At 68.5% G+C, this 57,197-nt stretch carries 50 protein-coding genes, 2 tRNA genes and 1 pseudogene; 24 read left to right on the top strand and 29 right to left on the bottom strand.

Annotated features, from left to right (window positions below; genetic code table 11):
- Window positions 1-99 precede the first annotated feature (99 nt).
- The 9 genes from aac(6') to argS form a co-directional block, all read right to left on the bottom strand.
- On the bottom strand, window positions 100-540 hold the full coding sequence (gene aac(6'), locus ACAM49_RS05960) for an aminoglycoside 6'-N-acetyltransferase (protein ID WP_369634434.1): 441 nt from the start codon (window positions 538-540) through the stop codon (window positions 100-102).
- Window positions 541-558: 18 nt separating this feature from the next.
- Window positions 559-1,638, bottom strand: a complete 1,080-nt coding sequence (gene prfA / locus ACAM49_RS05955) for a peptide chain release factor 1 (RefSeq protein WP_369634433.1) — start codon at window positions 1,636-1,638, stop codon at window positions 559-561.
- Window positions 1,639-1,772: 134 nt separating this feature from the next.
- The gene (rpmE, locus tag ACAM49_RS05950; protein ID WP_040805189.1) at window positions 1,773-1,994 is read right to left on the bottom strand and encodes a 50S ribosomal protein L31; all 222 of its coding nucleotides are present in this window, start codon (window positions 1,992-1,994) and stop codon (window positions 1,773-1,775) included.
- Between the two features lie 654 nt (window positions 1,995-2,648).
- On the bottom strand, window positions 2,649-4,706 hold the full coding sequence (gene rho, locus ACAM49_RS05945; RefSeq protein WP_369634432.1) for a transcription termination factor Rho: 2,058 nt from the start codon (window positions 4,704-4,706) through the stop codon (window positions 2,649-2,651).
- Window positions 4,707-5,065: 359 nt separating this feature from the next.
- Window positions 5,066-6,022: a homoserine kinase gene (gene thrB, locus ACAM49_RS05940; protein WP_040805230.1), complete on the bottom strand. Its 957-nt coding sequence runs from the start codon at window positions 6,020-6,022 to the stop codon at window positions 5,066-5,068.
- A 25-nt stretch (window positions 6,023-6,047) separates the two neighbouring features.
- Window positions 6,048-7,136 (bottom strand): threonine synthase, encoded by a 1,089-nt coding sequence (gene thrC, locus ACAM49_RS05935; RefSeq protein ID WP_369634431.1) that lies wholly within the window; start codon window positions 7,134-7,136, stop codon window positions 6,048-6,050.
- Complete coding sequence (locus ACAM49_RS05930) at window positions 7,133-8,461, bottom strand: homoserine dehydrogenase (protein ID WP_369634430.1); 1,329 nt, start codon at window positions 8,459-8,461, stop codon at window positions 7,133-7,135. Before ACAM49_RS05930 ends, thrC begins: the two co-directional genes overlap by 4 nt.
- Entirely contained in the window at window positions 8,458-9,879 is a 1,422-nt protein-coding gene (lysA, locus tag ACAM49_RS05925; RefSeq protein ID WP_369634429.1) for a diaminopimelate decarboxylase, read from the bottom strand. The genes ACAM49_RS05930 and lysA overlap by 4 nt, the downstream gene beginning before the upstream one ends.
- Entirely contained in the window at window positions 9,880-11,538 is a 1,659-nt protein-coding gene (gene argS / locus ACAM49_RS05920) for an arginine--tRNA ligase (protein ID WP_369634428.1), read from the bottom strand.
- 122 nt (window positions 11,539-11,660) lie between these two features.
- Between argS and ACAM49_RS05915 the strand changes: the two genes are divergently transcribed.
- The 4 genes from ACAM49_RS05915 to ACAM49_RS05900 all read left to right on the top strand — a co-directional run bounded on the left by ACAM49_RS05915 (window position 11,661) and on the right by ACAM49_RS05900 (window position 15,148).
- On the top strand, window positions 11,661-12,635 hold the full coding sequence (locus tag ACAM49_RS05915) for a DUF3105 domain-containing protein (RefSeq protein WP_369634427.1): 975 nt from the start codon (window positions 11,661-11,663) through the stop codon (window positions 12,633-12,635).
- A gap of 11 nt (window positions 12,636-12,646) precedes the next feature.
- Entirely contained in the window at window positions 12,647-13,360 is a 714-nt protein-coding gene (locus ACAM49_RS05910; protein ID WP_369634426.1) for a DUF305 domain-containing protein, read from the top strand.
- Between the two features lie 112 nt (window positions 13,361-13,472).
- Window positions 13,473-13,548, top strand: a tRNA-Arg gene (locus tag ACAM49_RS05905).
- Window positions 13,549-13,849: 301 nt separating this feature from the next.
- Window positions 13,850-15,148: an alpha/beta hydrolase family protein gene (locus ACAM49_RS05900; protein ID WP_369634425.1), complete on the top strand. Its 1,299-nt coding sequence runs from the start codon at window positions 13,850-13,852 to the stop codon at window positions 15,146-15,148.
- 18 nt (window positions 15,149-15,166) lie between these two features.
- On the opposite strand, the gene ACAM49_RS05895 is transcribed toward ACAM49_RS05900, so the two are convergent.
- The 5 genes from ACAM49_RS05895 to ACAM49_RS05875 form a co-directional block, all read right to left on the bottom strand.
- Window positions 15,167-16,516 carry a hypothetical protein gene (locus ACAM49_RS05895; RefSeq protein WP_369634424.1) on the bottom strand — a complete coding sequence of 450 codons (1,350 nt, stop codon included), beginning with the start codon at window positions 16,514-16,516 and terminating at the stop codon, window positions 15,167-15,169.
- A 145-nt stretch (window positions 16,517-16,661) separates the two neighbouring features.
- On the bottom strand, window positions 16,662-17,015 hold the full coding sequence (locus tag ACAM49_RS05890) for a hypothetical protein (RefSeq protein ID WP_369634423.1): 354 nt from the start codon (window positions 17,013-17,015) through the stop codon (window positions 16,662-16,664).
- A 90-nt stretch (window positions 17,016-17,105) separates the two neighbouring features.
- Entirely contained in the window at window positions 17,106-18,233 is a 1,128-nt protein-coding gene (locus ACAM49_RS05885) for an ABC transporter ATP-binding protein (protein WP_369634422.1), read from the bottom strand.
- On the bottom strand, window positions 18,230-19,708 hold the full coding sequence (locus ACAM49_RS05880; RefSeq protein ID WP_369634450.1) for an ABC transporter permease: 1,479 nt from the start codon (window positions 19,706-19,708) through the stop codon (window positions 18,230-18,232). The genes ACAM49_RS05885 and ACAM49_RS05880 overlap by 4 nt, the downstream gene beginning before the upstream one ends.
- Window positions 19,709-19,800: 92 nt before the next feature.
- Window positions 19,801-20,823, bottom strand: coding sequence for an iron ABC transporter substrate-binding protein (locus tag ACAM49_RS05875; protein WP_369634421.1), 1,023 nt, complete (start codon window positions 20,821-20,823; stop codon window positions 19,801-19,803).
- Between the two features lie 159 nt (window positions 20,824-20,982).
- On the opposite strand from ACAM49_RS05875, the gene ACAM49_RS05870 reads away from it, so the two are divergent.
- Together ACAM49_RS05870 and ACAM49_RS05865 are read left to right on the top strand one after the other, a co-directional pair.
- Window positions 20,983-21,426: a hypothetical protein gene (locus tag ACAM49_RS05870; RefSeq protein WP_369634420.1), complete on the top strand. Its 444-nt coding sequence runs from the start codon at window positions 20,983-20,985 to the stop codon at window positions 21,424-21,426.
- A gap of 46 nt (window positions 21,427-21,472) precedes the next feature.
- Complete coding sequence (locus ACAM49_RS05865; RefSeq protein ID WP_369634419.1) at window positions 21,473-22,840, top strand: metallophosphoesterase; 1,368 nt, start codon at window positions 21,473-21,475, stop codon at window positions 22,838-22,840.
- Window positions 22,841-22,885: 45 nt separating this feature from the next.
- Here the strand turns inward: ACAM49_RS05865 and ACAM49_RS05860 are convergent.
- Window positions 22,886-22,959, bottom strand: a tRNA-Cys gene (locus ACAM49_RS05860).
- A gap of 127 nt (window positions 22,960-23,086) precedes the next feature.
- On the opposite strand from ACAM49_RS05860, the gene ACAM49_RS05855 reads away from it, so the two are divergent.
- Both ACAM49_RS05855 and ACAM49_RS05850 read left to right on the top strand, forming a co-directional pair.
- A complete protein-coding gene (locus ACAM49_RS05855; protein ID WP_040805220.1) occupies window positions 23,087-23,629 on the top strand; it encodes a MarR family winged helix-turn-helix transcriptional regulator in 543 nt (180 codons plus the stop codon).
- 76 nt (window positions 23,630-23,705) lie between these two features.
- Window positions 23,706-24,758 (top strand): hypothetical protein, encoded by a 1,053-nt coding sequence (locus tag ACAM49_RS05850; RefSeq protein ID WP_369634418.1) that lies wholly within the window; start codon window positions 23,706-23,708, stop codon window positions 24,756-24,758.
- Between the two features lie 80 nt (window positions 24,759-24,838).
- Here the strand turns inward: ACAM49_RS05850 and ACAM49_RS05845 are convergent, their stop codons facing one another.
- Genes ACAM49_RS05845 through ACAM49_RS05825 form a run of 5 tightly spaced genes read right to left on the bottom strand, consistent with a single transcriptional unit; the run spans window position 24,839 to window position 30,239 of the window.
- A complete protein-coding gene (locus ACAM49_RS05845; protein WP_369634417.1) occupies window positions 24,839-25,615 on the bottom strand; it encodes an enoyl-CoA hydratase in 777 nt (258 codons plus the stop codon).
- Window positions 25,612-26,514 (bottom strand): 3-hydroxyisobutyrate dehydrogenase, encoded by a 903-nt coding sequence (mmsB, locus tag ACAM49_RS05840; RefSeq protein WP_369634416.1) that lies wholly within the window; start codon window positions 26,512-26,514, stop codon window positions 25,612-25,614. The genes ACAM49_RS05845 and mmsB overlap by 4 nt, the downstream gene beginning before the upstream one ends.
- Window positions 26,514-27,599 carry an enoyl-CoA hydratase/isomerase family protein gene (locus ACAM49_RS05835; protein WP_369634415.1) on the bottom strand — a complete coding sequence of 362 codons (1,086 nt, stop codon included), beginning with the start codon at window positions 27,597-27,599 and terminating at the stop codon, window positions 26,514-26,516. Before ACAM49_RS05835 ends, mmsB begins: the two co-directional genes overlap by 1 nt.
- Entirely contained in the window at window positions 27,596-28,735 is a 1,140-nt protein-coding gene (locus ACAM49_RS05830) for an acyl-CoA dehydrogenase family protein (protein ID WP_369634414.1), read from the bottom strand. The genes ACAM49_RS05835 and ACAM49_RS05830 overlap by 4 nt, the downstream gene beginning before the upstream one ends.
- A 4-nt stretch (window positions 28,736-28,739) precedes the next feature.
- Window positions 28,740-30,239, bottom strand: a complete 1,500-nt coding sequence (locus ACAM49_RS05825; RefSeq protein WP_369634413.1) for a CoA-acylating methylmalonate-semialdehyde dehydrogenase — start codon at window positions 30,237-30,239, stop codon at window positions 28,740-28,742.
- A gap of 158 nt (window positions 30,240-30,397) precedes the next feature.
- On the opposite strand from ACAM49_RS05825, the gene icmF reads away from it, so the two are divergent.
- The 4 genes from icmF (at window position 30,398) to ACAM49_RS05805 (ending at window position 36,398) form a co-directional block, all read left to right on the top strand.
- Window positions 30,398-33,607, top strand: a complete 3,210-nt coding sequence (icmF, locus tag ACAM49_RS05820) for a fused isobutyryl-CoA mutase/GTPase IcmF (protein WP_369634412.1) — start codon at window positions 30,398-30,400, stop codon at window positions 33,605-33,607.
- Between the two features lie 110 nt (window positions 33,608-33,717).
- Window positions 33,718-34,113: a hypothetical protein gene (locus ACAM49_RS05815; protein ID WP_369634411.1), complete on the top strand. Its 396-nt coding sequence runs from the start codon at window positions 33,718-33,720 to the stop codon at window positions 34,111-34,113.
- A 135-nt stretch (window positions 34,114-34,248) separates the two neighbouring features.
- A complete protein-coding gene (locus ACAM49_RS05810; protein ID WP_369634410.1) occupies window positions 34,249-35,310 on the top strand; it encodes an amidohydrolase in 1,062 nt (353 codons plus the stop codon).
- Window positions 35,311-35,411: 101 nt separating this feature from the next.
- The gene (locus ACAM49_RS05805; RefSeq protein ID WP_369634409.1) at window positions 35,412-36,398 is read left to right on the top strand and encodes a methyltransferase; all 987 of its coding nucleotides are present in this window, start codon (window positions 35,412-35,414) and stop codon (window positions 36,396-36,398) included.
- 6 nt (window positions 36,399-36,404) lie between these two features.
- On the opposite strand, the gene ACAM49_RS05800 is transcribed toward ACAM49_RS05805, so the two are convergent.
- A complete protein-coding gene (locus ACAM49_RS05800) occupies window positions 36,405-37,193 on the bottom strand; it encodes a TetR/AcrR family transcriptional regulator (RefSeq protein ID WP_369634408.1) in 789 nt (262 codons plus the stop codon).
- Window positions 37,194-37,297: 104 nt separating this feature from the next.
- Here ACAM49_RS05800 and ACAM49_RS05795 point away from each other — a divergent pair, with 104 nt between their 5' ends.
- From ACAM49_RS05795 to ACAM49_RS05780, 4 genes and pseudogenes are all read left to right on the top strand, one after another.
- Window positions 37,298-38,134, top strand: coding sequence for an SDR family NAD(P)-dependent oxidoreductase (locus ACAM49_RS05795; RefSeq protein WP_369634407.1), 837 nt, complete (start codon window positions 37,298-37,300; stop codon window positions 38,132-38,134).
- A gap of 21 nt (window positions 38,135-38,155) precedes the next feature.
- On the top strand, window positions 38,156-39,079 hold the full coding sequence (locus tag ACAM49_RS05790) for a ferritin-like domain-containing protein (protein ID WP_369634406.1): 924 nt from the start codon (window positions 38,156-38,158) through the stop codon (window positions 39,077-39,079).
- Window positions 39,080-39,543: 464 nt separating this feature from the next.
- Window positions 39,544-39,774: pseudogene (locus tag ACAM49_RS05785) on the top strand (4-hydroxyacetophenone monooxygenase); the annotation flags it as partial.
- An 11-nt stretch (window positions 39,775-39,785) separates the two neighbouring features.
- On the top strand, window positions 39,786-41,321 hold the full coding sequence (locus ACAM49_RS05780; protein ID WP_369634405.1) for a flavin-containing monooxygenase: 1,536 nt from the start codon (window positions 39,786-39,788) through the stop codon (window positions 41,319-41,321).
- Window positions 41,322-41,332: 11 nt separating this feature from the next.
- On the opposite strand, the gene ACAM49_RS05775 is transcribed toward ACAM49_RS05780, so the two are convergent.
- The gene (locus ACAM49_RS05775) at window positions 41,333-42,103 is read right to left on the bottom strand and encodes an SWIM zinc finger family protein (RefSeq protein ID WP_369634404.1); all 771 of its coding nucleotides are present in this window, start codon (window positions 42,101-42,103) and stop codon (window positions 41,333-41,335) included.
- A complete protein-coding gene (locus ACAM49_RS05770) occupies window positions 42,100-44,925 on the bottom strand; it encodes a DEAD/DEAH box helicase (protein WP_369634403.1) in 2,826 nt (941 codons plus the stop codon). Before ACAM49_RS05770 ends, ACAM49_RS05775 begins: the two co-directional genes overlap by 4 nt.
- Window positions 44,926-45,202: 277 nt before the next feature.
- Here ACAM49_RS05770 and ACAM49_RS05765 point away from each other — a divergent pair, with 277 nt between their 5' ends.
- Both ACAM49_RS05765 and ACAM49_RS05760 read left to right on the top strand, forming a co-directional pair.
- A complete protein-coding gene (locus tag ACAM49_RS05765; RefSeq protein ID WP_040805124.1) occupies window positions 45,203-45,565 on the top strand; it encodes a hypothetical protein in 363 nt (120 codons plus the stop codon).
- A 183-nt stretch (window positions 45,566-45,748) separates the two neighbouring features.
- Window positions 45,749-46,414 carry an HNH endonuclease family protein gene (locus ACAM49_RS05760; protein ID WP_369634402.1) on the top strand — a complete coding sequence of 222 codons (666 nt, stop codon included), beginning with the start codon at window positions 45,749-45,751 and terminating at the stop codon, window positions 46,412-46,414.
- On the opposite strand, the gene ACAM49_RS05755 is transcribed toward ACAM49_RS05760, so the two are convergent.
- On the bottom strand, window positions 46,355-46,915 hold the full coding sequence (locus tag ACAM49_RS05755) for a TetR/AcrR family transcriptional regulator (RefSeq protein WP_369634401.1): 561 nt from the start codon (window positions 46,913-46,915) through the stop codon (window positions 46,355-46,357). The two genes, ACAM49_RS05760 and ACAM49_RS05755, sit on opposite strands and share 60 nt — an antisense overlap.
- A 111-nt stretch (window positions 46,916-47,026) precedes the next feature.
- On the opposite strand from ACAM49_RS05755, the gene ACAM49_RS05750 reads away from it, so the two are divergent.
- Window positions 47,027-47,719 (top strand): class I SAM-dependent methyltransferase, encoded by a 693-nt coding sequence (locus ACAM49_RS05750; RefSeq protein ID WP_369634400.1) that lies wholly within the window; start codon window positions 47,027-47,029, stop codon window positions 47,717-47,719.
- Window positions 47,720-47,729: 10 nt separating this feature from the next.
- Here ACAM49_RS05750 and ACAM49_RS05745 read toward each other — a convergent pair whose 3' ends face one another.
- The 3 genes from ACAM49_RS05745 to ACAM49_RS05735 all read right to left on the bottom strand — a co-directional run bounded on the left by ACAM49_RS05745 (window position 47,730) and on the right by ACAM49_RS05735 (window position 50,445).
- Complete coding sequence (locus ACAM49_RS05745) at window positions 47,730-48,551, bottom strand: sulfurtransferase (RefSeq protein ID WP_369634449.1); 822 nt, start codon at window positions 48,549-48,551, stop codon at window positions 47,730-47,732.
- A gap of 63 nt (window positions 48,552-48,614) precedes the next feature.
- Window positions 48,615-49,823, bottom strand: coding sequence for a benzoate/H(+) symporter BenE family transporter (locus tag ACAM49_RS05740; RefSeq protein ID WP_369634399.1), 1,209 nt, complete (start codon window positions 49,821-49,823; stop codon window positions 48,615-48,617).
- 97 nt (window positions 49,824-49,920) lie between these two features.
- Window positions 49,921-50,445 (bottom strand): Lrp/AsnC family transcriptional regulator, encoded by a 525-nt coding sequence (locus ACAM49_RS05735; protein WP_369634398.1) that lies wholly within the window; start codon window positions 50,443-50,445, stop codon window positions 49,921-49,923.
- A 179-nt stretch (window positions 50,446-50,624) separates the two neighbouring features.
- Between ACAM49_RS05735 and pdhA the strand changes: the two genes are divergently transcribed.
- Genes pdhA through ACAM49_RS05720 form a run of 3 tightly spaced genes read left to right on the top strand, consistent with a single transcriptional unit; the run spans window position 50,625 to window position 54,136 of the window.
- Window positions 50,625-51,704, top strand: a complete 1,080-nt coding sequence (pdhA, locus tag ACAM49_RS05730; protein WP_369634397.1) for a pyruvate dehydrogenase (acetyl-transferring) E1 component subunit alpha — start codon at window positions 50,625-50,627, stop codon at window positions 51,702-51,704.
- On the top strand, window positions 51,701-52,684 hold the full coding sequence (locus tag ACAM49_RS05725) for an alpha-ketoacid dehydrogenase subunit beta (protein ID WP_040805121.1): 984 nt from the start codon (window positions 51,701-51,703) through the stop codon (window positions 52,682-52,684). Before pdhA ends, ACAM49_RS05725 begins: the two co-directional genes overlap by 4 nt.
- A 9-nt stretch (window positions 52,685-52,693) precedes the next feature.
- Window positions 52,694-54,136: a dihydrolipoamide acetyltransferase family protein gene (locus ACAM49_RS05720; protein ID WP_369634396.1), complete on the top strand. Its 1,443-nt coding sequence runs from the start codon at window positions 52,694-52,696 to the stop codon at window positions 54,134-54,136.
- Here ACAM49_RS05720 and ACAM49_RS05715 read toward each other — a convergent pair whose 3' ends face one another.
- Window positions 54,137-54,580, bottom strand: coding sequence for an acyl-CoA thioesterase (locus tag ACAM49_RS05715; protein WP_369634395.1), 444 nt, complete (start codon window positions 54,578-54,580; stop codon window positions 54,137-54,139).
- 42 nt (window positions 54,581-54,622) lie between these two features.
- Window positions 54,623-55,579, bottom strand: a complete 957-nt coding sequence (locus tag ACAM49_RS05710) for a cupin domain-containing protein (protein ID WP_369634394.1) — start codon at window positions 55,577-55,579, stop codon at window positions 54,623-54,625.
- Between the two features lie 74 nt (window positions 55,580-55,653).
- Here ACAM49_RS05710 and ACAM49_RS05705 point away from each other — a divergent pair, with 74 nt between their 5' ends.
- A complete protein-coding gene (locus ACAM49_RS05705; RefSeq protein ID WP_369634393.1) occupies window positions 55,654-56,511 on the top strand; it encodes an NAD(P)H-binding protein in 858 nt (285 codons plus the stop codon).
- Between the two features lie 138 nt (window positions 56,512-56,649).
- Window positions 56,650-57,197 (top strand): MFS transporter (locus tag ACAM49_RS05700; RefSeq protein ID WP_369634392.1); only part of this gene is annotated, 548 nt, incomplete at its 3' end.

The raw sequence follows: 57,197 nt of genomic DNA, 5'->3' as shown, positions 1-57,197 counted from the left end.
TCCCCACGCACATGCTCGCACGAAATTGATTGTCCGGAACGGTCTCCCGCGCAACCGCGCGCGTGCCGGGCGCATCGGGCGTGGCGTCGGGCCGCTGGTCTAGAGCTTTTTGCGGTAGTACACGACCCGCTCGCGCTCCTCGAACCCATTGGCCTGGTGGAAGCGGTGGGCGACGGCGTTCTCCAGCAGCGCGTCCGAGCCGAGTTCGGTGCAGCCGACCTCGCGGCCCCACTCCTCGACCGCGTCGCACAGCGCACGGGACAGCCCGTGTAATCGGTGGCCGGGAGCCACGAAGATGCCCTCGAGGAAGGCGACCGGCGAGGTGTCGCAGCCGTTCACGTAGTCGCGGCGGATGCTGGCCTCGGCGTATCCGACGGGTTCGCCCGCATCGGTCCGCGCGACCAGGACGACGGCGTCGGGGCTGTCGGCCAGCTCCGCCAGTTCGGCGCGGTGATCGGCCTCGTCCGAGACCGGCCAGAGCGCGTACCGCAGCGGCGCCACCTCGTCGATGGCGTCCGCTGTCATTCGTGCGATACGCATTCCGGCTGTCCCCCAGGCTTACTCGGCCGCCAGGCGGGCGGCGCGGTCGGCCTCGCCGAGCGCGTTGAAGAGGTCGTCGAGGTTGCCGTCCAGCACGGAATCGAGGTTGTGGGCCTTGAAACCGATGCGGTGGTCGGCGATGCGGTTCTCCGGGAAGTTGTAGGTCCGGATGCGCTCGGAGCGGTCCACCGTGCGGATCTGGTTGGCGCGACCGGCGGCGGCCTCGGCATCGGCCTGCTCCTCGGCCAGCGCCTGCAGGCGCGCGGCCAGAACCTGCTTGGCGCGAATCTTGTTCTGCAGCTGGGAACGCTCGTTCTGGCAGGTCACCACCAGGCCGGTGGGCAGGTGGGTGATGCGGACCGCGGAGTCGGTGGTGTTGACGCCCTGACCGCCCTTACCGGAGGAGCGGTAGACGTCGATGCGCAGATCCTTCTCGTCGATCTCGACTTCCTCGGCCTCGTCGGGTTCGGGGTAGACGAGCACGCCGGCGGCCGAAGTGTGAATGCGCCCTTGGGATTCGGTGACCGGCACGCGCTGCACCCGGTGCACGCCGCCCTCCCACTTGAGCTTGGACCACACGCCGTCGCGGCTGGCCTCCTTGCTCTTGATGGAGAAGCTGGCGTCCTTGTACCCGTCCAGATCGGAGTAGGTGATGCCGAGCACCTCGACCTTCCACCCGGCCCGCTCCGCGTAGCGCAGGTACATGCGCGCCAGGTCGGAGGCGAACAGCGCCGATTCCTCGCCGCCCTCACCGGATTTCACCTCGAGGATGACGTCGTCGCCGTCGTGCGGGTCGCGCGGCGCGAGCAGGTCGGTGAGCTGCTTGTCCAGCTCCTCCACCTGTTCCTGCAGGGCGGGGACCTCGGCGGCGAAGGAGGAGTCGTCGGCCGCGAGCTCCTGCGCGGCGGCGAGATCGTCGCGCGCGGCGGTCAGCTTGTTGTAGGTGGCCATGATCGGGCCGAGCTCGGCGAAGCGCTTGCCGACGCGGCGGGCCGCGCCCGGGTCATTGTGCAGTGAAGGGTCGGCGAGCTGGGATTCCAGCCCCTGGTATTCGGCCAGGATGTCGTCGATCGCGTTGGGGGCCGTCTTGTCGGCCATCGCGGGTCCTCCTGTCGGGGTGCCGGGTAGGCACACCCGGAAAGTATGTGTGAGCCGTCTCGGCTCGCTGCGACTAGGTGCACAAACGCGCCGACGCCCGGCCCGCGAGTGCGGGACGGGCGTCGGCGGGGCAGCTAGTTGGCAGCCTTGTTGCGCTTGCCGTAGCGGGCCTCGAAGCGAGCCACGCGGCCACCGGTGTCCAGAATCTTCTGCTTGCCCGTGTAGAACGGGTGGCACTGGGAGCAGACCTCGACCGTGATCTGGCCCGACTCCTTGGTGCTCTTGGTCTGGAAGGTGTTGCCGCAGCCGCACACGACCGTGGTGTCCACGTACGTGGGGTGAATTCCTGCCTTCATGGGTGTCCTTTCGAAAGGCTTTGGGTCGCCTCGCGCAACTGCCGTCCACAGTGGACCGCGATACGAGACGTGAACCAAAACCGACTAGGCATGGTTGCCGACGGAAAAGTATATGCGCTGCAACCGAGTGGTCGTCACGAGGGGTGACACGGGCTTGAACATGCGCTTCGACCGGTTTGTTCCCGGGGCCCACCCCAAGAAACTACGGGCACGCATATTCCGGGGGCTCGAGTGAGGCTGGAAGTCGAGTAGTTCGCTACTCAAGAATGCGAACACTGGTGTTCATAGAGTTCTGTCCAGGTGATAGTCACGCGGCGATCGGAAGGACGAGGCGGTGACCGGGAAGGAAGCGACAGCTGGGGGAATCCTGGGACTGCTGGCCCTGATGGTCGCCACGGGCTGGTGGTTGGCTCCCGGAGAGTCCGGCAACGCGGTGGGGACCTCGAGCCCGGCCCCACACCCACCGCGGGGGGACGCCACGATCACCTACACAGCGGTCACGGCGCCGGACTACACCGGCGCCGTGACCGCGACCATCCTGGCTTTCATGATCGTCGGCGCGGCCGGAATCGGAGCGATCTTCTTTAGTCCCCAGACACGGCGACGGCCCCGCCGGAGCGGGGCCGTCGTCGTCAGTTCCGTTGCGCGAGCGACTTATTCGTCGATCGCGCCCGGGGCGGTCTTGGAGACCGTCATCAGGAACTCGATGTTGCTCTTGGTCTTCTTCAGGCGGTCGACCATGAGGTCGATGGCCTGATGCGAGTCCAGACCGGACAGCACGCGCCGCAGCTTGTGCAGCACGGCCGCCTCGTCGGGCGACATCAGTAGATCGTCGCGGCGGGTGCTGGACAGGTTCACGTCCACCGCCGGGAACACGCGGCGCTCGGCGATCTTGCGATCGAGCTTGAGCTCGGCGTTACCCGTGCCCTTGAACTCCTCGAAGATCACCGTGTCACCGGTGGAACCGGTCTCCACCAGCGCGGTCGCGATGATGGTGAGCGAGCCGCCGTTCTCGATATTGCGGGCCGCGCCGAGGAACCGCTTGGGCGGGTACAGCGCGGTGGAATCCACACCACCGGAAAGGATTCGGCCCGACGCCGGGGACGAGTTGTTGTACGCGCGGCCCAGACGAGTGATCGAATCGAGCAGCACGACCACGTCCTGACCCATCTCGACCAGGCGCTTGGCCCGCTCGATGGCCAGCTCCGCGACCGAGGTGTGGTCGCTCGGCGGGCGGTCGAAGGTGGAGGCGATGACCTCGCCGCGCACGGAGCGCTGCATATCGGTCACTTCCTCGGGACGCTCGTCCACCAGCACCACCATCAGGTAGCACTCGGGGTTGTTGGTCGCGATCGCGTTGGCGATGTCCTGGATGACCATCGTCTTACCCGCCTTGGGCGGGGACACGATCAGCGCGCGCTGGCCCTTGCCGATCGGCATGATCAGGTCGATGATGCGCGTGGTCAGCTTGTTCGGCGTGGTCTCGAGCCGCAGCCGCTGGTTCGGGTACAGCGGGGTGAGCTTGTTGAATTCCGGTCGGCGCTTGGCGTTTTCGACATCCGAGCCGTTGACCGTGTCCAGCCGCACCAGCGGATCGAACTTCTGGCGCTGGTTGCTCTGATCGCCGTCGCGCGGGGCGCGCACCGCACCGGTGATGGCGTCACCGCGGCGCAGGCCGTTCTTTCGGACCAGGTTCATCGACACGTACACGTCGTTCGGGCCGGCCAGGTAGCCGGAGGTGCGGACGAACGCGTAGTTGTCGAGCACGTCGAGGATGCCGGCGACCGGCTGCAGGACGTCGTCCTCGCGGATCTCCATCTCGCGGGTGTCGCCGCCACCGGCGTTGCCGCCCTCGCGGTCCCGGCCCCGGCGCCGCTCACGGAAGCGACGACCCCGGCGGCCGCGGCCGCCTTCCTCGTCGTCATCGTTGCGGTCGTCGCGCGGGTTGGCGCGACCGGTGCCGTTCTGGTTCTGCTGGCCGCCGTTCTGGTTCCGCTCGCCGCGGTCGTTGCGCTGGTTGCGCTCGCCCTGGTTGCGGTCACCCTGATTGCGGTCGCGACGGCGCTCGCCGCCCTCCTGCTCGCCCTTCTCGGCGGCGGGGGCCTCGGCGGTGGCGGTCTCGGCATTCGCGGCGCCGCGCTCGGCGCCGCCACGCTGCTCACGACCACGGCGCTGGCGACCACGGCCACGCTGGCCGCCATCGCGGCCCTCGTCACCCTCGGCGCGGGCGTTGTCGCCCTCCTCGCGCTTGGATTCGCGAGTCTCCGAAGCGTTTTGGCGCGACTCGACCTTCTCGGCGGAGTTCGCCGGAGCCTCGGTCTTGGCTTCGGCCTTCGCCTCGGTCTTGACGGGAGCAGCCTCGGCGGGGGCGGCCTTGGCGGCCGACACGGACTCCCCACCCGTCGGCGCGTCCTCGCCCTTGGCCTTCGCGTTCCGCGTGGCCTTGCCGGTGGCGGGCTTCGCCGTGCCCCCCGACTGATTCTCCTTGATAGCGGCGATGAGATCACCCTTACGCATCCCGGAAGTGCCTCGGATACCGAGCTCTCCCGCAAGCGCACGCAACTGCGGCAACAACATTCCAGTCAGCCCCGATCGTGCGACGTCAGTTTGTTCGCTCATCTTCGAAATCTGTCCGGAGTCACTTTCGCGGCTCCCCGAGGACGCTGAATCGCTATCCGTCCCGGGTGTCGCGAGCAGGTCCGTATCTGTCACGGAAATCCTTTCCTTCCCTCGACCGCCGTGTGCCTGTTCGAGGGTTCCTCCTGCAGTCCGGTCTCTCGCCGGACTCGGATGCCGTATCGCCTGTCCCGCCGGGCCGGTGGGTCACCACCACGTGGGCTTCGCCATCCAGGTGCTGGTGCTCATCGAACGAGGTGCTCATGAACAGCTCGGTGGGAGAGATCATTCCAGGTGACTGGCTACCCCCAAGTTTCGAGCCTCAAGCCTCGAGCCTGAGCAAGGAGCCTTTCTGGAGCGATTTGCCCTGATGAAGCACCGGCGTCTGACGCGCACGATGTACGGACTCGCTCAGGATAGCTCCCACCTTTTGCATCGGCAAGGCAGGCGCGCTGTCAATCCACCAATACTCCGCCGGCAATACCCGGCTCGAGTACGCGCATGCCGTCCGCGATCGCGAGTTCGCGCAGTTCTTCGGGGAATTCGCTGGTCGTGAAGGCGAGCACGGTCGGACCCGCGCCCGACACGGTCGCCGCGATGCCGGCCTCGCGCAGCCGTTCCACCCATTTCGTGGTCAGCGGCAGCGCCGAGGCGCGGTAGCCCTGATGTAGCCGGTCCGCCGTGGCGGGAAGCAGCAGGTCCGGCCGCTGCGTCAAGGCGACTACCGCGAGCGCGGAACGGCTCGCGTTGAAGGCCGCGTCGACATGCGGAACCGAATCCGGGAGCAGGCCGCGGGTGTGCGCGGTGGCCGAACGCTCCTCGGGAATGAGCACCACCGGGCGCAGCGAGGGGTGCGGTTCCAGGCGCACGGCGCGGTAAATACGCGCGTGATGTGCGTCGGCACTGCCGTTTTCGTCCGCCGAACGGTCGGTTTCGGTCCAGCACACCACAAAACCGCCCAGAATGCTGGCGGACGAATTATCCGGGTGGCCTTCGAATTCCCCCGCCAGCTGCACCAGCACGTCATCGCCGTAGGCCAGTTCGGGATCGAACTTCGCGGCCAGACCGCGCCCGGCGGCCAGACCGCCGACCGCGGCGGAAGCCGAGGAACCCATGCCCCGCGAATGCGGAATCACGTTGCGGCACACCACGTCCAGGCCGTCGGCCCAGACGCCCGCGGCCTGCAGGCCGCGCTCGATGGCCCGCACCACCAGATGCGAAGGGCCCCAGGGCACATCGTCGGCGCCCTCCCCCTCGACCCGGATGGTGAGGCCGGAGTCCGTGGTGGACACCACGATCTCGTCGTAGAGCCCCAAAGCGATTCCCAGGGAATCGAAACCCGGACCCAGATTGGCGCTGGAAGCCGGAACCCGCACGGTGACGGAGATTCCGGCCGGCAGCGTCCGAGTCATGACCTGAGCGTCGCGCGAATTCAACTCAGGCCAGCTCGAGCTCGTGGGCCACGGCGACCGGGTCGACCGCGATGGGCTTGACCTCGGGCATCCCCTTCAGCGCGTTGTCCGGGTCCTTGAGGCCGTTGCCGGTCACCGTGCAGACCACGGTGAGGCCGGCATCCAGCCAGCCCTCGGCGCGCGCGGCCAGCAGACCGGCGACCGACGCGGCGGAGGCGGGCTCCACGAAGACGCCCTCCTTGGCGGCGACCAGGCGGTACGCGGCCAGGATCTCGTCATCGGTGGCCGCGCGGAACGCGCCGCCGGACTCCTCCTTGGCGGCGACGGCCTGGTTCCAGGACGCGGGCGCGCCGATCCGGATGGCGGTGGCGACGGTCTCCGGGTTCGACACCGGGGCGCCGTTGACCAGCGGCGCGGCGCCGGCGGCCTGCACGCCCAGCATGCGCGGGCGCGAGGTGGTGGTGCCGTCGGCGTAGTACTCGCTGTAGCCCTTCCAGTACGCGGTGATGTTGCCCGCGTTGCCGACCGGCAGCACGTGCACATCGGGGGCCTTGCCCAGCGCGTCGGCGATCTCGAAGGCGGCGGTCTTCTGACCCTCGATGCGGGCCGGATTCACCGAGTTCACCAGGCCGACCTCGGGGAAGTCGGAGGTGACCTTGCGGGCCAGCTCGAGGCAGTCGTCGAAGTTGCCGTCCACCTGGATGATCTTGGCGCCCAGCATGACCGCCTGGGCCAGCTTGCCCATGGCGATCTTGCCGGAGGGGATCAGCACGGCGCAGTGGAGACCGGCGCGGGTGGCGTACGCCGCGGCCGAGGCCGAGGTGTTACCGGTGGAGGCGCACAGCACGGCCTTCTTGCCGTTGTACTTGGCGTCGGTCATGGCCATGGTCATGCCACGGTCCTTGAACGAACCGGTCGGGTTCGCGCCTTCGACCTTGAGGTACACCTCGCAGCCGGTGAGCTCGGAGAGGTGGTGCGCGGGCACCAGCGGGGTGCCGCCCTCGAAGAGAGTGACGGCCTTCCAATCGGCCGGAATCGACAGGCGATCCCGGTAAGCGTCGATCAGACCCGGCCAAGGGGTATGCACGGCTGCGGCGCGTGCGGTTGCACTCATTCCTCGGTGCCTTCCAATCTCAGAACACTGGTCACGGACGTGACGGAGTCCAATTCGGCCAACGCGGCAACGGTATCCGCCAGTGCGGATTCCTGCGCGTGGTGGGTCACCACGACCAGGCGCGCGCCCTCGTTCTGGCCTTCCTGGCGGACCGTCGAGATGCTCACATGGTGCTTGGCGAATTCACCCGCGACCGCCTCCAGCACACCGGTGCGGTCGGCTACCTGCAGGTTCACGTGGTAGCGGGTCGGGGTGTCGCCGATGGAAGCGATCGGCAGCTCAGCATAAACCGACTCGCCGGGGGCCCGGCCACCGAAGAACTTGTTGCGCGCCGCCATCACCAGATCGCCCATGACGGCCGACGCGGTGGGAGCGCCGCCCGCGCCCTGCCCGTAGAACATCAGGCGACCGGCGTTCTCGGCCTCCACGACCACGGCGTTGAACGCGCCGTTGACCGCCGCGAGGGGGTGCTTGCGCGGGATGAGCGCCGGGTAGACGCGCACCGACACCTTGTCCTTGCCGTCCTCGTCGGAGACGCGCTCGGCCATGGCCAGCAGCTTCACCGTGCAGCCCACGGCCGCGGCGGTCTCGAGATCCTCGGCGGTGATCTTGGAGATGCCCTCGCGGTAGACATCGCCGGAGGTGACGCGGGTGTGGAAGGCGACCGAGGCGAGGATGGCGGCCTTGGCGGCGGCGTCGTAGCCCTCGACGTCGGCGGTCGGGTCGGCCTCGGCGTAGCCCAGGCGGGTGGCCTCGGCCAGCACGTCGGCGTAGTTCGCGCCGGTCTCGGCCATGGCCGAGAGGATGAAGTTGGTGGTGCCGTTGACGATTCCGACCACGCGGTTCACCCGGTCGCCGGACAGCGACTGGATGAGGGGGCGGATCACCGGGATGGCGCCCGCGACCGCGGCCTCGAAATACAGGTCGGCACGGTGGTTCTCGGCCGCGGCGGCCAGTTCGCCGGTGTAGTCGGCCAGCAGCGCCTTGTTCGCGGTGACGACGGACTTGCCCGCGTTCAGCGCCGCGCCGATCAGGGTGCGGGCCGGTTCGATGCCGCCCATGACCTCGACGACGATGTCGACATCGTCACGGGTGACCAGGTTTTCGGCATCGGTGGTGAGCAGCTCGGCGGGCAGGCCGCGGTCCTTGTTCAGGTCCCGCACCGCGACACCGCGCAGCACGACGGGCGCGCCCACACGGTTGCACAGGTCATCGGCGTGGTCGCGAATGATGCGCACGACCTCGGTACCGACCGTGCCCATACCGAGGACCGCGACGCCAATGGGGTGATCCTGTCCCCACACGCCATTCTTGTTCTCGGTCATGCTTCCACCTCCAAGCTGAGTAGGTCCTGCACCGTCTCACGGCGAAGGATCAAGCGCGCCTTACCGTCTCGCACCGCGACCACGGCGGGCCGGGTGAGCATGTTGTAACGGCTCGACATCGAGTAGCAGTACGCGCCGGTCGCGGCCACCGCCACCAGGTCGCCCGGGCCGACATCGGCCGGGAGCCAGGTATCGCGGATGACGATGTCCCCACTCTCGCAATGCTTTCCGACCACCCGAGCCACGACCGGATCGGATTCGCTGCTCCGCGAAACCAATCGGCAGTCGTACTCGGCTTGATACAGCGCGGGCCGGATGTTGTCGCTCATACCGCCGTCGACGCTGACGTAGCGGCGCTGCGCACCCGCGTCGAGCGTGACGTCCTTGACCGTACCGACCTCGTAGAGCGTGATGGTGCCCGGTCCCGCGATGGCCCGGCCCGGCTCCACCGCGATCTCCGGCTTGGGCAACTCGAGCGCGGCGGCCTCGGTGTCCACGATGTGGCGGACCTTGTCGGCGAAATCGAACAGCGGCGGCGCGTCATCGCTCGGCACGTACGAAATGCCGAGTCCGCCACCGAGATCCAGCAGATGCATCTGCTCGGTGCGGGCCACGCCGAACTTGGCGCCGACCTCACTGAGCAGGCGCAGCATGCGGCGGGTGGACACCTCGAAGCCGTCGATGTCGAAGATCTGCGAGCCGATGTGGCTGTGCAGGCCGACCAGGCGCAGATTGCGCGCGTCGAAGACGCGGCCGATGGCGTCCAGCGCGGACCCGTCGGCGATCGAGAAGCCGAACTTCTGATCCTCGTGCGCGGTCGAAATGTATTCGTGGGTATGGGCTTCCACGCCGACGGTGACCCGGACCAGCACGTCCTGGACCACTCCGGCGCGGCCCGCGACGGCCTCCAGCCGGTCGATCTCGATCAGCGAGTCGAGCACCACGTGCCCGACGCCCGCGGCGACCGCCTGCTCGAGCTCGACGACCGATTTGTTGTTGCCGTGCATGGCGATTCGCTCGGCCGGGAAGCCCGCGTTCAGGGCCACCGCCAGCTCGCCGCCGGAGGCGACGTCCAGGTGCAGCCCCTCGTCGCGCACCCAGCGCGCGACCTCGCCACACAGGAACGCCTTGGACGCGTAGTGCACCCGGGCGTTGTCGCCGTAGGCGCGCACCATATCGCGGCAGCGGGAGCGGAAATCGTCCTCGTCCACGATGAACAGCGGCGTGCCGTACTCGGCGGCCAGTTCGGTCACCGGGATTCCGGCCATGGTGACGACACCGTCGGCGTCGCGAGAAGCGTTGCGCGGCCACACATGTGCGGGCAGTTCGATCATCTGCGCCGGGTCACTCGGACGCTCCGCGATGGTCGGGGCGTGCGGGATGTCCGCGTGGCGGGGTCCGGCGGGGTGGGCACTCATTTACATACGCTCCGGGGCAGAGACGCCTAGCAGGCCGAGGCCGTTGGCGAGAACCTGACGGGTGGCTTTGACCAGCTCGAGACGAGCGGCATTGAGCGGGGTGACGGGATCGTCGCCGCGCGGGATGACGCGCATGTCGTCATCGGACTGGAACGGGTGGTACGCGCCGGCCAGTTCCTCGAGGTACCGGACCACCCGGTGCGGCTCGCGCATCTCGGCGGCGGTGGCCACCACGCGCGGGTACTCGCCCAGGGTGCGGATCAGCTCGCCCTCGCGGTCGGAGGTCATGAGGCCGAGATCCGGTGTCACCGAACCGAATTCGAACGCGGCGGCATTGTCGATGATGCGGCAGGTGCGGGCGTGCGCGTACTGCACGTAGTAGATCGGGTTGACGCTCTCCTGCTTGGTCCACAGGTCCAGATCGATATCGATGCTGGAGTTGACCGAGGAGCGCACCAGCGAATACCGGGAGGCGTCCACGCCGATGGCCTCGACCAGGTCGTCGAGCGTGACCACGGTGCCCGCACGCTTCGACATCCGGACGGCGGCACCGTCTTTCACCAGGTTCACCATCTGGCCGATGAGCACCTCGACGGTGTCCGGGTCGTCGCCGAAGGCGGCCGCGGCGGCCTTGAGCCGGCCGATGTAGCCGTGGTGGTCCGCGCCCAGCATGTAGATGCACAGGTCGAAGCCGCGCGAGCGCTTGTTCTGGAAGTAGGCGATATCACCGCCGATGTAGGCGGACTTGCCGTCGCTCTTGATGACGACGCGGTCCTTGTCGTCGCCGTACTCGGTGGAGGCGATCCACCAGGCGCCGTCCTTCTCGTAGAGCTTGCCCGACTCCTTGAGCGTCGCGATGGCCTTGTCCACCGCGCCGGAGGCGAACAGCGAGCTCTCGTTGAAGTACACGTCGAAGTCGACGCCGAACTCGTGCAGGTTCTGCTTGATCTGCGCGAACATCAGCTCGACGCCCTCGCGGCGGAACAGCTCGTGCCGCTCGCCCTCGGGCAGCTCGGCCGCGCCCGGGTTCGCCTTCACGATGGTGTCGGCGATCTCGTTGATGTACGCGCCCGCGTAGCCGTCCTCGGGGGTGGGCTGCCCGGTGGCGGCCGCGACCAGCGAGTTGGCGAAGCGGTCGATCTGCGCGCCGTGGTCGTTGAAGTAGTACTCGCGGGTGACCTCCGCGCCCTGCGCGGACAGGATCCGGCCCAGCGCGTCACCGACGGCGGCCCAGCGGGTGCCGCCCAGGTGAATCGGACCGGTCGGGTTGGCGGAGACGAATTCCAGGTTGATCTTCTGGCCGCCGAGAGTGCCCGCGGTGCCGAACTTCTCGCCCGCCTCGAGGATCTTCTCCACGATCGCGCCCTGCGCGGCCTTGGCCAGGCGGATGTTCAAAAAGCCAGGTCCCGCGACCTCGGCGGCGTCGATGCCCTCGGCCTGGGACAGCGCCTCGGCGAGCAGGGTTGCGAAGTCGCGAGGGTTCATTCCCGCTTTCTTCCCTACCTGCATGGCCACATTCGTGGCATAGTCTCCGTGCTCGGGGTTGCGGGGACGCTCCACCTTGACCTCGTCGGGCAGGACCGCAGGGTCGGATCCGCGTTCGACAAGTACCTTCGCCGCGGTAGCACGAAGGAGATCTGCAAGGTCAGCTGGAGTCACGAGTCACTATCCTATGGTCTGAGCAGGTGAACGCCGCGAGCGGGCACCACCGGGCAGGCGCCCAGCAAACGATGCGGCCGTATCGTTTGATTGTCCGACACGTCGAAGAGAGCACCAAAAGCATGCCGAGTAGGACCAGTGCCAAGTCGGCCAAGGCCATCAAGGCCGCGGGCAAGTCATCCGGTTCCTCCCGCAAGGGCGGCGGAGGCGGCAACCTGGGCGGGAAGCGCCAGATCCCCTGGCTCATGATCGGGGCCGTGCTCTGTGTGATCGCCCTGATCGGCGGCATCGCCTGGGTCATCGTGCCGAAGATCCAGGACAAGCAGGCCACCACCCGGGCGCAGTCCGACGTCAAGGAATTCGTCCCGACCGCGCAGCTGAAGGATCCCTCCGAGAAGATCCCCGGCGTCGTGAAGAAGGACTACCCGGCCGGTCTGCACATCACCGCCAAGCAGCGGGTCAACTACGACCAGGCGCCGCCGTTCGGCGGACCGCACGACGGCTCGTGGGCCAACTGCATGGGCACGGTGTACAGCAAGGCGATTCGCACCGAGAACGCGGTGCACTCGCTCGAGCACGGCGCGGTCTGGATCGCCTACAACCCCGACAAGCTCAGCGGCGGCGACGTCGACAAGCTGAAGCAGTCGGTCAAGGGCCGCCCCTACATGCTGATGTCGCCGTATCCCGGTCTCGACCACGCCATCTCGCTGCAGTCGTGGGGCCACCAGCTGAAGCTGGACAGCGCCGGTGACGAGCGCATCCGCGACTTCATCACCGCGCTGCGGCTGAACCAGTACGCCTACCCCGAGGTGGGCGCGGACTGCGCGAACCCGACCTTCAATGTGGCCAACCCGCCCGCCTTCGACCCGAGCGCGCCGGGCCCCGACGCGATCCCGATGGACGGCAAGGGCATTCAGCAGGATCAGAGCGAGCTCGGCGGCGGCAGCGGCATTCCGGGCATGCCCGGCGGCATTCCGGGTCTCCCCGGCGGCATCACGCTGCCGAGCGACAGCCCGACCGTGCCCGAGGGCGTGCCGGCCATCCCGGCCCCGACCGACGCGCCGACGCAGCCGGAGCAGCCGGCTCCGACGCAGTAATGCCGCCGTTCATGTCCGACGTGCCCGATCGCAGCTCCGAGCCCGATCCCTCCGACGCGCCCGCCCAGCATCCCCGCCGCAACCAGCGGCAGGTGGTGTTGATGCTGGCCATCGTGGGCGTGCTGCTCACCGGATTCCTGGGCGGTCTGCTGGTGAGCAATGCCATGCACACCGCGCCGGAGACGCCCGGCGTGGTGGATGTCGGCTTCTCCCAGGACATGTCGGTGCATCACACCCAGGCGGTGCAGATGTCGAGCATCGCGCTGTCCGGATCCACCGATCCGGCGGTGAAGCGGCTGGCCTACGACATCCTCACCACCCAGGCCAATCAGGCGGGCCGCATGCAGGGCTGGCTGCAGCAGTGGAACGAGCCCTTCATCTCCCCCGACGGCTACATGGGCTGGATGACCGATATGTCGGCCCATCAGCATTCGGGGACGGCCATGCACTCCGGCGCGGTGCAGACCATGCCCGGCATGGCCTCGGATCAGGAGATGGCGGCCCTCGGCCAGGCCACCGGCACGGCCCTGGACACGCTGTTCCTGCAACTCATGCTGCGCCACCACCAGGGCGGCATGCCGATGATCGAATACGCCGCCCAGCGCGCCGACACCGACGCGGTGCGTTCCCTGGCCGAGAGCATGGCCAAAACGCAGAAGAGCGAGGCCGATCTGATGACCCAGATGCTGGCCGAACGCAAGGTCGCCCCGCTGGCGATGAACTGACCGGAGGTGGTCCGGGCGATCAAAACGCCCGGTCCACCCTCCTTTTTGGCGCAGCGCACCCGATGCGATACGCTTTCCCAGCCCGACCGGGAGACCGGACGGGACCATCCCCGCCCTCGTAGCTCAGGGGATAGAGCGTCTGCCTCCGGAGCAGAAGGCCGCAGGTTCGAATCCTGCCGAGGGCACCACGTAAGGCCCCGATCGCGAAACGCGGTCGGGGCCTTACTCGTTTGATGGGAGCAGAATGAACTCGCCTTTGGCACAGACTGACTGACTTATCGTGCCATCGTGACGGAGTTGTATTCCGGAGTGCGTGATTGGCGACCAGAGTGGGTACTGCGCATCGCGGTGCCCGGGTGTGCAGGAGGCAGCCGGGCACCGCGTTCGCGTCCAAGGGGGTTTCTTCTCGGCGCTTCGATCATCCTGTTTCGGATGTGCCCGGCCGTGCCTTGCCATGTGAAATAGCAACGGGCCGGTATGTTCTGAGAGGTGTCGGAGAACGAGAGCGCACGGGCCGGACAGCCGCAGCGACGTGTCTCGCGACCGCTCGCCGGGGGAATCAGCACCGTGCTGGCGGCCACGATCGCGGGGGTGAGCTTGGCCGCGCCGGTGGGTGCGCGGCCGGTGGCGCCGGACGCCGTGGCCATCGCCGCGGAGGCCGACACCGAGCAGTCGTTCTACAGCCCCGCCGCGGATCAGGTGCCGGGACCGCACGGGTCGATGATCCAATTGCGGCCGCTCACAGGCGATCCCGCGCTCGCGGGCGCGCGCAATTATCTGGTGCTGTACCGGTCGATCGACATGCAGGGCAATCCGGTCGCGGTCTCGGGCGCCCTGGCGGTTCCGGAAGGCGTACCACCGCCGGGCGGCTGGCCGCTCATCTCCTGGGCGCACGGCACCACCGGCGTCGCCGACATCTGCGCACCCTCGGCCGACACCTCCCCCGAATTTCCGGCGCACGACTACACCTCGCTGGTGCGCCGACTGCAGGAGCGCTGGGTCGCGGCCGGGTACGCGGTGGCGCAGACCGACTATCAGGGTCTGGGCACGCCCGGCCCGCACGGTTATCTGATCGGCACCGCCGAACAGCGCGCGGTCACCGATATGGCAAGGGCCGCACGGGAAGTCGATCCCGATATCGGCAAGCGCTGGGTGGCGATGGGGCATTCGCAGGGCGGCCAGGCCGCCATCTTCACCGATGCGCAGGCCCAACAGTGGGCACCGGACCTGCAATTGCTGGGTTCGGTGGCGCTCGCGCCCGCCTCCCATCAGGGCATCGGGCTGCAGGCCTCGCAGCTGGCCACCACCGCGGGCGTGGCGGGCGCGCTGACCCCGCTCACCGGCGGCGCGGTGTCGTTCCTGCCGCTGATCATTCGCGGCGCGCAGACGGCTGCGGACCTGGATCCCGCCCGATTCCTCACGCCCCGTGCGCTATCCATGCTCCCGCAGGCCGACACCGGCTGCATCGGCCAGCTGCGGCAGCCCGATTCCTGGGGCGGGCTCAGTGCCGACGATGTGTTCCTGCGCGGCGGCGATCCCACGAGCCTGGTCCGCGTCCTGAACGAGAACGACCCCGCCGCACTGTCTTTCACCCAGCCGCTGCTGGTGCTGCAGGGCCGCGCCGACACCACCGTCCCGGCCCTGGCCACCGACGCCATGGTGGTGCAGCAGCGCGCGGGTGGGCAGCCGGTGCAGTACCGCACCTACCCGGGCGCGGATCACCGCGGCGTCCTGAAGGCCTCGTTCAATGACGCGCTGGCCTGGGTGGACACCCGCTTCGGCCGCTAGCGCAGCCGGGCTCGGTCGTCAGCGCAGCCGGGCGAGGTTGCGCGCGCGGTCCTTCAGCAGATTGCGATCCTTCAGCAGCAGCATTCCGGCCCCGCAGCCCAGGGTGACCACCAGTGCCATCCAGCCGGGCAGCGACGAGATCGGCCCCTGCGGATCCCGGTACCAGTGCGGCGAATAGGCGACGCGCCCGAAACTGCTGCCGCGCAAGGCCACCACCAGGCAGGGCACGATCAGCACCGCGACCGCCACCACGGCGCTGCCCGCGGTCTCGGGCACGGCGACGCCGAAGCAGAATCCGATGATGAGGCCGGTGAGGGTCACCCCGAGGATCGGGATCACCGTGTACTGGTGGGCCAGGTCCGCGGTGCAGGCCGCGAACACCGCCAGTCCCCCGGTCACGGCCAGCGCGAGCCACGGCGTGCGCCAGCGTCGTCCGGCGGCCAGGCCCACCACCACCGCGAGCACCGGGAAGGGCGCGCTCCAATCCGGCCGCGGCACCGCGATGATCGCGCTGCCCGCATTGGCGATGGCGACCGACAGCAGCACGAGGGTCCCGTCGCGGCCCGGCAGCAGCAGCGCCGCCACCATCGCGGCGATGACGGTGATCGCGACCGCGACCGCCACCTGCGCCGGTGTGCCCGCGTGCCGTACGAACCATTCGGTCGAGAGCGCGGTCGCGGTGACGATGACCAGCGCCGAGAGGATCGGCCCGATCGCCAGGTCGGTATTCTCGTCTCCCGCCGCGGGATCCGTCTGCTGCATGGCGATGCCCGCCGCCAGCAGCACGGCCGCCAGCACCACCAGCCAGGTCGGCGGCGTGCCGCCGGAGGCCCAGGCGATGAGCGGATTGTCGTCGGCCGAGTCCGGCAGTGAGGTCTGATCGCCGATGAGGATCGCCGACAGCGCCCCGATCAGATACGCACCGGTCGCCACCGGCTTGCCGAACACCGCGACCGCGAGCGCGCCGAGCAGGATGCCGCTGAAGATGGAGTCGATGTAATTGACCGTGGTCATGGCCCCCGCGGTGGCCGCGTCCCGATTCCAGAGCTGGTCGATCGCCAGCATCACCACGCTGCCGCAGGCGGCGATCCACGCGCTGCGCCGCCCGAGCGCGACCACCAGCGCCGCCGACACCACCGCGAACGCCGCCCCCGCCGCGGCGGCCCGCGGCATGTTCAGCACCATCAGATCCAGTTGCAGCACCGGGCCTTCGGCGGAGGAACCGAGATCGAGCGGCGCCATCAGCAGCAGTCCGGCGATCACCGCGCCCAGCAGCGCACCCGCCGCCTCGACCGGTCCGGCGAATCTTCGGATGTCCGCGGGCGCGCTGACGCCCGGCGAACTTGCCAACGCGAACTTCGCGCCCATCTCGTCACCTCTCGTCGGTGATGCGACGCCTTCCGCGTTACAGCAATAACGAACAGCTATCTCCGGCCGAGGTTAACAGGGTTGCTATGAGTGAATTCTGAGAAGTGCAATCGGTCACACCGGCGAGCGCAACCAGGCTCGAGGGTCAGGCGCAGCGGAAGCGGAAGGGCGCCAGCGGGGTGATGCCGGGGACCGAGGTGACCTCGAGGGCGGCGTCGCCGTCGAGCGCACATCCGGTCGGGGTGCTGATCTGGACCCGGTAGCAGCCGGTCGCGCCGTTGTAGACGGCCGAGCCGTCGAGGCCGGTGGTGACCGTCGCGATCTTGGCTCCCCCGCCGCAGGGCCCGATATCGGCGGCGACGCCCGCCATTGGGAACTGTTCGGGCCCATAGACGGCCTGCACCTTCACCACCGGGTCGCCCGATGGTTCGGCACCTGCCAGGGGTGCCAGCGCGCACGCGGCAGCGAGAACGGATGTGACGAGCAGCGTGCGGCGCACCGGGCCTCCTTGGGTCGAGCCGAGGCGAATTGGCCTCCGCGCCAATATAGGCGGTGGACCGACCGCCCAGTCACATTCTGGGGAGACGGATCAGAGCGCGGAGACAGCGTCCGGGACCGCTACGGTGGCCGGTGTCGAGCTGCCCGCGGACCGGCCCGCCGCCGCGCACTGCTCGGAGGTGAAAGCGACTGCCGCGCCGAGCACTTCGAGATCCACCCGATCTCCGACGGCGGGCGCGTCCACGCTCACCCGGCGCACCTGGATCGGTTCGGGGCAGCCGTCGAGGTCGAGGGTGAGCATGATGTCCGCGCCCCGGAATTCGGCGGCCCGCACGGTCGCGCAGCCGTTATGGCCATTGGTGATGGCCCGCGCCAGCAGCTGTTCCGGCCGCATCATGACCGCGCCCGCACCGGTGGGCGCGTTCACCTGCACCGGAATCCGGCCCAGCACGGTCTCGGCCGTCTCGGCGCCGATGGTGGCGTCGAGCAGCACGGTGTCGCCGAGGAATCCGGCGGTGAACAGATCAGCCGGAGCCGCGTACACCTCTTCCGGAGTCCCGACCTGGGTGAAGCGACCCGAGCACATGACCGCCACCTGATCGGCGAAGGACAGCGCCTCCTCCTGGTCGTGGGTGACCAGGATGCTGGTCATGCCCGCCGCGCGCAGGGTTTCGGCGACGGCCTGCCGGGTGGCGGCGCGCAGTCCGGTGTCGAGGGCGCTGAAGGGCTCGTCGAGCAGCATGAGCTTGGGCTTGCGCGCCATGGCGCGGGCCAGCGCCACGCGCTGCTGCTGCCCGCCGGAGAGCTGGTGCGGCCGCCGATCGGCGTAAGACGGGTCCAGCGAGACCATTTCGAGCAGCTCGGCCACGTGCTCCCGGTGCTTGCGCTTGCCGCCCAGGCCGCCGCCGAGCCCGTAGGCGATGTTCTGCCCCACGGTCAGATGCGGGAACAGCGCGCCGTCCTGTGCCACGTACCCGATGGCGCGGCGATGCGGCGGCAGCGAGAACCCTTGCCGGGTAATGGTTTCCCCGCCGACGGACACCGAGCCCGCGTCCGGGTTCTCGAAGCCCGCGATCACCCGCAGCAGCGTGGTCTTGCCGCAGCCGGAGGAGCCGACCACCGCGGTGGCGCTGCCGTCGGCGACCACGAGGCTGATGCCGTCGAGCACCGGCGCGTGTCCGAAGGTCTTCGAAACCTGGTCTACGACAAGACGACTCACAGTCCCGCCGCCTTCCTGGATTGGGTGAACAGCAGATAGGTGACCGGCACCGAGGCGATGATCATGATGAGCGCGTACGGCGCGGCCGCCGCGTAGTCCAATTCGCCCGACAGCTGCCAGAACTGCATGGCGAGCGTGCGGGTCCCATTGGGAGCGAGCAGCAGGGTGGCGGTGAGCTCGGTGGCCACGGCCACGAACACCATGGCCGCCGCCGCGGCCGCCGCGGGCGCGGTCAGCCGCAGCGTGACTCGGAAGAAGGTTGCGGCGGGCGACTTTCCGAGCACCTGTGAGGCCTCCTCCAGTCCGACCGGCACCTGCGCCAGGCCCGCCCGCACGCTCACCAGGGCGCGCGGCAGGAACATGAGCGTGTAGGCGGCCAGGATGGTCGCGGCGGTCTGATAGAGCGCGGGCAGCCAGCGAATGCTCACCGTCACCAGCGCCAGCGCGACCACGATGCCGGGCAGCGAGCTGGTGATGTAGTTGGCTCCCTCGATGATTCGCGCGAATCGCGAGGTCGAGCGGACCGCGATCCAGGCCACCGGAAATGCGCACAGTGTGGTGATGACCGCGGCCGTGACGGCCAAACCGAGGGTCTGGCCCAGGGATTCGCCGATCTCGCCGGTGTCCCATACCGCCGAGCCGCCGATCTTCAGCCAGCGCCCGATGGTCCACAGCGGCACCCCCAGCGTGGCGGCCAGTGCGCCCGTCAGCAGGGCGAACATGGGAATCCGGCCCAGCCCCAGCCGAATCCGGTTCGCGCCGCGCTGCGCGCCGCCGCCGATGCGGGCGTAGCGGGCCCGCCCGCGCACCGCGGACTCACCGGCCAGCAGCACCAGGCACAGCACCACCAGCACCCCGGACAGCGTGCTGCCCGCCGCCCCGGCGAAACTGGACTGGTACTGCTCGAAGATGGCGGTGGTGAAGGTGTCGAACCGGATCATGGCGAAGGCGCCGTACTCGGCCAGCAGATGCAGCGAGATGAGCAGTCCCCCACCGAGAATGGCCAGCCGCAATTGAGGCAGCACGACGCGCGCGAAAACGGCGACCGGCCCGGAGCCCAGGGCCCGAGCCGATTCCTCCACGGCGGGATCCAGTCGCCGCAAGGTGGCCGCCGCCGGCAGATACACCAGCGGGAAGTACGAGACGGTCGCGACGATCACCGCGGCCCACAGCCCGTGCAGCGAGGGGATCGCGCTCACCCAGCCGTAACTGTTGACGAACGCCGGAACCGCCAGCGGGGCCGCGAAGATCGGTCCCCACCAGGCCGCGCCCGGCACGTCGGTGCGTTCCACGATCCAGGCCAGGCCCACGCCCAGCGCGACGCAGATCGGCACCGTCAGCACCACCAATTCGGCGGTGTTGCGCAGCAATTCGCCGACGCGGGGGCGGAAGATCAAGTGCGCGGTCTCGTTCCAGCCGGTCGAGACCAGGGTGGACACGATGTAGCCCAGCGGCACGAAGGTGGCCGCCACCATGAGCAGGGCGGCGATCGTGACGACCGACCCGGGCCGAGGGGCCCGGGTCGTCGACGCCTGCGCGGCGGGTACAGCGGTCCGAACAGACACGGTTACAGCAGGCCCGCCTCGGTCATGAGCTGCGTGACCTTCTTGGCGTCCAGCTTGCTCGGGTCGATCTTGGGCGCGTCCAGCGAGGCCAGCGGCGGCAACGCCGGGTTGGCGGCGACGTCGGAGGCCACCGGGTACTCCATGGAGTCACCGGTCTGCAGGACCGTCTGGCCCTTCTTGGAGGTGATGAAGTTGAGGAACTTCTGGGCGTTGGCCTGGTTCTTGCTCGACTTCAGCACGCCGCCACCGGAAATGGAGACGAAGGCGCCCGGGTCCTGGCTCTTGAAGTAGAACAGCTGGGTGTTGCCGCTGTTCTCCTTGGTCTTGGCCTGGTCCTTGAACCAGTAGTAGTGGTAGATGATGCCGCCGTCGATCTGACCGGCGTTGGCGTCCTTCATGACGGAGGTGTTCGTCTTGTCGGCGACGACGTTGTCCTTCATGCCCTTGAGCCACGCCTTGGTAACGTCCTCGCCCTTCTGGGCCAGCAGCGCGGCCACGATGGCCTGGAAGTCCGCACCGGCCGGGGCGGCGCCCCAGCGGCCCTTCCACTGCGGCTGCTGCAGATCCAGCAGCGACTTGGGCAGCTGGTCGGCCGCGAGCTTGGCGGTGTTGTAGACGAAAACGGTGGAGCGCGCGGCGATTCCGGTCCACTTGCCGGTGGAGGGCCGGAACTGCTCGGGCACCTGCGCCAGGGTGTCCTTGTCGACGTCGGCGAACAGGCCGGCGTTCTCGACCAGCGCCATGGCCGGGGAGTTCTCGGTGAGGAAGACGTCGGCCTTGGAGTTGGAGCCCTCGGCGACGAGCTGGTTGCCCAGGTCGGTGTCGCCGCCGTTGCGGACGGTCACCTTGATGCCGGTGTCCTTGGTGAACGCCGCGATCCACTCCTTGGTGAGGGATTCGTGCTGGGCGTTGTAGACCAGGATCTCGTTGTCGTCCTTCGACGAGTTCGAGCAGGCGGTGGTCGCGCCGAGCACGGCGATCGCCGCCAGCGCTCCGGATACCAGTTTCCATCGAGCCGCCGTCATGACCGTCCTTTCACTCGCCCCGACCTCACCTCTGAGGTTTGCCTAACCAACGTACAGTCCCATGTCACCGGTTCAAATGCCACCCCGCCAATCGACGCGGAATCGCTGTAATCTGCGGTCGTTCACCAACCGAAGATCGGCCCGAGTCGAAGGATCTCGATGACCCTGAATCGCCGCACCCCTCTGACCATCGGACTCGGCGTGGCGGCCGTGGTACTCGTGGGCGGAGGCATCGCCACCGCGGTGACGTTGAACGGCAAGGATTCCGGGACCAGCGAGGACAAGCGCGTCGAGACGGCGGTGCGCGACTTCTACACCGCGATGTCCACCGGCGGCCCCTCCCAGGCGGTCGGCAAGACCTGCGCCGGCGACCGCGCCCAGTACGACGCGCTGCCCGAGGCCCAGAAGAAGGCCATGGATCGGGGCAGGGTCACGATGCGCGTCGATTCGGTCCAGGGCATCACCATTGCCGGTGATCGCGCCACCGCCGTCACCCTCGGCACCTTCAGCGTGCCCGGCGCGGCGGACAGCAAGCGCTCCGCCAATGAACACCTGCGCAAGGAAGACGGCGTATGGAAGGTCTGCTCCACCGACGCGAAATAGGACGGCCATGACCTGCTGCGGCCCGAATCGACGACAACTACTCGGCATGATCGCGGCGGCAGCGGCGATCCCGGCGGTGTGGGCGAGTCCGGCTCGCGCGCAGGCGGGTCCACTCGTGGTGACCAATCTGGAGGTCGTGACCATTACCGAGGGGTCGGCCGTCTTCACCTGGACGACCCTCGGCCCCGACGCCGCGGGCAATCCCGTTCCGGTCGAGACCGACAGTGAGGTCTGGCTCGGCCCCGCCGACGGATCCGGACTGCGGCAGGTCTTCGGCGACTCGCGCCCGACCGCCTACCACTATGCCGAGGTCACCGGCCTGGAGCCGGGTCGCACCTACCGCTTCGAGGCGCGCTCCGCGGGCATCGCGGCCACGCCCGCGGTGAATGTGGTGACGCGCCAGCCGAATACACCGGAGGCGCAGGGCGTCTTCACGACCCTGGTGCCGCCGCCCGGTCGCCTGCTGCGAACCCTCGCGCTCACCAACGACATTCACTACGGCGAGGAGGTCAGCGGCATCATCACCGCGGGCCTGCCGCCCGGCTTCCGCCAAGAGCCCGGTCTCGCACCGTATCCCGAGGTCATGCTCACCGCGCTGCTGGACGATATGCACCGGCCCGATCGCGCCGTCGACCATCTGCTGCTGGCCGGTGACCTCACCGCCGAGGCGACGCCCGAGCAGGTGCGCGGCGTCCACTCCCACCTCGCGAACTGGGGTGTGGCGGGCCGGGACTGGTTCGCCGCCCGCGGTAATCACGACCGCCCGCACGTCGGCTCCGACTACGCGAGCTGCACCCCGTACCTGGACCACAACGACTGCTATGGCGATTCCTTCTCCGCCAGACAGCAATTGGTGTCGCACGAGGTCAGTGAGCTGCGCCTGATCGCACTCGACACCACCGAACTCGATATCGCGGGCGGGACCATGGACCGATCCCAGCTCGACGAGCTGCGCGACCTGCTCACCGGTGATCCCGACCGCCCCACACTGCTTTTCGGCCACCACCCGGTCACCACGGAATCCGGATGGTCCAACCTCGCGGGACCGAGCTTCATCCTGAACGCCGCGAATGCCGCTGAGCTGCAATCGATCTACGCCTCCGCGCCCGGCGTCTTCCTGCACCATTCCGGCCACACCCACCGCAACCGCCGAACCAGGCCCGATCTGCCCATCCCCGTCGAATTCCTGGAAGTGGCCGCCTGCAAGGAGTATCCGGGCGGCTACACGCTGCTCCGTCTCTACGAGGGCGGCTACATGGCCAACTTCTACAAGACCCGCACCGAGGGCGCGCGCCGCTGGAGCAACCGTTCGCGCGGTGAATACTTCGGTCTACTGCCCGAATACACGCTCGGCACCACCGCAGACCGCAATCACACGGTGCTGCGGGACCTCACGGGAGTGTCACCCGCCTGAACACGAAAACGCCTCCCATGTCCGGCATGGGAGGCGTTTCCTCGATGGAGCGAGCGGCGGGAGTCGAACCCGCGTGTACGGCTTTGCAGACCGCTACCTAGCCCCTCGGTCACACCCGCATCGTGGCTCCAATAGTGCGGCAAATCGGGCGCGCCGCCGAGGTTTCGAATCACCGTGATTTGTACGAGTGACCGGATCGGCTCGGCGCGTCAACCAACCGGTCGGCGACGTGCGATGATCGGTGGCATGTCGCGTCCACGTCCGCTGCCGCTCGATCCGATCGAGGAGGCGCATCGTCAGTGGACCGAGCACGGCTGGGGGGACGTGGCCGACGGCATGGCGGCGGTGACGTCACTGGTTCGGGCGCAGCAGATCGTGATGGCGCGGGTGGACGAAGCTTTGCGACCGTCCGGTTTGACCTTTTCCCGGTACGAGCTACTCATGTTGCTGAGTTTCAGCAAAACCGGCGCGCTGCCCATGGCCGTGGCCAGCGCCCGGCTGCAGGTGCACCCCACCTCAGTCACCAATACGGTCGACCGACTCGAAGCCGCCAACTTGGTGAAGCGTGTCCCACACCCGAGTGACCGGCGGGCGACGCTCATCGAAATAACCGATGCCGGAAGGGATTTGGTGTCCAAGGCCACCACTGAACTGAACCGGCGGGTTTTCGCCGAGGCGGGCCTGCCGCCGGAACGATTGCAGTTGCTGCTGCAATTGCTGTCGGAGTTCCGACAGGCGGCCGGCGACTTCGATCCCGGTAGCTCCGCCACCCGCTGGGCCGGTCAGTAACTCTTCAGCGACCCAGCAGCCAATTTCCTGCGTCATAGTCTTGGATTCGGCCCGCAAAAGGTTCACCATTGAGGCCATGGTGCTGGTCCTCGGGGTGTCGGCGGGCGCTGCTGGCGCACGCGCCATGCTCACCCATTCCGACCAGCCTCACCTGCCCCCCATCGACCGTTGCAAGGTCCTACGCCGTGCCGGTGGCGGGAGCATGGAGGAGGCTGTGTTCGAGGCCATTCGGCTGATGCGTAAATCGGCCGCCAAGCGGGACGAATTCATTACCGGCATCGCCGTGACCTGTCGCTGCAACACCCATGCCGAATCCGTCCGGACCGCCGCGGGCCGCAATCGCCTCACCGTCATCGACGAGCCGGTGGCCCAGCTCAGATATCTCAGATTCACCGGCAGACTGCCCACCGAGGGTTCGATCTTGCTCTACGACCTAGGCGCCTCCGGTCTGACCCTCACCCAGATCGACTGCCGTACCGATGCCATCCTCGCCCACAAGCGCAGCACCGTGCTGGGCGGTGACGGCCACGACGCCCTGCTGCGCTGGCTGCTCGCCCGCAGCGGCGTCACCCTCGACCTGGCGGCCACCCGCCGCGAGAAGGAGGCGCTGGCCAACGAGCGCGTCCTGGCCGTCTGCGACCCGATCACCGGGCAGCGCACCGTGGTCACCCGCAGTGATTTCGCCGAACTGGTCGAAGCGGGCATTCATCACTCGGCCTCCTTCGTCCGCCACATGATCGGCGAGACCGGCGTCCGGCCGACCGGCATCGCCCTATTGGGGGGCTGTACCCGCAACAAGAGCATTCGCGACGAGCTGAAGGGCCAGCTCGATCTGCCGCTCATCTACGATCCCGAGCCCGAATTCGTCTCCACCCGCGGCGCGGTCTTACTCGCCGCCGAACGGCCTTCCGCCCGCAGCATCCGCAGCGTCCATCTGACGCCCCACTCCGGTGCGCACGAGGCCCCCTCCTCCCCCGTCTCCCGCCGCAAACTCGTTGCGGCGGTGGCGGTTACCGCCACCCTCGGCGGAACGATCGTCGGCGCACTGGCCATGAACCGCGACGGCGGCGACCACACCGACGGCAAGCCCCCGACCGTCGAAGTCGTCGGCCCGCCCAAACACGGCTGAGCGCAGCCGATCACCGCTGAACGCGAAAAGGGGTTCGGGGACCTGGTCCCCGAACCCCTTTCAGCAGCAGCTGAATTCGATCAGCGGTTGGTGAAGTTCGCCGGACGCTTCTCGACGAAGGCGGTCATGCCTTCCTTCTGATCCTCCGTCGCGAAGAGCGAGTGGAAGACGCGACGCTCGAAGCGCAGCCCCTCGGTGAGGGTGGTCTCGAAGGCGCGGTCGACCGCTTCCTTGGCGATCATCACGGACGGCAGCGACATGGACGCGATGGTCTCCGCGACCTCCATGGCGGTGGAGACCAGCTCGGCGGCGGGGACGATGCGCGAGACCAGGCCCGCGCGCTCCGCCTCCTCGGCATCCATGTTCCGGCCGGTGAGGATGAGATCCATGGCCTTGGCCTTGCCGACCGCGCGGGTGAGGCGCTGCGAGCCGCCCATGCCGGGGATGACGCCGAGCTTGATCTCGGGCTGCCCGAACTTGGCGGTGTCGGCGGCGATGAGGATGTCGCACATCATGGCCAGTTCGCAGCCGCCACCGAGGGCGTAGCCGGCGACCGCGGCGATGATGGGCTTACGGAACGCGACCAGTCGGTCCCAACCGGCGAAGTGATCGGCCAGGAACATGTCCATGTAGGACTTGGACTGCATCTCCTTGATGTCCGCACCGGCCGCGAAGGCCCGCTCGGATCCGGTCAGCACGACCGCGCCGATCTCGTTGTCGTTCTCGAGCTCGTCCAGGGCCGCCGAGATATCGGTCAGGACCTGCGAGTTCAGCGCGTTGAGGGCCTTCGGCCGATTGAGCGTGATGAGGGCAACGCGGCCTTTACGCTCCAGCAGAATGGTCTCGAAGTCGGTCACGCCGGTTCCTCTCCCGATCGCTTGCGGATATCGGTGACGATAGCGGAGAAGTCCTTGCCCGCTTCGTCCTGGTTGAAGCGGCTGTAGATCTCCGCCGCCAGCAGACCGAGCTGTCCGTCGACGCCATTGCCGCGCAGCGCGCTGGCCGCCAGACCGAGGTCCTTGGTCATGAGCGCGGTCGCGAAGCCCGGCTTGTAGTCATTGTTGGCCGGGCTGGCCGGAACCGGGCCGGGCACCGGGCAATACGAGGTCAGCGCCCACGATTGGCCCGAGGCGGTGGAGACCACGTCGAAGAACTTGTCATGGGTGAGGCCCAGCTTCTCGCCCAGCACAATGGCTTCCGAGAGGCCGATCATGGAGATGCCCAGCAGCATGTTGTTGCAGATCTTGGCGGCCTGGCCGACGCCCGCGCCGCCGCAGTGCACGACCTTGCCGCCCATGACCTCCAAAAGCGGCAGGGCGGCGGCGAAGTCGGCATCCGCGCCGCCCACCATGAAGGTGAGGGTGCCCGCCGCAGCGCCCGCCACGCCGCCGGAGACCGGGGCGTCCAGGGCCCGATGTCCCTCCGCGGCAGCGAGTTCCGCGGCCTGCTTGGCATCGGCGACATCGATGGTGGAGCAGTCGACGAACAGGGTGCCGGGCTTGGCGGCGGAGAGGACCTCGTTGTAGAGGTCGAGCACGATGCGCCCGTTGGGCAGCATGGTTATGACGATGTCGGAGGCCGAAACCGCCTCGGCGGCAGTGGCTACGACGGTCGCGCCGTCCTCGCGGGCCTGGGCCTGCGCGGCGGGGACCGGATCGAAGGCCAGCACCTCGTATCCGGCCTTGACCAGGTTGGCGGCCATCGGCCCGCCCATGTGGCCGAGCCCGAGGAACCCGACCTTGGTGTTGTTGCTCATTATACGTCCTTTGGTGCGGCCAAACCCAATTCGCGATCGCCGAGCGCGCCGAAGTAGGCGTCCACATCGGCCTCGGTGACGTCCGCGAGGGTGGCGGGCGACCACTGCGGGTTGCGGTCCTTGTCGATGACCTGGGCGCGAATGCCTTCCACCAGGTCGTGGGTGTTGAGGGAGGCGATGGAGACCCGGTACTCCTGGTTCAGCGCGTCCTCGAGGTCGGCGGCCCGGCGCGCGTTGCGCAGCGAGCGCAGCGTGACCTTCAGCGCCACCGGGGATTTCGACAGCAGGTCCTCGGCGGCCTTGGCGGCCTCGGCGCGGCCGTCGATGCGCAGCCGGTGCGCGATCTCCTCGACGGTGTCGGCGCTGTAGCAGGAGTCGATCCAGTCCTGCTGCGCGATGAACTCCGAAACCGGTGCGGGCTGCGCGAATTTCGCGATGGCCACGTCGACCTCGTTGTCGTGCAGGGCCTCCAGCAGCGCCGGCAGGTGCTCCGACGGCACGAAGTAGTCGGCGAATCCGGCCGCGATGGCGTCACCGGCGGACATGCGCGCGGTGGTGAGCCCGACGTGGGTGCCGATCTCGCCGGGCGCGTGCGCCAGCAGGTAGGTGCCGCCCACGTCCGGGATGAAGCCGATGCCGACCTCGGGCATGCCGATCTTGGACCGCTCGGTCACGATGCGGTGCGAGGCATGCCCGGACAGGCCGACGCCGCCGCCCATGACGATGCCGTCCATGACCGCGACATACGGCTTGGGGTAGCGGTAGATGTACGCGTTGAGGATGTACTCGTCGCGCCAGAACTTCCCGGTGTCCGAGTCGGCGGCGACCCGCGCCGAATCACCCTGGGCAACAAGGTTCTTCGCATCGTTGTGGATGGCGACGATATCGCCGCCCGCGCACAGCCCGCGCTCGCCGGCACCGGTGAGCACCACCGCGCGCACCTCGTCGTCCTCGGCCCAGGCGCGCAGCGCGTCCAGGATGACCAGCGCCATGGCGTGGGTGAGCGCGTTGATGGCCCGCGGCCGGTTCAGCGTGATCAGGCCGAGCCCGTCCCGCTTCTCGATCAGAACGTCGGGTTCCGTCATGCTGCTCCTACCACCGAGCGGGCGACGACCACCCGCATGATCTCGTTCGTCCCCTCGAGAATCTGATGCACCCGCAGGTCGCGGACGATCTTCTCGATGCCGTATTCGGCCAGGTAACCGTAGCCACCGTGCAATTGCAGGGCCTTGTTGGCCACCTCGAACCCGGCGTCGGTGGCGAACCGCTTGGCCATGGCGCACAGCTCCACCTTGTCGGGGGCGTCGGCGTCCAGGGCGGCCGCGGCGCGCCACAGCAGGGTGCGGGCGGCCTCCAGGGAGGTCCGCATATCGGCCAGCTCGAACTGCAGGGCGGTGTTGTCCAGCAGCCGGGAGCCGAAGGCCTTGCGCTGGGCCATGTACGCCACGGTCTGGTCGAGCGCGGCCTGCGCCCCGCCCATCGAGCAGGCGGCGATGTTCAGCCGCCCGCCATTGAGCCCGTTCATGGCGATGCGGAAGCCATTGCCCTCCGCGCCCAGCAGGTTGGCCGCGGGCACCCGGGCATTGTCGAGAATGACCTGGCGGGTGGGCTGGGCGTTCCAGCCCATCTTCCGCTCATTGGCCCCGAACGACAGCCCCGGCGTATCGGCCGGGACGATGAACGCCGAGATGCCGCGCGCCCCTTCGTTTCCGGTGCGCGCCATGATCACGTACACGTCGGAGCTGCCCGCGCCGGAGATGAATTGCTTGACGCCGGTGAGCAGGTAGTCGTCGCCGTCGCGAACGGCCTTGGTGCTCAAGGCCGCCGCGTCGGAGCCGACACCGGGCTCGGTCAGCGCGTAGGAGGCCAGCAGGTCCATCGACGTCAGGCCCGGCAGCCACCGATTGCGTTGCGTCTCATCGCCGTAGGTGTCGATCATCCACGTCGCCATATTGTGGATGGAGATGTAGGCGGCCACGGCCGGGCAGCCGGTGGCCAGCTGCTCGAAGATGCGCACGGCGTCCAGCCTGCGCAGCTCCGAGCCGCCCACGTCCTCGCGCACGTAGATGCCGCCCAGGCCGAGCGAGCCCGCCTTGCGCAGCACATCCACCGGGAAGTGCTTGCGCTCATCCCATTCCAGGGCATTGGGCGCGAGCAGTTCGTCGGCGAAGGAGCGGGCGGTCTCGACGATCGCCTTCTCGTCTTCGTCAAGTACGAACATCGGGTCAGTCCATGGTCGGGATGACGAAGGCGTTGGACTCCTTGAGCCCGGCGGGCCAGCGCTGCGTCACCGTCTTGGTCTTGGTGTAGAAGCGGATCGAGTCCGGGCCGTGCTGGTTGAGATCGCCGAAGCCGGAACGCTTCCAGCCGCCGAAGGTGTGGTACGCGATCGGCACCGGGATCGGGACATTGATGCCGACCATGCCGACCTGCACGCGGGCGGCGAAGTCGCGGGCGGTGTCGCCGTCGCGGGTGAAGATAGCGACGCCATTGCCGTACTCGTGCTCGTTGGCCAGGCGCAGGCCCTCTTCGAAGTCCTTGGCGCGCACGATCGACAGCACGGGGCCGAAGATCTCTTCCTTGTAGATCCGCATGTCGGAGGTGACGCGGTCGAACAGCGTTGCGCCCGCGAAGAATCCGTCCTCGCCGCCCTCGACCACCAGCCCACGGCCGTCGATGACCAGCTCCGCGCCCTCGTCGACGCCGATCTGCACGTAGTTGTTCACCCGGTCCACGCCGTCGCGGCCGACCAGCGGGCCGAAGTCCGCGCCCGGGTCGTCGGAGACGCCGACATTGAGCTTGTTGATGCGCTCGACGAGCTTGGCGCGCAGGCGATCCGCGGTCTCCTCGCCCACCGGCACGGCGACCGAGATGGCCATGCAGCGCTCACCGGCCGAGCCGTAGCCCGCGCCGATCAGCTGGTCGGCCACATCGTCGAGGTCGGCGTCGGGCATGACGATGGCGTGGTTCTTGGCGCCGCCGAAGCACTGCGCGCGCTTGCCGTTCGCGGACGCGGTCTCGTAGATGTACTGCGCGATCGGGGTCGAGCCCACGAAACCGACGGCCTTGATGCGCTCGTCGTGCAGCAGGGTGTCAACGGCCTCCTTGTCGCCATTGACGACATTGAAGATGCCCGCGGGCAGTCCGGCCTCGAGGAACAGCTCGGCCAGCCGCACCGGCACCGAGGGGTCGCGCTCGGAGGGCTTGAGCACGAAGGCATTACCGCAGGCCAGCGCGGGACCGGCCTTCCACAGCGGGATCATGGCCGGGAAGTTGAACGGGGTGATGCCCGCGACGACACCGAGCGGCTGGCGCATGGAGTACACGTCGATGCCGGTGCCGGCGCTCTCGGTGTACTCGCCCTTGAGCAGATGCGGAATGCCGCAGGCGAATTCGATGACCTCGAGGCCGCGCTGGATATCGCCCTTGGCGTCGGCGATGGTCTTGCCGTGCTCGCTGGACAGCAGCGCGGCCAGGGAATCCATCTCGTCCTGCACCAGGGTCAGGAACTTCATGAGCACGCGCGCCCGGCGCTGCGGGTTGGTGGCGGCCCACGCGGGCTGCGCGGCGGCGGCGTTCGCGATGACCGCCTCGACCTCACTTTTGCTCGCCAGCGGCACCTTGGCCTGAACCTGTCCGGTGCTCGGGTTGAAGACATCGCCGAAGTTGCCCGAAGTTCCCGGGACGTGCTTCCCGCCGATGAAATGGGTGAGTTCGCGAACCATGCCAGTCCTGTCTCTGAGCTTGCGCGCAGATTGCGCGTTCTGTGGCGATCCTATAGTTGGACATCCAAGTATTGGGTGTGGGATAATTCACAAGCCCGATGCCGATTGGGGTTTCAGGGGGAACCCCTGAGAGCCTCCGAGAGTTGGAGCAAACACGCATGCCCGAGTTGCATGTCCCGGTTCATCCAGTGCGGTTCGTGACCGCCGCTGCCCTGTTCGATGGCCATGACGCGGCCATCAACATCATGCGAAGAATCCTTCAGGCCCAGGGGGCCGAGGTGATTCATCTGGGGCATAACCGGGCCGTGCGGGAGGTCGTGGACGCGGCGGTGACCGAGGACGTGCAGGGCGTCGCGGTCAGCTCGTACCAGGGCGGGCACATCGAGTACTTCGAGTACCTGGCCAAGGCGTTGAAGGAGGCCGGGGCCGGGCACGTGAAGATCTTCGGCGGGGGTGGCGGCGTGATCATTCCCGAGGAGATCGCGCGGCTGGCAGAGGCGGGGGTGACGATCTTCTCGCCCGAGGACGGGCAGCGACTCGGGCTGCCGGGGATGATCAATCAGCTGATTTCGGCTTGCGACGTGGATCTTTCGCTCGAGCCCGCGAATATCGACGCGGTGCTGAGCGGGGACCGGGCGGCGCTGGCACGCACCCTGACCTGTCTGCAGCAGGGGACGCTGTCCGACGCGGACCGGGCGGCGCTGACCGCCGCGGCGGCCGCTCGCCATGTGCCCGTGCTGGGCATCACCGGCACCGGCGGCTCCGGAAAGTCCTCTCTCACAGACGAACTCATTCGACGCCTGCGCACCGACCAGCAGGACAAGCTGCGGGTGGCGGTGCTGGCGGTGGATCCGACGCGGCGGCGCGGCGGCGGCGCGCTGCTGGGCGACCGGATCCGGATGAACTCTCTCGATGGCGAACGGGTGTACTTCCGGTCGCTGGCCACCCGCGGTGAGCGGGAGCTGCCGCACGATATCGACACCATGGTGATCGCCTGCAAGGCAGCGGGATTCGATCTGGTGATCCTGGAGACGCCCGGCATCGGACAGGGCGATGCGGCCATCGCCGAGCACGTGGATGTGTCGCTGTACGTGATGACGCCGGAGTTCGGGGCGGCCTCCCAGCTCGAGAAGATCGACATGCTCGATTACGCGGATGTGGTGGCCATCAACAAGTTCGAGCGGCGCGGGGCCGAGGACGCGCTGCGCGATGTGTCACGGCAGCTGGTGCGGAATCGGGAGGACTTCCACGCCATGCCGGAGGGTATGCCGGTATTCGGCACCAGCGCGGCCACTTTCAACGATGACGGGGTGACGGCGCTCTACCAGCACCTCGCCGGGCTGCTCGGCGAGCAGGGGCTGCCCTTGCAGGAGGGCGTACTCCCCCGGGTCGAGACGCGTGCATCCACCCGGTTCGCGCAGCTCATCCCGCCCGCGCGGGTCCGGTACCTGGCCGAAATCGCCGAGACAGTACGCGATTACCACTCGGAGACCGCACGGCAGATCGAAGCGGCGCAACGGGTTCAGCGGCTGGAGCAGGTGCTCGCTGAATTGCCGGATGACGAACCCGTCAGCGCATTACTGGACAAGGCGAAGCAGACACTCACTCCGGAAAACGCCGCGCTGCTTGCCGAATGGCCCGCGGTCGCGGAGTCGTATCAGGGTGACGAGCAGGTGGTGAAGGTCCGGGATCGAGAACTGCGGACCACGCTGCGCCGGGAGACGTTGTCGGGCAGTTCGATTCCGCGCGTCGCACTCCCCCGCTTCACCGATCACGGTGAGCTGCTGCGGTTCCTGCGCTCGGAGAATCTGCCGGGCCGGTTCCCGTTCACGGCCGGTGTGTTCCCGTTCAAGCGGGACAACGAGGATCCCGCGCGCATGTTCGCCGGTGAGGGCGATGCGTTCCGGACCAATCGCCGGTTCAAAGTGCTCTCCGAACATGCCGAGGCCAAACGGCTTTCGACGGCCTTCGACTCGGTGACCCTGTACGGGCACGATCCGGCGGAACGGCCCGACATCTACGGCAAGGTGGGGACCTCGGGGGTTTCCATCGCCTCGCTGGACGATATGAAGGTCCTCTACGACGGCTTCGACCTGGACGCACCGACCACCTCGGTGTCGATGACCATCAACGGGCCCGCCCCGACCATCCTGGCCTACTACCTCAATTCCGCCATTGACCAAGCGGTGGAACAGTTCTCGGCCGAACAGGGCCGCGAGCCGACGGCGGAGGAGGCGCGGGAGCTGCGCGCCCGCACGCTGGCCACGGTGCGCGGCACCGTGCAGGCCGACATCCTCAAGGAAGACCAGGGCCAGAACACCTGCATCTTCTCCACCGAATTCAGCCTGCGCATGATGGCCGACATACAGGAATGGTTCGTGCGCAACGGCGTTCGCAACTTCTACTCGGTATCGATCTCCGGCTATCACATCGCCGAAGCCGGGGCGAATCCGATCAGCCAGCTGGCCTTCACGCTGTCCAACGGATTCACCTATGTGGAGGCATATCTCGCGCGCGGCATGCACATCGACGATTTCGCGCCCAACCTGTCGTTCTTCTTCTCCAACGGCATGGACGCCGAGTACTCGGTGATCGGCCGGGTGGCGCGGCGCATCTGGGCGATCGCCATGCGCGACAAGTACGGGGCCAACGAGCGCTCGCAGAAGCTCAAGTACCACGTGCAGACCTCCGGGCGGTCGCTGCACGCACAGGAGATGAGCTTCAACGACATTCGCACCACGCTGCAGGCGCTGATCGCCGTCTACGACAACTGCAACAGCCTGCACACCAATGCCTACGACGAGGCCGTCACCACGCCGACCGAGGAATCGGTGCGGCGGGCGCTGGCGATCCAGCTCATCATCAACCGCGAGTGGGGGTTGGCGATGAACGAGAATCCGCTGCAGGGCAGCTTCATCATCGACGAACTCACCGATCTGGTCGAAGAGGCCGTGCTGCGCGAATTCGAGCGGATCAGCGAACGCGGCGGCGTGCTCGGCGCGATGGAGACCGGCTATCAGCGCGGGCGCATCCAGGACGAGTCCATGCTCTACGAACGCCGCAAGCACGAGGGCAGCCTGCCGATCATCGGCGTCAACACCTTCCGCAATCCGCACGAGGAGGAACACCGGGTGCTGGAGCTGGCGCGCGGCACGGAGGCGGAGAAACAGTCTCAGCTGCAACGAGTCAGCGAATTCACCGCGAAGCATCGCGACGAGGCTCCGGCCGCACTGGCCCGGCTGGCGGCGGCCGCGGCGGGCGACGACAACGTCTTCGAGGTTCTGATGGACGCCGCGAGAGTCTGCACGCTACAACAGATCACGGAGACCTTCTTCACGGTGGGTGGACAGTACCGACGTAACGTCTGACCCCGGGCAGGACCACCACTGCCCAGGGCGCATGGGAATTTCCGAACAGCAGCAATTTTCGAGCTATACCGGAATGGTTCGGTTCGATTGCAGCTGACAGGAAGTCGATGATGCGTAAAACCAGCGTGAGAACCACCGCCAAGCTGTTGGCCGTCGCCGTGCCGTTCGCGGCCGCCGCCACCCTGTTCTCGGGAGTGGCGTCCGCGGCGGCACCGGACGCCGCTCCGGTCGCGGTCACCGCGCCGGTGCAGGCCGCACCGGTCGCCGACGGCATCCAGCTGGATCCGGTGGCCACCAACCCGAATGCCCAGTTCCCCGACCCGGCGCTGAACGGCGCGGCCGCGGGCGCGCTGACCGGCAGCGCGGGCGGCGCGGCGCTCGGCTCGGCCATCGGCTCCATCCCCGGAGCGCTGGGCGGCTCCGCCCTGGGCGCGCTGATCGGCGGCGGTATCGGCGCACTGGTCGGCATTCTCGACCCGAACGTCATCCCGCAGATCCTGCCCTGACACCTGTCCGATTCCGGTGCCTCCTGTCCCGATTCGCAGTGCCGCATGTCCGATTCGATGGCCCGCGGCCGATGCGCGTGAAACAATCCGGAGCAGGCTGACCCAGACGGAAGGCACCTCATGGACCTTGCGGGAATGACTGTCGTCGACGCGCATATTCACCAGTGGGATCCGCTGACCACCCCGCGGGAGTTCAGCGGGCTGGCGAAGCTGTTCCGCTACGTGCCGGTCCCCATCGATGTCGCCAAGCGGCTGGCGCCGCGGCGCGATCGCGAATTCGTCGGGGACCCAACGCCGTTCGTGCACCCGTACCTGCCGCGCGACTACCGGGCGGACGCCGCGGAGGTGCCGGTCGAGGCGATCGTGCACATCGAGGTGGAGTGGAACGAGAAGGGACCGCTCGCGCCCGCCAATGAGACCCGGTGGGTATCGAGCCTGCCGTTCGGCGTGGACACGCCGGCGCTGGGCGCGATCGTCGGCGCGGGCGATCCCACCGCGCCCGGATTCGCGGAGCTGCTCGAGGCGCACAAGGCGGCGTCGCCGCGGTTCCGGGGCATCCGCTCGCGGGTCGAACACCATCCGGACCGGGGCGTGCGCGCGGTGGGCAAGGGGCCCGGCGTGCTGACCTCGTCCGCCTTCCTGAACGGGTTCGGCGCGCTGGCCGATCGCGGGCTGTCGTTCGAGGCGTGGGTGTACTCGGGGCAGCTGCCGGAGGTGACGGCGCTGGCCCAGCGGTATCCCGACACCACCATCGTGCTCAACCATCTCGGCACGCCCGCAGGGATTTTCGGGCCGGTGGGGCGCGATACCGGGCAGAATCCGGGGCAGCGGCGCGAACTGTTCGTGCGCTGGCGCGACGATCTCACCGCGCTGGCCGCGCACGCGAATGTGGTGACCAAGGTGAGCGGGCTGATGATGCCCATCCTCGGTCATCCGGTGCCCAAACGTGGCGAGCCGACACCGGTTCCGGTGCTGCTGGAACGGATTTCGCCGATGCTGGAGCACGCGCTGGACGTGTTCGGGGCCGACCGGCTGATCTGGGGCTCGAATTTCCCGGTGGACAAGCCGATCACGAGCATTCCGAACGCGGCGGAGGCGGTCGCGACGGCGCTGTCGGCGCACGGGGCCGACGACAAGGCCATCGAGCAGGTGTTCCGCAGCAATGCCGAGCGGGTGTACCGGATCGACGCGCTCTGATTCCGCACTGACCGATGCGGGTTCCGGCTGCCGGGACTCGCGTCGACCGGACCCGCCGATTCGCCGTTGCCGGAGGGTCGCTGTGGCTATCGTGATGCGCCATGGAGCGGATCCTGCGGATCGGAATGGGTTTCTGGGAGTCCCGGACCCTGCTCAGCGCCGTCGAACTGGGAGTGTTCACGGTGCTCGGGCATCGGCAACTGACCGCCGAGCAATTGCAGCGCGAACTCGGGCTGCATCCGCGTGCCGCCCGCGACTTCTTCGACGCGCTGGTGGCCATGGACATGCTGCGGCGCACCGACGACCGCTACGGCAATACCGCCGACACCGCTACCTATCTGGACAGCACCGGGAGCGAATACATCGGCGGCTTCCTGGAGATGGCGGCCGCGCGGCTCTACCCGTTCTGGGCCGGGCTCACCGAGGGCCTGCGCACCGGGCAGCCGCAGAACGAGGCCAAGAGCGGCGGCGACTTCTTCACCGCGCTCTACCGGGATCCCCAGCGGCTCTACGACTTTCAACGCGCCATGACCGGTCTGACGCTGCCCAGCGCGCACGCCATCGCCGAGGTGTTCCCCTGGCACCGCTGGAAGACCGTCGCCGATATCGGCACCGCCCAGGGCGCACTGCTGCGCACCGTCCTGGAAACCAACCCGCACCTGCACGGCATCGGCTACGACCTGCCCGCGGTCGAACCTATCTTCACCGAATACAGTGCGCCGGTGGAGGATCGGTGCGCCTTCGAGCCCGGCGACTTCTTCGCCGACGACCTCCCCGAGGCCGACGTCCTGGTCTTCGGCCACATCCTCCACGACTGGGACCTCCCCACCAAGCTCATGCTCCTGGAGAAGGCCCACCGCGCCCTCCCCGACGGCGGCGCCATCCTGGTCTACGAATCCCTCATCGACGACGACCGCCGCACCAACCTCCAAGGCCTCCTCATGAGCCTCAACATGCTCATCGAAACCCCCGGCGGCTTCGACTACACCGCCGCCGACCTCCGAACCTGGCTCACCGACACCGGCTTCCACAACCCCGTCACCGAACACCTCGCCGGTCCGGAGTCGATGGTCTGGGCGGTCAAATAGGCCGGTTCACTCGGGAAAGGCGAGGTACTGCGCGCCGAGCAAATCGGCGGTGTGGCTGACGTGATCGATGATGCGTCGCGCATCGGCTTCGATGGTGCCGGTGCGCCAGGCGGTCAGCAGCTCGATGAAGCCGCCTATGCCCATCAAAACGCCCATGCGCAGGTCGGATTCGTCCACGCCGGGACGCAGGTAGGGGCGGGCCGTCGCGATGAGGAGGTCGGTGGACTCGGTGAGCAGGGCCGCACGCCGTTGCTCCAGGACGCGGCTGCCCGCGTGGTCACCGAAGAGGATGCGTGCCGGACCGTCTGATTGCAGCGCCACCGCGCGGGCGATGGCCAGGCGCAGGATACCCAGCGCCGGATGTTCCAGATTCTCGGCGACGACAGCGGAAAGTTCGGCCAGGACTTGGAACCCCACGTCGTCCCACACCGCGCCGAGCAGATCGTCGCGATCGGCGAAGTGCTCATAGAAGTAGCGGTCGTTCAAGCCCGCGCGAGTGCACACGCCCCGCATGGTGACTGCCGCCCAGCCGTTTTCGAGCCAGATATCCAGCGCCGCGGCGATCAGGCGCTCTCGCCGTTCGGTGCGGCGCTGTTCCTGCGTACGGCCGCCCCACGTGCCGCCCCGCCGGGCAGGTGTCGCGGCAGCCGAAGGACCAGCGAACGCGGGCGCGGTCGGGGCCGACGTGGATGCGGCGGCGGATGCGGCTGCGGGTATGGCCTCCGTCGGCCGCGGGGGTACATCCGTTGCCGCCCTGGCGGAAACGCGTGCGGCTGCCGGTGCGGGCACGTCCATAGTTGACAAAGTAGCGCACCCGGAGCCTAATTGGTGGCAGGTGCGGCCAGTGGTGGCAGACGCCACCAATTGACTGCCCGGGTGGTACAGCTCCGGGAGTTCCCATGCGACTCAATCCCTTCGGCGGGTCTCGCCGTACTCGGCAGGCGGATGCGGTGGTGACCGGTGCGGGCAGCGGCATCGGGCGGGCCTTCGCCATCGAACTGGCCAAGCGGGGTGGACGGGTCGTCTGTTCCGATATCAGTGCCGAGCGGGCGCGGGAGACCGTCGAATTGGTCAGTGCCGCAGGCGGAAAGGCGTTCGATACCGTCTGCGACGTGAGCAGCCTGGCCGAGGTCACCGCGCTGGCGCACACCGCCGAAGAGTGGTTCGGCAAGGCCCCGGATGTGGTCGTCAACAATGCGGGTATCGGGCGCGGCGGCACGCTGATCGGCGAAACTCCGCCCGCCGAATGGCACGAGGTGCTGGATGTGAACCTGTGGGGCGTCATTCACGGCTGCCATGTCTTCACACCGCGATTGCGCGAGGCGGGGCACGGGTCGATCGTGAATGTCGCCTCCGCGGCCGCCTTCGGTTCCGCGCCGCGCATGGCCGCCTACAACGTGAGCAAGGCGGGCGTACTGGCGCTGTCGGAGACCCTCGCCGCGGAGCTGTCCGGCACCGACGTGACCGTCACCGTACTGTGCCCCACCGGCGTGAAAACCAATATCCTGGAGGGCGTTTCGATCGGCGACGACAGCCTGCAGCGCTGGGGCGACCGCCTGATCCGCTGGACCGGCCGCCCGCCGGCCGCCATCGCCCGCACCACCCTCGACGCCGTGGACCGCGGCCAGTTCTACGTGGTCCCGCAAATCGAGGCCAAGGCCATCTGGCAGTCCAAGCGACTGCTGCCCGAGCCCTACACCCGCGCCGCCGGACTGCTGGAGCGGCTGGTGCGGTAGCCACACCCGAGGAGTTGAACAATGGCGTTCGCGTATTCCGACATGCTCACCGTCATCCAGGATCGGCAGTGGGCGCTGGCCGACATCGACTGGGGCGCACCGGGAGCCGAGCTCATCACCGACGAGCAGCGGCCCGCCCTGGCGAAATTCATGGCCGACCTGGTGTGGATCGAACATGTGGGCGCGCGCGGGTTCGCCGCGCTCACCCTGCGCGCACCGGACGGGCCGCTCAAGGAGATCTACCGCTACTTCCACGCCGAGGAGCAGAAGCACGCCAATGCCGAACTGGCGCTGATGCGACGCTGGGGCATGCTCGACGGGGATGCGATGCCGCTGCCCAACAAGAACATTCGGCTCGTCATCCAGTGGCTGGACCGCTACGGCGACGGCCTGACCCTGCCCGTGCTCGGCACGGTGATCCCGTCACTCGAGTGCGCCCTGGACGGCGCGCTGGTGAAATTCCTGCTCGACGAGGTCCGAGACCCGCTGTGCCACGAGGTGTTCCGGCACATCAACAGCGACGAGTCCCGGCATCTCGCCGTCGGATTCCAGGTCCTCGAACAGCTCGGCGCGGGACCCATGCGGCGGCTCGCCATCGAGTCGGCGGGTTACGCGCTGCGACCCAGCATCCTCATGGGTGCGCTGCTCTACACGCCGCTGCTCTCGCGCATGTCCACCAACATCATGGCGATGGGACTCGACGAGGAGAAGCTCTGGAATGCCGTGCGCCGCTACGAGAAAGCCGGTGAACGCAGCCCCGACATCAAACGCGTGCCCCTCTACCACGTGGTCCGCCTGCACGGCATGGCCACCATCAATCGCTGGCAGCCGATCCAGGGCGTCAACGACGCGCTCAACAAGGCCATCGACCACTTCCCCATCCGTGTGCTGCGCCGCACTCCGTCCTGGTCCAAGGCCCTCACCTACGAGCCGGTGGCGAAATGACCGCCCCGATTCGCCGTGGCGGCGAGGGCAGAGCCCGCGACGGCTACGCAGGCCCTCAGATCCATTGCACCCATTGGCGGGACCAGCGCGAGCTCGACCGGCTGCACGTGGCGGTCATCGGTGGCGGGACGGCGCTGGCCCGGGTGGTGCCCCCGGTCGTCGCGCAGGCCCGGCGCGTCACCGTCTTCCAGCACGACCCGATCTGGATCCTGCCCACCCCGCCGATCCCCGGGGCGCGAGCGCTGCTGCGCCAATTGCCGTCCGGGCTGCTGGGCACCCTGCGCGCCCACACCGCTGCTTCCCTGCCCGGTGCACTGGATGCCGCCGGGGTGAGCGCTCCGCCGCGCGACGGAGCCGCCTCCGCACCCGGGCGGCCCACCGGTTCCGGCGCCCCGGCCGCCGCCTCGGTGATGTCCGGGCTCGAGCAGGTCGGCGCGGGCATAATGCGCTGGTGTGGGCACCTCGTCCTGCGGCGGGTGGCCGAGGCGAATCTTCGCGCACAGGTGGGGGATTCGTGGCAGCGGCGGCAGCTCACCCCGGACCGCCCGGCCGATGTGCGCGTGCACGGTCGCTACTACCGGGCGCTTGGGCGGGACAATTGCACGCTCATCAGCTGGCCCATCGCCCGCCTCGCGCCGCTCGGGATTCGCACCGTGGACGGGGTCGAGCATCGGGTGGACTGCATCATCTACGCGGAGGAATCGCTGTGACCGGCACTGTGGTGGACCATGAGATCGTCATTGTGGGCGCGGGCTTCTCGGGAATCGGGACCGCGATCGCCCTGCGCAAGGCCGGGTTCCACGACTTTGTCATGATCGACGAGGCGGACGGGGTGGGCGGGACCTGGCATTGGAACACCTATCCCGGTATCGCGGTGGATATTCCGTCGTTCAGCTATCAGTACTCGTTCGAGAAGCAGCGGTCCTGGTCGCGGGTGTACGCGCCGGGGCGGGAGCTGAAGGCCTATGCCGAGCACTGCGTGAAGAAGTATGGGCTGCGGCCGCGTATCCGGTTCGGCACGAATATCGATCGCGCTGATTTCGATGACGCCCTGCACCTGTGGCGGCTGCACACCTCGGACGGCGACGAGCTCACCTGCCGGTACCTCATCGGCGCGACCGGCGTGCTGACCCGGCCGAAGCGGCCGGATATCCCTGGCGCGGAACGGTTCCGGGGTCTCACCATGCACACTGCCCGCTGGGATCACGGCATCGATCTGCGCGGCAAGCGGGTCGGCATCATCGGCACCGGGGCCTCGGCCATCCAGATCATTCCGGAGATCGCGCCGGAGGTGTCGGAACTCGTTGTCTTCCAGCGCACTCCTATCTGGTGCCTGCCCCGGCCGGACGCGCCCATGCCGTCGGCCGCGCGGGCGCTCATGCGGCTGCCGGGCGGGCAGTTCCTCACCCGCTGGCTGAGCCAGGCGTTCGTGGAGCTCACCTTCCCGCTCTCGGCGCACTACTACAAGGTGCTGCCGATCGTGAAGCTCGGTGAGCGGCAAGGGCTGGCGCACCTGCGCGATCAGGTGAAGGATCCCGAGATCCGCGAGAAGCTCACCCCGAAATACGCGCTCGGCTGCAAGCGGCCCTCGTTCTCCAACGACTACCTGAAGACCTTCAACCGCGAGAACGTCACCCTGGAAACCGATCCCATCACCGAGATCACCGCCAGCGGCCTGCGCACCACCGGCCGCCACCACCAGGTCGACGTGCTGATCATGGCCACCGGCTTCAAGGTCATGGAGTCCGGCAATATGCCCACCTTCGACCTGCACGGCAGCGGCGGCATCCGGCTGGAGGACTGGTGGGACACCCACCGCCTGCAGGCCTACGAGGGCGTCAGCATTCCGGGCTTCCCCAACTTCTTCACCATCATCGGCCCCTACGGCTACAACGGCGCGTCCTACTTCACCCTCATCGAAATGCAGACCACCCACATCCTGCGCCTGCTCCGCCACGCCCGCCGCCAGGCCGCCACCCACATCGAGGTGACCGCCGAGGCGAACGACCGCTACTTCCAGGAGATGCTGTCCCGCCGCGGGACCCAGGTCTTCTGGCAGGACAGCTGCGCACTGGCCAACAGCTACTACTTCGACAAGAACGGCGACGTGCCCCTGCGCGCCATGAGCACCCCTGAAGCCGCTTGGCGCGCAGCCCATTTCGACCTGCGCGACTACCGCTTCAGCTCACTCGGCAAGCGGCGCAGCCCGAGCCGACCGGCCACCCGCACGGCAACCGCCTGACCCTCACCCCGTCAGTTGTCGAGGGAGCGGTAGAGGGCGCGTAGTTGCCGAAGTCCGGCGGCCACCTGCTGCTCGTCCTCGGCGGTCATGCGCAGGGCCTGGCGGAGCAGGACGGCATCGAGATCGTCCGGGGCCGGATGGAAGTCGGGCTTGGGGAGCTTCGGCAGGGCGGTGTCGTTGCCGTAGAGATCTGTGGTGTCCGTCGCTTGGATCTCGCGCTGGACATTGCCGATGAGGTCGTCGATTTCCACGCCGCGCAGCGTCAGCAAATCGTTGGGATGCTCATCGAGGCGTTCGGCGATGACGTAGCAGATGGCGGCCACATGCTTGCACGGCCAGCCGGAATCTGGGCAGCTGCAGGCGAAGTCGAGCTCCGACGCGGTAGTGGGAAGAAGCAGCGGCCCGAGCGTCTGCGGCAGGGTGCCCGCGGCGATCTCGCCGAGCATGCCGGGCGTGGCGCGGACCAGGTCCACCAGCTCGTCGAGGCGGTCGTCGCGCAGCTGGCGCATGGTGAGGACGGAACTGAACGGGCGCGGCTGGCTGCCCTGGACTTCCGCGCTCACCATGCCTGGCTCCAGCCGGTAGTTGACCACCTGCCCGGTGCGGGCGTAAGAGCGGCCACGAGCCAGACGCCCGGCGTCGGCGACGTGCTCGACGGCCTCCAGAAAGGCGCGGCCCCACCAGGTTCGGGCGAACGCGGTGCCGCGGCGGCTGCGTGCGGGAACGCCGCCGCGCACCGGGCGTCGCTTGCCGTACTCGCTGAAGTCGACATAGTCGTTCATTCGCCGACCGCCTCCGATCCGAGCGCGAACAGGGCCCGCAGTTCCTCGTCGCCGAGTTCGGTGATCCAGTTCTCCCCGGTGCCGACGGTCAGATCCGCGAGTTGGCTCTTACCCTTCAGCATGTCGTCCACCCGCTCCTCGATGGTGTCGACGCACACCAGCTTGCGGACCTGGACGTCGCGGCGCTGGCCGATGCGGAAGGCCCGGTCGGTGGCCTGGTTCTCGACCGCCGGATTCCACCAGCGGTCCAGGTGCACAACGTGATTGGCGGCGGTCAGATTGAGCCCCGTGCCACCGGCCTTGAGCGACAACAGCATCAGCGGCGGACCGTCCTCCTCCTGGAACCCGGTGACCATGGCATCACGCCGCTGCTTGCTCACACCGCCGTGCAGGAACGGCACCTCGGTGCCGAAACGCTCGGACAGGTACGGGCCGATCAGATTCCCGAACTCGGCGAACTGGGTGAACAGCAGGGCGCGCTCGCCATCGGCGATGACCGATTCCAGGATGTCTTCCACCAGGCCGAGCTTCCCGGACCGGTGGTGACCACGCCTCAGCACCCCCGACCCGTCATTGAGGAAGTGCGCGGGATGGTTGCACACCTGCTTGAGCCGGGTCAGCGCCGCCAGCACCGCGCCCTTGCGCTCCATGCCCTTGGCGGCCTTCAGCTTGGCCGACATATCGTCCAGCACGGCCTGATACAGCGCCGCCTGCTCCACGGTGAGGTTGGCCCGCACCGTCATCTCGATCTTCTCGGGCAGGTCGCTGATGACGGCGGGATCGGTCTTCACCCGCCGCAGCACGAACGGCGAGGTGATGGCCCGCAGCCGGGTGATCGCGTTCTCGTCGTGCTCGCGTTCGATGGGCACCGCGAAGCGCGAATGGAACTCCGACGCCTTCCCGAGCAGCTTCGGATTGGCGAAATCCAGGATCGACCGCAGCTCCTCCAGCCGGTTCTCCACCGGAGTTCCGGTGAGCGCCAGTCGATGTCGCGCCGGAACCAGCCGCGCCGCCCGGGACTGCCGGGTGGCGGCGTTCTTGATGTGCTGCGCCTCGTCGAGTGCGACCCGCTGCCACTGCTGCCGCTTCAGCTCCTCGACATCGCGGGCCAGCAGGGCGTATGTGGTAATCACCAGATCCGAATCGGCCACCGCCGCATCGAATTTCGCGCCGCTGAGCCGACCGGCTCCGTGGTGCACCAGCACCCGCAGGTCCGGCGCGAAGCGCTCGGTCTCGCGCTGCCAGTTGCCGACCACCGACATCGGGCACACCAGCAAGGTAGGGCCGATGCCATCCGATTCACCTGCGGCAGCTGCTGTTTCACGCTCATGCACCAGCAGCGCCAGCACCTGCACGGTCTTGCCCAGACCCATATCGTCGGCGAGGATCGCGCCGCAGCCCAGCCTGCTCATGGTGGCCAGCCACGCCAGCCCGCGCTGCTGATACGGACGCAGCTGCGCCTTCAACCCAACCGGGTCCGGCACCGGTTCGGTGTGCCGTTCGCCGTCGAAAAGCTCTGCGGCCCAACCGGTCGCGCTGACCTCCTCCAGCGGCACCCCGATCACCGGATGCTGAGACAGCTCCGCGAACAGGCCACCGATGGTGGTCTCGGTCTCGTCGGTGCGCCCCGACACATAGTCGGCCGCGGCCGCCAGCATGCGGTGATCGGCCTGCACCCATTCCCCGCGCAGCCGCACCAGATCCGATTTCGCCTCCACCATGCGCGCCATCTCGGCGGCCGAGAGCACGGTGTCGCCCAGCGCCAGCTCCCACCGGAACGACACCAAACCCTTGAGCCCGACGGCGGTTTCGGTGGCGGCCGGGCTCTCCACCTTCAGCTTCATCGCCGGCGCCGCGACCCGCCAGGCCCGCGGCAGCATGAGCCGCGCCCCGGTCTCGCGCAGCGCGGCGGCGCCGTGCGCGACCAGATCCAGCACCACCTCGGTGGGCAGGAACAGATCCATGCTGCGCGCGTCGCCGGGCAGATCCCGCAGCCGCGGGTACGCCTGCTTGGCGGCCGCCAGCTTCTCCCCCGCGATCCGCATCAACTGCGGATCCCCCGGCAGCAGAACCGGTTGCGGCGCTTCACCTTCCGCGCGCAGGCACACCTCGAGCCGCCACAGCTCGCCCAGATCGTCCCCGTCCGGTTCCAGCAGCCGAAGCACCAGTTCCGGCTCGTCCGCGGTCAGACTGGTGCGCCAGTCCTCCAGCACCGCCGCCACCCGATGCGAGCCCGTCTCCAAAGCCGTGGCTTCGAGCAGCGCAGTAAGCAAGGGATGCGGTACCGGCTCCTCGGCCTGCGCGGGGATCCGCATCCGCGCGATGGGATCGGCCAATTCCGCGATCAGATTCTCGAGCAGCTCGGTCGGCTTCCCCGCCACTTGCAGGGCCGCGGGCATGGCCACCGCCAACTCCGCCAGCCAGGCACGCTGCCGCTGCCCGCCCAGCAGCCGCCACCGCACCCACCACTCGCCGTCATCCCGCGACACCTCGGGCACCATCCGCCCCGCCCGCACCCACCGATCCACCCCGCGCGCCACATGCCCGAGAAACCGCAGATCCCCCGCGACCTGCCGGGCCGGAAGCTCCTGCAACAACACCTTGGCGGCCATCTCGGGAGCCAACGCGTGCGCCCGCACCTGCGTCTTCTCCGGCCTGTCCGGCCCCACCACCATGACCTGGGCTTTGTGCCGCCACTTGGACGCCTGCACTATCGACCCCAACGGGTCCGGCACGCTCAGCGCGTCGATGGCCGCCACGGCATCGGCGGGATCGTGCCAGAGCACCAATCCCGACCCCGAAGACCACAGTCCGTGCAGCATCCGACCATCCAACCAGCCCCCTCCGACAACGCCGGGCTACCCCATTCGGCCGTACGCCCGAAATAGGGCAAATCACCGCCCCTAACGGGTCTTTATTTCTGATCGGATACGGCACATACTGGATAAATCCGCAGGTCACCGTGTAGGTCGGTGTCAGCTGTGTCCAGTGCACAACGTTGTTGTTCCCGGATAGCGGCCTTGCGGGGCGCACCCGACAATCCATCCGCGACTCAATCCGGGGCCGTGGACCTTTCGAGACCGTAGGGAGGCCGTGCAGATGACGATTCTGCTCCAAGTGCTCGAGCAGAGCTTCACGCCCACCACTCCGTGGGAACGGCGGAAATTCACCTTCGTGGACACGACCAAGATCGTGGGGATGCGCCTGGACGGGCAGTCCGGGGTGTGGCTGGATCTTTCCCGGCCCGGCGAGTCGCAGCGCCTCGCCCGCACCGCCGACCCTCGCGATTCCATCAGCTTCCTGCTCACCGTCTTCGCCAAGATCGCCGAATGCGAGGAGCGGGGCGGCTCATGGCTCATCGGACATGACGGCGCGCACGTGGATTCCATTGCGGCCACGCGCTTCCCGCCACAACTCTCGGAGACAGCGGCCGACGACCTGCTCGCACACGCCTGGCTATAGCCAACTTTCGGGACTCTCAGGGGCTTCGCCCCCGAACCCCCTAGAGATTCCCGGGGGCTCCGCCCCCGCACCCCGGTCCCCGGGGGTGCGAAGTTCGTATGACGGCCCGTTCGACCGGGCCGGGGCGATATACGTATTGCCGTGCGGCACAAGGGGGGAAGGCTCCTGCTTCGGCTGCTCGGCGTGGCGATCACTCTGCTCGCGGTCCCGGGGTGCGAATCCATCGGGCAGGTGACACCGGCGCCGGGCAGTCCCACTCGCGCGCAGCTCGAGCAACTGCTATCCGGAATTCGGGTCGTGCCCAAGCGACCTCGGCCCGGCGGTTACGAGCGTGGGTGCGGCAATGGTCAGGCGTGCGTGTTCGGGCCCGCGTGGACCGACGATCATGACGGTCCGGGTGGGCATGACGGGTGCGACAGTCGCAATGCCGTGCTGGCCAGGCAGCTTACGAAGGTGACCTTCCGGCGCGGTGACGAGTGCGTGGTTGTCGCGGGGGTGCTGAACGATACGTACACCGGCCAGCGCATCGCCTTCGAGCGGGGCGAGGCCAAGGCGGTGCAGATCGATCACGTGTATCCGCTGGCGGCCGCGTGGGATCTCGGCGCGTCCGGGTGGCCGGTGGCGCAGCGGGTGCGGTTCGCCAATGACATCGACTACAACCTGCTGGCGGTGGACGGAAAGACCAACGAGGACAAGGGCGATCGCACACCGGGCGATTGGCTGCCGCCCGCGCGGGCCGGTCACTGCTTCTACGCGGGCAAGTACCTGACGGCCGCGAGCCACTACGGCCTACCGGTCACCGCCGCCGACCGCGATGCCCTCCGCCGGGTGGCCCGCGGCTGCCCATAGCCGCGCGAAGTGGCGGTACGCCTGCTCGGCGGTGAGCTCCTGGCGCGGATCCATGACCGATTCCAGCAATCCGTACAGCCCCCAGGACAGAAAAGTGACCGTGGTCGCCGCCTCGGCCGGGTCCAGGCGCGCGGCCAGATGCTCGGTGAGCAGTTCGGCATAGGTCTGCCGGATCGTCCGCAGCACGGTGGCGTTCGACCGCTGCCCCACCAGCGGGCGATAGACCTGCGGATACGCGTCGACCAGGCGGAACAGGATCTCGATCGGCGCGAGCGGCGGCGGGTCGCCGTCGAAGCGGGCCAGCTGCGCCGAAATCTCGCCGCGCACATGCTCGACGCAGCTGACCAGCAACAGATCGTCCTTGTCGCGGTAGTGCGCGTAGAACGTCGAGCGGCCGACATCGGCGCGATCGATGATGTCCTGCACCGTGATCCGCGCGTAGGCGTGCTCCTGCATCAACTCGATGAGCGCGCGGTGCAGGGCCATGCGGGTGCGGCGCACGCGGCGGTCCGAGGGCGTTCCCGGACGGATTCCGTCCGAGTGTCCGGAAACGTACAGATCCCCGGATTGTGGCTCTGGCCTGGCGTTTTCCATGCTTCGATGATGGATCGCATGAACCGGAACAAGCAAGTGTCCACTACCGAATCCCGACCCGTCGGCGCTCTCATCACCTGGCCGCGCCGCTACAACCTGCTCACCGATGTGTATCTGCTGGGCCGCGGCGGCAAGCTGGTCGAGTATTTCGCCACCGCCAGCGGCATCCGCCCCGGCGACCGCGCCATCGACATCGGTTGCGGCCCAGGCAGGCTCGCCAACGCGCTGGCCCGGAAGGCCGGACCTCAGGGCCGGGTGACCGGCGTGGACGCGTCGGGTCCGATGATCGAGTACGCGACCGCGCACGCCGCCCCCACCTGCACCTTCGAGCTGGTGCCGGCGCAATCCATCGCCTACCCGGAGGCGTCCTTCGACGTGGCCACCTCGACCTTCGCCATGCACCACATTCCCGAGTCGGAGCGAAAGACCGCGCTGACCAACGTCTTCCGCATCCTGCGCCCCGGCGGACGGCTGCTGCTGGCCGACACCCATCCCACCCGCGGACTGCGCGGCATGGCCATCAAGGCCATGGCGCGCCTGGCCGCACACCGCGAGGGCAGCACGCAGGGCCACGATCACGACGGCGACGTGCTGGCCACGGTGGATGTGCGCCGCTATCGCGATATATTGACCGAAATCGGTTTCACCACAATCGAATTCCGCGAGGGTCCGTTCGCGACCGGCATTCTCACCGCGGTGAAACCGAACTGAACCGGAATACTCAGGCGGGCTCCGCGCCGGTGGCGGCCGGGCGCTTCGGGTCGTTGGACCACTGCGACCAGGAGCCCGGGTAGAGCGCGGCATCGATGCCCGCCACCGCCAGCGCGGCCACCTGGTGCGCGGCCGTCACACCCGAACCGCAGTACACCGCGACCGGGCCCGAGCCGAATCCCTGGAAGCGCGAACGCAATTCGTCGACCGGCTTGAAATGCCCGGTGGCGGTGAGGTTCTCGGCGGTGGGCGCGCTCACCGCGCCCGGGATGTGGCCCGCGCGCGGATCGATCGGCTCGGTCTCGCCGCGGTAACGTTCGCCCGCGCGAGCGTCCAGCAGCAGGCCCTGCCAGCCGGCCGCGCCATCGGCGTCGACGGTCGGCATATTGCCCGGAGTGAGGACAACGGTGCCCGGCTCCGGGTCCGGCTCGTCACCGGAAACCACCTTGCCCCCGGCCTTTTCCCACGCGGGCAGGCCGCCGTCGAGAATGCGGACATCGGCGACACCGGCCCAGCGCAGCAGCCACCAGGCGCGGGCGGCGGCCATGCCGCCGGTGGCGTCGTAGGCGACGACGGTGTCGCCGTCGGACACGCCCCAGCTGCGCGCGCACTTCTGCAGGTGCGCCAGCTCCGGCAGCGGGTGGCGGCCCTTGGCCGCGGACGGCGGATCGGCGAGTTCGGTCTCCAGGTCCACGAATACGGCCCCGGGAATGTGCCCGTCCAAATAGTGCTGCGGCCCATCGGGATCCCCGAGCGCCCACCGCACATCCAGCAGTCGCACCCGGCTCCCGCCCGCGCCCAGCAGCTCCTGAAGTTCCGCAACCGAGATCAGCACCGCGCTCAAGCCAACTCCTCTTCGCCGATTCACCGCATCATGAAGCCGAACTACCCCACCCTAGCCAGCTTGCGGACGGAGGAACCACCGGACCACCAGACCTGCGGTGAGGGCCCAGAAGGCTGCGCCGATACCGAGCAGGGAGATGCCTGAGGCGGCCACCAGGAAGGTGAGAGCGGCGGCGGAGCGATGAGTGGCGGGAGTGAGCGCAGCGGTCAGAGCACCCGCGAGGGTGGCGATAAGAGCAAGTCCCGCAACGGTTTCCAGCACCCCCTTGGGCGCGGCGGCGACCAGCATGACCAGTGCTCCCGAGGCCAGGGCGAGGATCAAGTACGCAAAACCCGCCGTGCAGGCCGCGATCCAGCGCCGTTTCGGATCCGGGTGCGCGGACGGAGCCGCCGACAGGGCCGCGCTGATGGCGGCCAGATTGATGGCATGCCCGCCCGCGATCGATCCGAGCATGGTGCCGATCCCCGTGACGGTCATGGCCGCCCGCCACGGCACCTGATAGTCGAAGGTCTTCATGACCGCGGTGCCCGGAATGTTCTGCGCCGCCATGGTGACGATGTAGAGCGGGATGGCGACGCCGACAATGGCCTGCCAACTCCAGTGCGGCACAGTCCATTCCACGTTCGGCACCATGGCCGACACGTCGAGATGCCGATGTGTCACCGCGATGTCGATGCCCGCGCCGACGGCCGCTACGGCGAAGGCCGCCAGCACCGACCAGCGCGGGGCGTACCGCTGCAGCACCAGCCAGGTGGCGATGACCGGCACCACCACCGCCGGGCTCACCGGCAGCGCCTTCACCGGCGCGAGGCACATGGGCAGCAGCACCCCGGCCAGCATGGCCTGCGCGATCTCCACCGGAATCGCCGCGATCAGCGCGCCCAGCCGCCGCCAGAATCCGGTCAGCACGATCAGCGCCCCCGCCACCGCGAACGCGCCCACCGCCGCGGGCCACCCGCCGGTGACCGCACCCGTGCTCGCCAGCAGCGCTGCGCCAGGCGTGGACCAGGCCAGTGTGATGGGCATCCGATACCGCCGGCTCAGCACGATCATGCCCACCGCCTGGGTGACGCAGACCGCCAGCAGGCCGGACGCCGCCTGCGCCGAGGTGGCGCCCATGGCGGTCAGACCGGCCAGTACCACCGCGAACGAGCTGGTGAATCCGACCAGGGCGGTGACGATTCCGGCCCCGAGCGGCTGGCCGAGCCCCACCCCGCGCGGGGTCTCGACCTCCGGAGTGACGGCGACGCTGGTGCTCATCGGGTCATCGTCCCGGTCCAGTCACCTCGCGGTCAGCGGCCAATCCCGCGAAACTGGACTGAAATTCGCCCGTCGGAACCGGCCGTCACCGGTCGTGTCAGGCCGGATCCGAATCCGGCAGCGCCCGGGATCCGTTCGCGGCGAGGCGATCCAGCAGCGGCGCGACCCGCGGCCCGACCAGCGACCGCATGATCAGCGCCATATTCGTGCGCTCGACGCCCGGAATCTTCAGGATGCGCCCGGTCAGCCGGTACAGATCGTCGGCGTCGGTGGCGACCACCCGCACGGTCAGATCGGTCGGCCCGGTCATGCCGCACACCTCGGTGACCTCCGGGATCTCGGCCAGTTCGGCAACCACCGGGTCGAGCCGATGCTGGTCCACGACCACCGCCACGAAGGCCGCCAGCGGGTAGCCGAGCGCCCGCGGCGAGACCCGGCGCTCGAAGCTGTCCAGGACCCCGGCAGCCTCCCAGCGAGCCAGTCTGGCCTGCACGGTATTGCGTGAGAGGCCCAGCCGCGCGGCCAGTTCGACACCCGTGGCGCGCGGGTTGGCCACCAGCTCCAGCAACAGCCGGGCATCGGTGGCGTCCAGCGGAGCGGAAATGGGCTCCCTGCTGCTCATGGGGATCAGTATGACACCCACGACCGGCCATCGATCGAGCATTCTGCACAGTTCGGCGCGCCTTACTTGCGCAGATCGCCAGCCGGAGGATGCTGTGTGGTACAGGACACACAACGGTTGCTCGAGGGACACAATCCCGAAGCGATGACGGTGTAACCCGGTGTCAGGAGGCGATATCCATGCCCGAGAAGAACACCTACCCGGTGCAGCTCGTACAGCCCGACGGTGCCCGCGTCCACGATCGCGCGCACGCCCCGCTGGTCGCCGATATCGACGGTGAACGCCTGCGCGCCATGTATTCCGACATGGTGGTGGCCCGCCGCATCGATACCGAGGCCACCGCCCTGCAACGCCAGGGCCAGCTCGGCCTCTGGCCCCCACTGCTCGGCCAGGAGGCCGCCCAGATCGGTTCGGCCCACGCCCTGCATCCAGACGACTACGTTTTCTGCAGCTACCGCGAGGCAGGCGTCGCCCTGTGCCGCGGTGTCGCACCCGAGGATCTGACCCGGCTCTGGCGGGGCGCGGCGCATTCCTGCTGGGACGCCGACGCGGTCAAGATGACCAATCCGGCCATCGTGGTCGGTGCGCAGGGGCTGCATGCCACCGGCTACGCCTACGCGGCGCATCTGGAGGGCTCCGAGATCGCCACCATCGCCTACTTCGGCGACGGCGCGACCAGTCAGGGCGATATCGCCGAGGCGCTCGGTTTCGCGGCCGGCTGGTCCGCGCCCGTAGTGTTCTTCTGCCAGAACAACCAGTGGGCCATCAGCGAACCGGTGCGGGTGCAGAGCGCGACACCCATCGCCCGCCGCGCCCTCGGCTACGGCATCCCCGGCATCCAGGTCGACGGCAATGACGCGCTGGCCGTGCTGGCGGTGACCCGGCAGGCCATCCAGCACGCCCGCTCCGGCGGCGGGCCCAGTTTCATCGAGGCCATCACCTACCGGATGGGGCCGCACACCACCGCCGACGACCCCACCCGCTACCGCACCGACGCGGAGCTGGAGCTGTGGCGGCGCCGCGATCCCATCGACCGATTCCGGCGGCTGCTGGAGCGAGAGAAACTGTGGGACAGCGCCTTCGAAGCCGCGGTGACCGAGCGCGCCGACGATGTCGCCACCCGGCTGCGCGGGGCCACCCTCACCATGCCGGACCCGGATCCCGCCGAGCTGTTCGACCACGTGTACGCCACCCCGCATCGGCTGATCGAGGAGGAACGCCGCGAGTACACCGCCTATCTGGAGGGAGTCGGACAATGAAGACCACCTTCGCGGGAGCCATCAACTTCGGATTGCGCCGGGCACTCGAGGACGACCCCAAGGTCGTGCTCATGGGTGAGGACATCGGCCGCCTGGGCGGGGTCTTCCGGGTCACCGACACGCTGCAGAAGGATTTCGGCAACAACCGCGTCATCGATACTCCGCTGGCCGAATCCGGAATCATCGGAACGGCATTCGGAATGGCATTGCGGGGCCTGCGGCCGGTGTGCGAAATCCAGTTCGACGGATTCGTGTATCCGGCTTTCGACCAGATTGTCTCGCAGGTCGCGAAAATCCACTTCCGCACCCGCGGAAAGGTGGTCGCGCCCATCACCATTCGCATTCCGTTCGGCGGCGGCATCGGCTCGGTGGAGCACCACTCGGAATCGCCGGAGGCGTATTTCGCGCACACGGCGGGACTGCGGGTGGTGTCGCCGAGCAATCCGGCCGACGCGTATCTGATGATCCGCCAGGCCATCGCGCTCGACGATCCGGTCGTCTTCTTCGAGCCGAAACGCCGGTATTGGGACAAGACCGAGGTGGACTTCGAGCGCCTGGACCGGGACGGCGGATTGGCCCTGGACCAGGCCCGGGTGTGCGCGAGCGGGGAGGACGCCACCATCGTCGCCTACGGCGGCACCGTGGCCACCGCGCTCACCGCCGCCGATATCGCGGCGTCGGAAGGACATTCGATCGAGGTGATCGATCTGCGCAGCCTCTCGCCGATCGATTTCGACACCATCGAAACCTCGGTCCGGAAAACCGGGCGGCTCATCGTGGTGCACGAGGCCCCCGTATTCGCCGGGCTGGGAGCGGAAATCGCGGCACGCATCACCGAACGCTGCTTCTACCAATTGGAATCGCCGGTATTGCGCGTCGGTGGCTTCGACATCCCCTACCCCCCGGCTAAACTCGAGCGGCATCACCTGCCCGACCCCGACCGCATTCTCGCCGCGGTCGATCGCACGCTCGCCGCCTGATTTGCCTTGATGCAGGCAGCCCTTTTGCACGGAGGAAGCCCGGTGGAAGATCAGCAGCAGGTCCAGGAATTCCGTTTGCCCGATCTCGGTGAGGGATTGGCGGACGCCGAATTGGTGTCGTGGGCCGTCGCGGTGGGCGACACGGTGGCCCTGAACCAGGTCATCGCCGAGGTCGAGACCGCGAAGGCGCAAGTGGCACTGCCGAGCCCGTACGCGGGCACGGTCCTGGAACTGCTGGCGCAGCCGGGCGACACCGTGCCGGTCGGCGCGCCGCTGATCCGGGTGGGCACCGCAGCTCCCGCCGCCCCGGCCGCGGCCGCCGACGCGGCACCGGCCGAGCGGCAGTCGGTGCTGGTCGGGTACGGCCCCGACAGCGAGCCGGTGTCCCGGCGGGTCCGCACCTCGGCGAAAACGGCTGACGCACCGGCCAATTCCGGCGGCCGCGCCATGGGCTCGGACGGACCGGAGGGCCTGGGCAGTTCCGCCCCCGCCGGGCGGCCCGCCGCCACGCCGGCCGCGCGAAAGCTCGCGCGGGAGATCGGGATCGATCTGTCCGCCGTCATCGGGACCGGGCCGCAGGGCGCGGTCACCGTGGACGATCTGCACGGCATGCGCCCGGAATCCTTTGCCGCCGGGCATATTCCGATCCACACCCCGCCGCCGCCCGCCACCCTGACGGCGCTGCCCACGGCGCATCCCGCGCCGGAGGTGCCGCCCATGCACCCGAGCGGCGGCCGCACCGCCCCGGTCGAACGCGAGACCCGCACGCCCATCACCGGCATTCGCAAGCGCACGGCCGCGGCCATGGTGGCCAGCGCCCAGCACATTCCGCAGGCCAGCACCTTCGTGACCACGGATTTCACGGCGTCCATGGAATTGCTCGAGCATCTGCGGGCCACGCCCAGCTTCACCGGGCTGACCCTGACGCCGCTGTCGCTGGTCGCGCGCGCCACCCTGGCCGCGCTCACCGAGTTCCCGGAGATCAATTCCTGCTGGGACGAGGAGAACCAGCAGATCATCACCAAGCACTACGTGAATCTCGGGTTCGCGGTCGCGACCGAGCGGGGGCTGCTGGTGCCGAATCTCAAAGAGGCGCAGGGGTTCACGCTGCGCGATATCTGCCTGGAGATCGCCGGTGCCGCCGCCAAGGCGCGCGCCGGGACGGCCACGCCCGCCGATCTCACCGGCGGCACCTTCACCCTCACCAATGTGGGCGTGTTCGGTGTGGATGCCGGTGTGCCGCTGGTGAATCCGGGTGAGGGCGCCATCCTGTGCCTGGGCTCGATCCGCAAGCGCCCGTGGGTGCACCGCGACGAGCTGGCCGTGCGGTGGGTGACCACGCTGGGCCTCAGCTTCGACCACCGCATGATCGACGGCGAGCTGGGCTCGCGCTTCCTGGCGAGTGTGGCCGCGCTGCTGGAGGATCCGCTGACCCTGCTGGGCCGGGTCTAGCTAGCCTTCGGCCGCGGCGGTGACGACCAGCGGCTCGGCGGCGGCCCGGATGACGGCCGGGATCGGCACCGGCTTGCGGGTCTCCTCGTCCACGTACACGTGCACGAAGGTGCCGGTGGCGGCCAGTCGCAGGCTGTCGCCGGCGTCGCGGAAGATGGCCAGTTCGTAGCTGATGCTGGAATTGCCCAGCCGCCCGATGCGAATGCCCACCTTCAACTGGTCCGGGAAGCTCAGCGAGTCCAGGAACTTGCAGGAGGTCTCGGCCACGATGCCGATGGCGGGCAGATCCCGGATATCGGTACCGGTGGCGTGAATCAGCCACGCGTTCACGGCGGTATCGAAGTACGAGTAGTAGGTCACGTTGTTGACGTGCCCGTAGTGGTCGTTGTCGGCCCAGCGCGTCGGCACCGGCCAGAGCACCGGGTATCCCGTTTCCTGCGTCACCCCGCGACCATAACCCGACACCGACGCAGGATTACCGACCGGTCAGGCGGAGCGCTCGTCGGGGGTGGCGCGATGGTCCCGGGGGCTGATGCCGTAATGGCGTTTGAAGGCCGTGGACAGGGCGAAGGCGCTGCCGTAACCGACCCGGCGGGCGATCGACTCCAGGGTGGCGTCGGATTCGTGCAGCAGGTCCGCGGCCAGGGCCAGCCGCCAATCGGTGAGGAAGGACATCGGCGGTTCGCCGACCAGTTCGGTGAAGCGGCGGGCCAGCGCGGCCCGGGAGACGCCGACCTCGGCGGCCAGCGAGGCGACCGTCCACGGATGGGCCGGATTGTGCTGCATGAGACGCAGGGCCTTGCCGACCAGCGGGTCACCGTAGGCGTGGTACCAGGCGGGGGCGTCGGCCCGGGAGAACCAGGCGCGCAGGGCGGCGATCAGCAGCAGGTCCAATAGTCGATCCAGCATGGCGCCCTGCGCGGGCAGGTCCTTGGCGGACTCGTCGACCAGCAGATCCAGCACCCGCGCATCGATCTCGCCACGGCCGAGCACCGCGATCGGCGGCAGCGCGCGCAGCAGACGGCGACTGGCCGCCGACTCGTTCTCGTAGGTGCCGGTGACCAGCACGGTCTCGGCGTCGGCGCTGGTGCCCCAGTTGCGCACCCCCAGACTCAGTGCCTCGCACAGCACTTCGCCGTCCCTGGTGGTGGTGATATTGCCCGGTTCGATGAGCACCTGCGGCTCGGTCGCCGGATCGTCGGCCACCGTGTAGTGGTCGGGCCCGCGGAAGATCGCGATATCCCTGGTGCGCAGCTGCCGCGGCGGAGTCGGCTTGCCGCCCTTGGGGTCCGGAACCACCCAGCCGCCGCCGCGCACCACGGCCACCAGCGTCAGCGGGGCCTCGTCCCGGATGCGCAGGGACCAGGGCGGGTCGAACGACGAGCGCATGACGAACGCCGCTCGCGCGCGTGGTCCTTCGAGCAGACTGGCCAACGCATCCATACCGAAGACGATTGCAAATGCCCGAGCGCTTCTCAACCATGTTCCCGTGGGCGGAATCCCGGTGTACTCGATACATGATCATCGAAAACGCTTCCAACAGCGAAAACGCCGTTCTCGTGCTCGGTTCGACCGGAAAGACCGGAGGCCGGGTGGCCGCCCTGCTGAGCGCGCGCGGGGTGCCGGTGCAGGCCGGGTCGCGCTCGGCCGCAATCCCGTTCGACTGGACCGACCGCGGCACCTGGGCCGCCGCGCTGGCCGGTGTCGATGCCGTGTACCTGTCCTATCAGCCCGATCTGGCGGTGCCGGGCGCACCGGCGGACATCAAGGCGTTCAGCGCCGCCGCCCGGGCGGCGGGGGTGCGCAAGATCGTGTTGCTGTCCGGTCGCGGGGAGCCCGAGGCGCTGGAATGCGAAGCGATCGTTCGGGATTCGGGCCTGACCTGGACAATCGTCCGCTGCGCCTGGTTCGCGCAGAACTTCAGCGAGGGCGCGTTCACCGAGTTCATCCAGGCCGGGGAGCTGGCGCTGCCCACCGGGGATACCCCGGAACCGTTCGTGCACGCGGACGATATCGCCGAGGTGGCGGTGGCCGCGCTGCTCGACGACCGGCACGCCGGTGAGATCTACGAACTGACCGGTCCGCGTGCGCTGAGCTTCGCCGACGCGGTGGCCGAGATCGCCGCGGCGGCCGGGCGCGAGATCGCCTTCATCCCGCTCACCCGAACCGATTTCGTGGCCGCGCTGACCTCCTACGGCGTGCCCACCGACGAGGTCAGCCTGCTCGACTACATGTTCGCGACCGTGCTCGACGGGCGCAATTCGCACGTCACCGACGGGGTGCGGCGCGCGCTCGGCCGCGAGGCCCGCGACTTTGCCGAGTATGCGCGTGAGGTGGCGGATTCCGGGGTCTGGGCGGTCGCACCGGTCGCGTAACTTGTCGGTGCCCCCGCCTAAAATGGGAATCAAACAGGTTGTACAGCAAAGAATTCGGATCACAGCCCGAGGCGGCGACGAGGCCGCGAAGGGATGAAAGACGGGGAGTTGCCGGGTGCACCCGGTAGCGTCGTATCGATGGCCGCTACGACGCCCGCTCCCCGGATCCGGAAGGCGCGCCTGGCACTGTTCGCGGTGTTCGGCCTCAACGGGATGCTCTCCGCGGTCTGGATCGTGCACATCCCCGCCGTCACCGCGCGCACCGGTGTCACGCCCACCACCCTGGGCATGCTGATCCTGCTCATGGCGGCCTGCGCCATCACCGGCATGCAGGCCGCCGGACCCCTCGCGGACCGCTTCGGCAGCCGCACCCTCACCGCCGTCGCCGCCACCCTCCTCTCCCTGGCCCTCCTCGGCCCCGCCTACGCCACCTCACCCCTCACCCTCGCTCTGGCCCTGTGCGCCTTCGGTTTCGGCAACGGCGCGATCGACGTCTCCATGAACGCCCAGGCCGTCCACATCGAACGCGAATACCCCCGCCCCATCATGTCCGCCTTCCACGCCTTCTTCTCCTGCGGCGGCTTCCTCGGCTCCGCCTACGGCGCCACCACCCAACACACCCACTGGCCCATCCACCTCACCTTCGCCCTGGCCAGCGCCTTCGGCCTCGCGACAGTGGCCACCGC

This window comes from Nocardia sp. JMUB6875 (genome assembly GCF_041154655.1).
In the GTDB taxonomy this organism is placed as follows: domain Bacteria; phylum Actinomycetota; class Actinomycetes; order Mycobacteriales; family Mycobacteriaceae; genus Nocardia.
Note: the sequence above shows the minus strand (reverse complement) of the source record. Positions and strands in the feature narration are given on the sequence as shown.

Bases quoted from the DNA above. Each gene is read 5' to 3' on its own strand.
- prfA (WP_369634433.1), bottom strand. From the start codon at position 1,638: ATGGCCGACAAGACGGCCCCCAACGCGATCGACGACATCCTGGCCGAA.
- rpmE (WP_040805189.1), bottom strand. From the start codon at position 1,994: ATGAAGGCAGGAATTCACCCCACGTACGTGGACACCACGGTCGTGTGC.
- thrB (WP_040805230.1), bottom strand. From the start codon at position 6,022: ATGACTCGGACGCTGCCGGCCGGAATCTCCGTCACCGTGCGGGTTCCG.
- thrC (WP_369634431.1), bottom strand. From the start codon at position 7,136: ATGAGTGCAACCGCACGCGCCGCAGCCGTGCATACCCCTTGGCCGGGT.
- ACAM49_RS05930 (WP_369634430.1), bottom strand. From the start codon at position 8,461: ATGACCGAGAACAAGAATGGCGTGTGGGGACAGGATCACCCCATTGGC.
- lysA (WP_369634429.1), bottom strand. From the start codon at position 9,879: ATGAGTGCCCACCCCGCCGGACCCCGCCACGCGGACATCCCGCACGCC.
- ACAM49_RS05915 (WP_369634427.1), top strand. From the start codon at position 11,661: ATGCCGAGTAGGACCAGTGCCAAGTCGGCCAAGGCCATCAAGGCCGCG.
- ACAM49_RS05910 (WP_369634426.1), top strand. From the start codon at position 12,647: ATGTCCGACGTGCCCGATCGCAGCTCCGAGCCCGATCCCTCCGACGCG.
- ACAM49_RS05895 (WP_369634424.1), bottom strand. From the start codon at position 16,516: ATGGGCGCGAAGTTCGCGTTGGCAAGTTCGCCGGGCGTCAGCGCGCCC.
- ACAM49_RS05880 (WP_369634450.1), bottom strand. From the start codon at position 19,708: ATGGTGGCGGCCACCTTCGTGCCGCTGGGCTACATCGTGTCCACCCTG.
- ACAM49_RS05875 (WP_369634421.1), bottom strand. From the start codon at position 20,823: ATGACGGCGGCTCGATGGAAACTGGTATCCGGAGCGCTGGCGGCGATC.
- ACAM49_RS05870 (WP_369634420.1), top strand. From the start codon at position 20,983: ATGACCCTGAATCGCCGCACCCCTCTGACCATCGGACTCGGCGTGGCG.
- ACAM49_RS05865 (WP_369634419.1), top strand. From the start codon at position 21,473: ATGATCGCGGCGGCAGCGGCGATCCCGGCGGTGTGGGCGAGTCCGGCT.
- ACAM49_RS05855 (WP_040805220.1), top strand. From the start codon at position 23,087: ATGTCGCGTCCACGTCCGCTGCCGCTCGATCCGATCGAGGAGGCGCAT.
- ACAM49_RS05850 (WP_369634418.1), top strand. From the start codon at position 23,706: ATGGTGCTGGTCCTCGGGGTGTCGGCGGGCGCTGCTGGCGCACGCGCC.
- mmsB (WP_369634416.1), bottom strand. From the start codon at position 26,514: ATGAGCAACAACACCAAGGTCGGGTTCCTCGGGCTCGGCCACATGGGC.
- ACAM49_RS05835 (WP_369634415.1), bottom strand. From the start codon at position 27,599: ATGACGGAACCCGACGTTCTGATCGAGAAGCGGGACGGGCTCGGCCTG.
- ACAM49_RS05830 (WP_369634414.1), bottom strand. From the start codon at position 28,735: ATGTTCGTACTTGACGAAGACGAGAAGGCGATCGTCGAGACCGCCCGC.
- ACAM49_RS05825 (WP_369634413.1), bottom strand. From the start codon at position 30,239: ATGGTTCGCGAACTCACCCATTTCATCGGCGGGAAGCACGTCCCGGGA.
- icmF (WP_369634412.1), top strand. From the start codon at position 30,398: ATGCCCGAGTTGCATGTCCCGGTTCATCCAGTGCGGTTCGTGACCGCC.
- ACAM49_RS05815 (WP_369634411.1), top strand. From the start codon at position 33,718: ATGCGTAAAACCAGCGTGAGAACCACCGCCAAGCTGTTGGCCGTCGCC.
- ACAM49_RS05810 (WP_369634410.1), top strand. From the start codon at position 34,249: ATGACTGTCGTCGACGCGCATATTCACCAGTGGGATCCGCTGACCACC.
- ACAM49_RS05805 (WP_369634409.1), top strand. From the start codon at position 35,412: ATGGAGCGGATCCTGCGGATCGGAATGGGTTTCTGGGAGTCCCGGACC.
- ACAM49_RS05800 (WP_369634408.1), bottom strand. From the start codon at position 37,193: ATGGACGTGCCCGCACCGGCAGCCGCACGCGTTTCCGCCAGGGCGGCA.
- ACAM49_RS05795 (WP_369634407.1), top strand. From the start codon at position 37,298: ATGCGACTCAATCCCTTCGGCGGGTCTCGCCGTACTCGGCAGGCGGAT.
- ACAM49_RS05790 (WP_369634406.1), top strand. From the start codon at position 38,156: ATGGCGTTCGCGTATTCCGACATGCTCACCGTCATCCAGGATCGGCAG.
- ACAM49_RS05775 (WP_369634404.1), bottom strand. From the start codon at position 42,103: ATGAACGACTATGTCGACTTCAGCGAGTACGGCAAGCGACGCCCGGTG.
- ACAM49_RS05770 (WP_369634403.1), bottom strand. From the start codon at position 44,925: ATGCTGCACGGACTGTGGTCTTCGGGGTCGGGATTGGTGCTCTGGCAC.
- ACAM49_RS05765 (WP_040805124.1), top strand. From the start codon at position 45,203: ATGACGATTCTGCTCCAAGTGCTCGAGCAGAGCTTCACGCCCACCACT.
- ACAM49_RS05750 (WP_369634400.1), top strand. From the start codon at position 47,027: ATGAACCGGAACAAGCAAGTGTCCACTACCGAATCCCGACCCGTCGGC.
- ACAM49_RS05740 (WP_369634399.1), bottom strand. From the start codon at position 49,823: ATGAGCACCAGCGTCGCCGTCACTCCGGAGGTCGAGACCCCGCGCGGG.
- ACAM49_RS05735 (WP_369634398.1), bottom strand. From the start codon at position 50,445: ATGAGCAGCAGGGAGCCCATTTCCGCTCCGCTGGACGCCACCGATGCC.
- pdhA (WP_369634397.1), top strand. From the start codon at position 50,625: ATGCCCGAGAAGAACACCTACCCGGTGCAGCTCGTACAGCCCGACGGT.
- ACAM49_RS05725 (WP_040805121.1), top strand. From the start codon at position 51,701: ATGAAGACCACCTTCGCGGGAGCCATCAACTTCGGATTGCGCCGGGCA.
- ACAM49_RS05720 (WP_369634396.1), top strand. From the start codon at position 52,694: ATGCAGGCAGCCCTTTTGCACGGAGGAAGCCCGGTGGAAGATCAGCAG.
- ACAM49_RS05710 (WP_369634394.1), bottom strand. From the start codon at position 55,579: ATGGATGCGTTGGCCAGTCTGCTCGAAGGACCACGCGCGCGAGCGGCG.
- ACAM49_RS05705 (WP_369634393.1), top strand. From the start codon at position 55,654: ATGATCATCGAAAACGCTTCCAACAGCGAAAACGCCGTTCTCGTGCTC.